The 40589-nt window shown below is 55.1% G+C and carries 40 protein-coding genes and 1 pseudogene; 34 read left to right on the top strand and 7 right to left on the bottom strand.

Annotation, left to right across the window (positions count from 1 at the left end; translation table 11 throughout):
• From AC1RDS_RS19645 to AC1RDS_RS19565, 17 genes and pseudogenes are all read left to right on the top strand, one after another.
• A partial coding sequence (locus AC1RDS_RS19645; RefSeq protein WP_492227273.1) for an IS3 family transposase occupies positions 1 to 672 on the top strand: 672 nt, incomplete at its 5' end.
• 86 nt (positions 673 to 758) lie between these two features.
• Entirely contained in the window at positions 759 to 1811 is a 1053-nt protein-coding gene (locus AC1RDS_RS19640) for an IS110 family RNA-guided transposase (protein WP_492227272.1), read from the top strand.
• Positions 1812 to 1823: 12 nt separating this feature from the next.
• Positions 1824 to 2045 (top strand): annotated as a pseudogene (locus tag AC1RDS_RS19635) (IS3 family transposase); the annotation flags it as partial.
• Positions 2046 to 2324: 279 nt separating this feature from the next.
• Positions 2325 to 3482 (top strand): ABC transporter substrate-binding protein, encoded by a 1158-nt coding sequence (locus tag AC1RDS_RS19630; protein ID WP_492227274.1) that lies wholly within the window; start codon positions 2325 to 2327, stop codon positions 3480 to 3482.
• Between the two features lie 70 nt (positions 3483 to 3552).
• Complete coding sequence (locus tag AC1RDS_RS19625; protein ID WP_492227271.1) at positions 3553 to 4425, top strand: branched-chain amino acid ABC transporter permease; 873 nt, start codon at positions 3553 to 3555, stop codon at positions 4423 to 4425.
• 8 nt (positions 4426 to 4433) lie between these two features.
• Positions 4434 to 6218, top strand: coding sequence for a branched-chain amino acid ABC transporter ATP-binding protein/permease (locus AC1RDS_RS19620; protein WP_492227270.1), 1785 nt, complete (start codon positions 4434 to 4436; stop codon positions 6216 to 6218).
• The gene (locus AC1RDS_RS19615; RefSeq protein WP_492227269.1) at positions 6202 to 6906 is read left to right on the top strand and encodes an ABC transporter ATP-binding protein; all 705 of its coding nucleotides are present in this window, start codon (positions 6202 to 6204) and stop codon (positions 6904 to 6906) included. The genes AC1RDS_RS19620 and AC1RDS_RS19615 overlap by 17 nt, the downstream gene beginning before the upstream one ends.
• 24 nt (positions 6907 to 6930) lie before the next feature.
• Complete coding sequence (locus tag AC1RDS_RS19610; RefSeq protein WP_492227268.1) at positions 6931 to 7704, top strand: SDR family oxidoreductase; 774 nt, start codon at positions 6931 to 6933, stop codon at positions 7702 to 7704.
• A gap of 25 nt (positions 7705 to 7729) precedes the next feature.
• On the top strand, positions 7730 to 9175 hold the full coding sequence (locus AC1RDS_RS19605) for an aldehyde dehydrogenase family protein (RefSeq protein WP_492227267.1): 1446 nt from the start codon (positions 7730 to 7732) through the stop codon (positions 9173 to 9175).
• A gap of 4 nt (positions 9176 to 9179) precedes the next feature.
• Entirely contained in the window at positions 9180 to 9998 is an 819-nt protein-coding gene (locus AC1RDS_RS19600) for a shikimate dehydrogenase family protein (RefSeq protein WP_492227266.1), read from the top strand.
• A complete protein-coding gene (locus tag AC1RDS_RS19595; RefSeq protein WP_492227265.1) occupies positions 9995 to 11383 on the top strand; it encodes an FAD-binding oxidoreductase in 1389 nt (462 codons plus the stop codon). Before AC1RDS_RS19600 ends, AC1RDS_RS19595 begins: the two co-directional genes overlap by 4 nt.
• 38 nt (positions 11384 to 11421) lie before the next feature.
• The gene (locus AC1RDS_RS19590) at positions 11422 to 13017 is read left to right on the top strand and encodes a GMC family oxidoreductase (protein WP_492227264.1); all 1596 of its coding nucleotides are present in this window, start codon (positions 11422 to 11424) and stop codon (positions 13015 to 13017) included.
• 64 nt (positions 13018 to 13081) lie between these two features.
• On the top strand, positions 13082 to 14104 hold the full coding sequence (locus AC1RDS_RS19585) for a LacI family DNA-binding transcriptional regulator (RefSeq protein WP_492227263.1): 1023 nt from the start codon (positions 13082 to 13084) through the stop codon (positions 14102 to 14104).
• A gap of 13 nt (positions 14105 to 14117) precedes the next feature.
• Positions 14118 to 15230, top strand: a complete 1113-nt coding sequence (locus AC1RDS_RS19580; protein WP_492227262.1) for an NADH:flavin oxidoreductase/NADH oxidase — start codon at positions 14118 to 14120, stop codon at positions 15228 to 15230.
• A gap of 490 nt (positions 15231 to 15720) precedes the next feature.
• Positions 15721 to 17034 (top strand): IS21 family transposase, encoded by a 1314-nt coding sequence (istA, locus tag AC1RDS_RS19575; protein WP_492227261.1) that lies wholly within the window; start codon positions 15721 to 15723, stop codon positions 17032 to 17034.
• Entirely contained in the window at positions 17031 to 17795 is a 765-nt protein-coding gene (istB, locus tag AC1RDS_RS19570; protein WP_060983853.1) for an IS21-like element helper ATPase IstB, read from the top strand. Before istA ends, istB begins: the two co-directional genes overlap by 4 nt.
• Before the next feature lie 591 nt (positions 17796 to 18386).
• Positions 18387 to 19439, top strand: a complete 1053-nt coding sequence (locus tag AC1RDS_RS19565) for a tyrosine-type recombinase/integrase (protein WP_492227260.1) — start codon at positions 18387 to 18389, stop codon at positions 19437 to 19439.
• Between the two features lie 73 nt (positions 19440 to 19512).
• Here AC1RDS_RS19565 and AC1RDS_RS19560 read toward each other — a convergent pair whose 3' ends face one another.
• Positions 19513 to 19773, bottom strand: a complete 261-nt coding sequence (locus AC1RDS_RS19560) for a hypothetical protein (protein ID WP_492227259.1) — start codon at positions 19771 to 19773, stop codon at positions 19513 to 19515.
• Positions 19774 to 19979: 206 nt separating this feature from the next.
• Between AC1RDS_RS19560 and AC1RDS_RS19555 the strand changes: the two genes are divergently transcribed.
• The 4 genes from AC1RDS_RS19555 (at position 19980) to AC1RDS_RS19540 (ending at position 22705) form a co-directional block, all read left to right on the top strand.
• Positions 19980 to 20330 (top strand): hypothetical protein, encoded by a 351-nt coding sequence (locus AC1RDS_RS19555; RefSeq protein ID WP_492227258.1) that lies wholly within the window; start codon positions 19980 to 19982, stop codon positions 20328 to 20330.
• Between the two features lie 359 nt (positions 20331 to 20689).
• On the top strand, positions 20690 to 21676 hold the full coding sequence (locus AC1RDS_RS19550) for a nuclease-related domain-containing protein (protein WP_492227257.1): 987 nt from the start codon (positions 20690 to 20692) through the stop codon (positions 21674 to 21676).
• Between the two features lie 87 nt (positions 21677 to 21763).
• The gene (locus AC1RDS_RS19545; RefSeq protein ID WP_492227256.1) at positions 21764 to 21928 is read left to right on the top strand and encodes a hypothetical protein; all 165 of its coding nucleotides are present in this window, start codon (positions 21764 to 21766) and stop codon (positions 21926 to 21928) included.
• A gap of 126 nt (positions 21929 to 22054) precedes the next feature.
• On the top strand, positions 22055 to 22705 hold the full coding sequence (locus tag AC1RDS_RS19540; protein WP_492227255.1) for a nuclease domain-containing protein: 651 nt from the start codon (positions 22055 to 22057) through the stop codon (positions 22703 to 22705).
• Positions 22706 to 22786: 81 nt separating this feature from the next.
• Here the strand turns inward: AC1RDS_RS19540 and AC1RDS_RS19535 are convergent, their stop codons facing one another.
• The 3 genes from AC1RDS_RS19535 to AC1RDS_RS19525 form a co-directional block, all read right to left on the bottom strand.
• Positions 22787 to 23116: a hypothetical protein gene (locus tag AC1RDS_RS19535; protein ID WP_492227254.1), complete on the bottom strand. Its 330-nt coding sequence runs from the start codon at positions 23114 to 23116 to the stop codon at positions 22787 to 22789.
• A gap of 62 nt (positions 23117 to 23178) precedes the next feature.
• Positions 23179 to 23559 carry a hypothetical protein gene (locus AC1RDS_RS19530; RefSeq protein WP_492227253.1) on the bottom strand — a complete coding sequence of 127 codons (381 nt, stop codon included), beginning with the start codon at positions 23557 to 23559 and terminating at the stop codon, positions 23179 to 23181.
• Positions 23552 to 24619, bottom strand: coding sequence for a ParM/StbA family protein (locus tag AC1RDS_RS19525; RefSeq protein WP_492227252.1), 1068 nt, complete (start codon positions 24617 to 24619; stop codon positions 23552 to 23554). The genes AC1RDS_RS19530 and AC1RDS_RS19525 overlap by 8 nt, the downstream gene beginning before the upstream one ends.
• Positions 24620 to 27167: 2548 nt before the next feature.
• On the opposite strand from AC1RDS_RS19525, the gene AC1RDS_RS19520 reads away from it, so the two are divergent.
• From AC1RDS_RS19520 to AC1RDS_RS19470, 11 genes are all read left to right on the top strand, one after another.
• Entirely contained in the window at positions 27168 to 27584 is a 417-nt protein-coding gene (locus tag AC1RDS_RS19520) for a hypothetical protein (RefSeq protein ID WP_492227251.1), read from the top strand.
• A 37-nt stretch (positions 27585 to 27621) separates the two neighbouring features.
• Entirely contained in the window at positions 27622 to 27930 is a 309-nt protein-coding gene (locus AC1RDS_RS19515; protein ID WP_492227250.1) for a hypothetical protein, read from the top strand.
• A 13-nt stretch (positions 27931 to 27943) separates the two neighbouring features.
• Positions 27944 to 28300, top strand: a complete 357-nt coding sequence (locus AC1RDS_RS19510; RefSeq protein WP_492227249.1) for a beta barrel domain-containing protein — start codon at positions 27944 to 27946, stop codon at positions 28298 to 28300.
• 10 nt (positions 28301 to 28310) lie between these two features.
• A complete protein-coding gene (locus AC1RDS_RS19505; protein ID WP_492227248.1) occupies positions 28311 to 28541 on the top strand; it encodes a hypothetical protein in 231 nt (76 codons plus the stop codon).
• 110 nt (positions 28542 to 28651) lie between these two features.
• The gene (locus AC1RDS_RS19500) at positions 28652 to 29395 is read left to right on the top strand and encodes a DUF2786 domain-containing protein (RefSeq protein WP_492227247.1); all 744 of its coding nucleotides are present in this window, start codon (positions 28652 to 28654) and stop codon (positions 29393 to 29395) included.
• 354 nt (positions 29396 to 29749) lie between these two features.
• On the top strand, positions 29750 to 29941 hold the full coding sequence (locus AC1RDS_RS19495; RefSeq protein ID WP_492227246.1) for a hypothetical protein: 192 nt from the start codon (positions 29750 to 29752) through the stop codon (positions 29939 to 29941).
• 138 nt (positions 29942 to 30079) lie between these two features.
• Positions 30080 to 31051: an IS481 family transposase gene (locus AC1RDS_RS19490; RefSeq protein WP_492227245.1), complete on the top strand. Its 972-nt coding sequence runs from the start codon at positions 30080 to 30082 to the stop codon at positions 31049 to 31051.
• A 245-nt stretch (positions 31052 to 31296) separates the two neighbouring features.
• Entirely contained in the window at positions 31297 to 31845 is a 549-nt protein-coding gene (locus tag AC1RDS_RS19485) for a hypothetical protein (protein ID WP_492227244.1), read from the top strand.
• Positions 31846 to 31891: 46 nt separating this feature from the next.
• Positions 31892 to 32179, top strand: a complete 288-nt coding sequence (locus tag AC1RDS_RS19480) for a thermonuclease family protein (RefSeq protein WP_492227243.1) — start codon at positions 31892 to 31894, stop codon at positions 32177 to 32179.
• A gap of 429 nt (positions 32180 to 32608) precedes the next feature.
• Complete coding sequence (locus AC1RDS_RS19475) at positions 32609 to 33505, top strand: type IV toxin-antitoxin system AbiEi family antitoxin domain-containing protein (RefSeq protein ID WP_244273767.1); 897 nt, start codon at positions 32609 to 32611, stop codon at positions 33503 to 33505.
• Entirely contained in the window at positions 33502 to 34353 is an 852-nt protein-coding gene (locus AC1RDS_RS19470; protein ID WP_492227242.1) for a nucleotidyl transferase AbiEii/AbiGii toxin family protein, read from the top strand. The genes AC1RDS_RS19475 and AC1RDS_RS19470 overlap by 4 nt, the downstream gene beginning before the upstream one ends.
• A gap of 289 nt (positions 34354 to 34642) precedes the next feature.
• On the opposite strand, the gene AC1RDS_RS19465 is transcribed toward AC1RDS_RS19470, so the two are convergent.
• The 3 genes from AC1RDS_RS19465 to AC1RDS_RS19455 are packed head-to-tail and all read right to left on the bottom strand — an operon-like array spanning position 34643 to position 37982.
• A complete protein-coding gene (locus tag AC1RDS_RS19465) occupies positions 34643 to 35638 on the bottom strand; it encodes a hypothetical protein (protein WP_492227241.1) in 996 nt (331 codons plus the stop codon).
• A gap of 53 nt (positions 35639 to 35691) precedes the next feature.
• Positions 35692 to 37539 carry a hypothetical protein gene (locus tag AC1RDS_RS19460; protein WP_492227240.1) on the bottom strand — a complete coding sequence of 616 codons (1848 nt, stop codon included), beginning with the start codon at positions 37537 to 37539 and terminating at the stop codon, positions 35692 to 35694.
• Positions 37533 to 37982 carry a hypothetical protein gene (locus tag AC1RDS_RS19455; RefSeq protein WP_492227239.1) on the bottom strand — a complete coding sequence of 150 codons (450 nt, stop codon included), beginning with the start codon at positions 37980 to 37982 and terminating at the stop codon, positions 37533 to 37535. Before AC1RDS_RS19455 ends, AC1RDS_RS19460 begins: the two co-directional genes overlap by 7 nt.
• A gap of 386 nt (positions 37983 to 38368) precedes the next feature.
• Between AC1RDS_RS19455 and AC1RDS_RS19450 the strand changes: the two genes are divergently transcribed.
• Both AC1RDS_RS19450 and AC1RDS_RS19445 read left to right on the top strand, forming a co-directional pair.
• Positions 38369 to 39316 carry an IS5 family transposase gene (locus AC1RDS_RS19450; protein ID WP_492227238.1) on the top strand — a complete coding sequence of 316 codons (948 nt, stop codon included), beginning with the start codon at positions 38369 to 38371 and terminating at the stop codon, positions 39314 to 39316.
• A 325-nt stretch (positions 39317 to 39641) separates the two neighbouring features.
• A complete protein-coding gene (locus AC1RDS_RS19445) occupies positions 39642 to 40283 on the top strand; it encodes a hypothetical protein (RefSeq protein ID WP_492227237.1) in 642 nt (213 codons plus the stop codon).
• The last annotated feature ends 306 nt before the right edge of the window (positions 40284 to 40589 follow it).

Raw genomic sequence — 40589 nt, 5'->3', positions numbered from 1 at the left:
CTGCTGGCACCGCAGATCGAACGCGTCTGGCAGGCCAATATGCAGGTCTACGGTGCCGACAAGGTCTGGCGTCAACTTGGGCGCGAGGGGACGGTCGTGGCGCGATGTACGGTCGAGCGGCTGATGCGGCGCTTGGGACTGCGTGGGGTGATGCGTGGCAAGGTCGTGCGCACCACCATCAGTGACAGCAAAGCACCTTGCCCGCTGGACAGGGTCAACCGGCAGTTCAAGGCGGATCGGCCCAATCAACTGTGGGTCTCGGACTTCACCTATGTCTCAACTTGGCAGGGCTGGCTCTATGTGGCCTTCGTCATCGACGTATATGCCCGGCGCATCGTGGGCTGGCGGGTGAGTAGTTCGATGCGAACCGACTTCGTGCTCGATGCGCTGGAGCAGGCACTGTACGCACGCCAACCCGAGCCGGGCAGCAGCCTGGTCCATCACTCGGATCGCGGCTCGCAATACGTCAGCATCCGGTACAGCGAACGCCTGGCCGAGGCTGGTGTAGAGCCCTCGGTGGGAAGCAAGGGGGATAGCTACGACACTCAGTCCAGAATTCTCATCGAACGCCGATTTGGTCTGACCCGAGCTACGACTGGCCTCGATGCCTTCGCGTTGACCTGTCGATCATTTCGGTCGTTCCCCGAGCACCGTCGGGCTCAATGCATGTGACCTAATAGGAGCCTTGTCCTGCACCTTGAGTGTCCTGTCCGGCTATTGAGGTTGGCGATGCCTTCTTCAACGAGGAGGGCATACAAATGGATCAAGTAGAGGTGGTTCTCGGTGTCGATACGCATCTCGACGTTCATGTCGGTGTTGTCATCGATGCAGTTGGCCGCATGAAGGGGGTTCTGTCGATCGAGACGAACACTAGCGGGTACCAGAGGCTACTGACGTGGGCTCGAAGCTTCGGCAGACTCGGCAAGGCTGGGGTTGAAGGCACCAGCTCATACGGCGCCGGCCTGACACGCTTCCTTGAAGAGAACGGGGTTGTGATCCTCGAGATCAACCGGCCGAACCGTTCGCGACGACGCAATCGCGGTAAGAGCGACCCAACCGATGCCGAGAGTGCCGCGCGCGCTGTTCTGGCTAACGATGCTGCTGGCGTTCCGAAGGCTAAGAGCGGGATGGCCGAGGCCCTGCGTACGCTGAGCGTTGCTCGTCGCAGCGCCGTCAAGGCCAAGACCCAGGCCGTCAACCAACTTCGAGCCCTCCTGGTCAGCGCGCCGTCGGCCATTCGAGATGCTCTCCTCAAAGTCAAACCAGAACACTGCGTCGCAGCCTGTGCCGCTCTTGCGGACGATGCTGATGCGAACCCAGTCATCGACAGCCTGAAGACGACATTGAGGCTGCTGGCGAGACGTTGGAATGCACTGCACGATGAACTCCGCGAACTCGACAAGCGGCTCATACGCTTGACGAAGCTGGCGGCCCCTCGACTTCTCGCATGCTTCGGCGTCGGACCTCAGACCGCGGCGACGCTGCTCGTCACAGCCGGCGACAACCCGACTCGATTGCGCAACGAAGCTGCTCTCGCGGCGCTATGCGGCGTCAGCCCACTGGAAGCGTCCTCAGGCAAGACAAGCAGACATCGACTCAATCGCGGGGGCCAGCGGCAGGCCAACAATGCCCTATGGACAATTGCCATGGTTCGAATGCGAAGCGAGGCGCGCACCCGCGAATATGTCGTCAAGCGCACTGGCGACGGTCTGTCTAAGAAGGAGATTCATCGCTGCCTCAAGCGTTATATCGTACGCGAGCTGTACCCACTGATCCTCGCTGACCTGGCGGACTCAGGCGGCTCCGCTTGACATAGGAGCGTCAACGCGCTGGCCGAAACGATCAACGGGCTGTACAAGGCTGAGTTGATCCATCGTCGCACTCCCTGGAAGACCAAGGAGGCTGTGGAGCTGGCCACCCTGGAATGGGTTTCCTGGTTCAATCATCACAGGCTGCTCGAACCCATCGGATACATCCCGCCTGCAGAAGCTGAGGCAAACTACTACCGGCAACTCGCCAGTCAGAGCTCCACGGTGGATGCCTGACTTAAACCAACTGGCCTCCACGAAAACCGGGGCGATTCAGAGCTGACGGCCACTGGACCTTCAGCCGTGTCGCGTCTAGGGAAAACACCTAACTTTTCCCCCGCATACACAGTTGAAATATGAAGCGCTTCATTTTAATATCTCTAGGCCACTTGTAGCGTCTTCGTTTATTTCCTTGAAATATGAAGCGCTTCATATTTGTTCAGTATTTTTTCTGAGGAGACAGCGTTGATCAAACATCTCAAGCAACTTACAACGGCACTGGCTTGCCTGACCGTCATGGCTGCAGCGCCTACGCAGGCGCAAGACATCAAAGTGGGAGCGCTCTACCCTTTCAGTGGCGGGCTTGCCTTGTTGGGTGATGAGAGCTTCCGTGGTACAGAAATGGCTGTCGAGGAAAAGAATGCAAACGGCGGTATCAACGGCAAAAAAATCGTTCTGGTGAAGGCTGATGCGGTAGATGCAAATCAGGCTGTGGGCGAGGCTAGGCGGTTGACATCTGTTGAAAATGTCTCAGCGATTTTTGGGAGTTACGCCTCGGGTGTCTCGTCGGCTGCGACACAGGTGACGGAATTGGCTGGTGTCCCGTACTTTGAATTGGGTGCGGTAGCCGACACCATCACCGGGCGAGGCTTTAAGTACCTCTTCCGCAGCAATGCGACGGCCAAGAGCTTTGCTGATCGCAGTATCGAGTCGATCGTTAAGGTGATCGCGCCAACATTGAAGGTGGATCCAAAGGCGCTCAAGATTGCGATTATTTACGAAGACGGTCCTTATGGCACCTTGGTCGGCGGCTTTCAGAAAGAGAGTGCCAAGCAGCTCGGTTTGAATGTAGTCGAAGCCCAGGCGTATTCAGCCAAAAGCGTCGACTTGTCGTCTCTCGTGTTGCGCCTGAAAGGATCGGGTGCTGATGTAGTTCTCCAGACCTCATATCAAAACGACACCTTACTGTTTTTTCGCCAATCTGCGAGCGCCGGGTACAAACCTAAAGCTGTGATTGGTGCCGGAGGCGGATATTCGTTGCAAGAAACAGCGCAAGCGCTCGGCGCTTCAATTGATGGGGTGTTCAATGTCGACTTCCCGCAGATTTCCATGAAAGAGGATGGGGCCCCTGGACTGAAGAGTTTCGTGGAAGCGTATCAAAAGCGTTATGGAACTCAACCACGCTCAGGACACAGTCTAGTCAATTACGTTGGAGCCAAAGCTTTTCTGGAAGTGATGGTAGATGCCAAGTCTTTGGACAAGGACAAGATCCGTGCCGCTGCACTTGCCTACAAGAAGCCAGTTGGTTCCAGTGCGGCTGGATGGGGTTTCCAGTTTGGTGAGAACGGTCAGAACCAACTGGCTTCCAGCAACCTGATGCAGTGGCAAGGCGGCAAACTTTTGACAGTATTCCCCGAGTCAGTCGCCACTGCAAAGCCCATCGTCGCGAAATAAGTCCTTAGCTGACAATCTTTTATTCAATTAGGTCATCCGAGGCATAGCCTCGCATGACCTGGGGGCTGCTGTGTCCATCTTTATCCAACTGTTAATCAACGGGTTGCTGCTGGGAGGAGCTTACGCCATCATCAGCATCGGTCTAACCCTCATATTCGGTGTGGTTCGAGTCGTGAACTTCGCACACGGCGAGTTCTTGATGATCGGCATGTACGCCGTTTGGCTTCTAGCGCAATACGCGGGCCTCCACCCCTATGCCTCAGCTGTTTTGGTCGCTGTTTTGCTTTTCGTCTTCGGGGCACTGATGCAACGCCTGGTCATTCAGCCTTTGCTGACTGCGGATGCTCATATTCAAATCTTTGCAACTGTAGGCGTATCGACGGCATTGCTGAATCTGGCCTTGATGGTCTTCGGTGCAGACATCAGAAAGGCTGAAGTGACTTTGGGTACGGAGCAGCTGTTGGTCGGTTCTTTGAACTTCGTGAGCGGACAGGTCATCACCTTCGTAGTTGCTATGGCGGTTGCCGCTGGCATGCACATGTTTCTGAAAAACACCTACACCGGCCGTGGATTCAGAGCGCTAGCACAGAACCGTGTATCTGCCGCATTGATGGGTGTCAATGTTAATAAAGCGTATGTATTGGCTTTTGGCATTGGTGCCGGCCTGGTTGGTCTGGCCTCTGGCTTGCTGGCAGTCCAATATCCGGCTTTCCCTACGGTGGGACAGTATTTTGTCCTGACGGCCTTCGTGATCGTAGTGTTGGGTGGTATGGGGAGCTTGCCCGGTGCTGTCGTCGGGTCGCTATTTATCGGGTTGATTGACAGCCTTGCAGGTTACTACGTTGGTCCGGCACTGAAGGAAGTCGTTTACTTCCTCGTCTTCCTTGCAATCCTTATTGTGCGTCCTACGGGTCTCTTCGGCCTGGGTCGCGGATCTGAGTAAAGGTCAACATGATTCCCACCATCTTGAACCCACGGGTTTATGTAGGCCTTTTGGCACTATCAGCCATTCTCTTGGTCCCGTTCGCTGCTCAGTCGCCATTTGTATATCACCTGGCTATTCAGGTCTGTGTATTCGCAGGCTTGGCCACTGCTTGGAACATCGTTGGAGGTTTCGCTGGTCAGTTGTCGCTTGGGCACGCAGTATTTTATGGAATAGGCAGTTATTCCGCTGGTCTGTTGGTAGCCAAACTGGGTATTTCGCCATGGATTGGAATGTTTGCCGGCGCCGCCATCTCTTCGCTGGTGGCACTAATAATTGCCTATCCGACCCTGCGTTTGCGCGGCCCTTTCTTTTCTTTGGCCACGATCGCATTTCTGGAGGTCGTGCGATTGTTAGTCGTTCATTTTGAGGGATTGACCGGTGGATCTGCAGGTTTGAACATTCCTTTGCAGGTTGGTCTGCCATGGATGATCTTCCGAGAGAAATGGGCTTACCTACTGGTTGCTTTTGGTTTCTTTCTTGTCACCCTGGTAGTCGCCTGGATGATCCGCCGTTCGCGATTCGGTTTTTATCTTATTGCGGTACGTGAACGTGAGGACGCGGCCCGTGCGGTGGGGGTCAATGCCGTGCGCGTGAAGATAGGCGCTGCGGTAATTTCGGCGGTGCTGACTAGTTTGATAGGCAGCTTCCACGGCATGTATCTGACCTTTCTGGAGCCATCGTCTGCTTTTTCTCTCGAGCTGTCGATTCAGATAGCCATGTTCGCTCTCATTGGTGGTTTGGGAACTGTAGCGGGTCCAGTGGTGGGCGCCGTGCTCGTTCTTCCTGTCGCTGAGTTGGCACGTGGCTGGCTGAGTGCCTTTGGCAACGGCACTCACGGCTTTGTCTATGGCATGTTACTTGTCTTTGTCGTGCTGTTTTTTCCACGAGGTCTGGTCGGTCATCTGGGCCAGCACGTTCTACGTCTGGTTGATCGACTGCCGAATGGATACAAACCCAAGGTGACAGAGCCTGCGAAAATTAATTACAAGTTGGTTACCAAGAGTTTGGGTAAGCCAATTCTGAAAGCTGAAGGCTTGCATAAACGATTTGGCGGTCTGAAAGCAACGGACGACGTATCGCTGACATTGCATGAGGGCGAAATCCTTGGAGTGATTGGGCCGAACGGCGCGGGCAAGACCACAGTTTTCAACCAACTGTCTGGATTCATCCGGCCAGATCAGGGTGGCGTGAGTGTTCGAACAGGGGACGAATGGATTTCGCCTCGATCCCCCGAAACATTTGCCAAAGCCGGATTAGGGCGCACGTTTCAGATCGTTCAGCCATTCGCAGGTTTGTCGGTAATGGAAAACATCATGTTGGGTGCTTTCATGCACACCAGCGTACGTTCAGAAGCTGAGGTCATTGCTCGTGAAGTGGCCAAACTGACGGAGTTGACAGCATTGCTGGATACAGAAGCACGTAGCCTCACAGTTGGCGGAATGAAGCGGCTAGAAGTTGCGCGAGCCTTGGCAACCCGGCCGCAGGTATTACTACTTGATGAGGTGCTGGCCGGCTTGAATCCTGCGGATGTGGCTCGCGCCATTGAAATGATCAAAAGGATTCGCGACTCTGGAATCTCGGTCCTGATGATCGAACATTTAATGCAAGCGACCATGGCACTGTCTGATCGCATTGTGGTCATTAACTTGGGCAAGGTCTTGCGCGAGGGGAAGCCCATCGATGTTGTCAATGACCCCGCAGTCATAGAAGCTTACTTAGGAAAAGGATACACCCATGCTGAAGCTGCGTGATGTGAGTGCCGGCTACGGCAAAAGCGAGGTTCTGCGCGGTGTGTCGCTGGATGTGCATGCGGGTGAAGTAGTCACGATGGTCGGGGGCAACGGTGCGGGAAAGACAACCACGCTAAGAACCGTGTGTGGCCTTGTCAAGGCACGCAGTGGCACGATCGAGTTCGACAGCTTGCAGATTACCGGTCATGAACCGCATGAAATTGTGGAACTGGGTATCACGATGATCCCTGAAGGTCGTCAGCTTTTCCCGTTCTTGACTGTCGAGGACAACCTGCTCATGGGGGCGTACAAGACATCGGCCCGTCCATTACATAAGGAACGGATGGATAAGGTCTTGGAGATATTTCCTCGGGTCAAAGAGCGTCTAAACCAGCTGGCGGGTTCCCTCTCGGGTGGAGAGCAGCAAATGGTGGCAATCGCACGCGGAATGATGGCTGACCCGCGTTTGCTCATTTTTGATGAGCCATCCCTTGGATTGTCCCCCTTGTTGGTGGACCAGATGTTCGATGTGGTTCGAAAGGTCGCGGACCAAGGCACCACGGTCTTACTCGTCGAACAAAACGTATTTCATACCTTGCAGATTGCGGATCGTGGATATGTGTTGGAAAACGGCTGCATAACACTCAGCGGTACAGGCCGTGAGCTGCTGGATAACCCACATGTGCGCCGTGCGTATCTGGGGCACTGAGACCAGACCTTCAGGAGAAAACAGGTGGAAAAAACATTGACGCACAGCGGAAGGGTGGTTTTGATAACCGGCGGTGGCGGGGGTATTGGCGCAGAAATTGTTAAGCAATACGCTTGGCAGGGTGCCTCTGTCGGTGTGGTCGATCGTTCGCCTGAATTGGCAGGTGCCTTGGTCTCAACGCTTGTCTCAGAGGGATACAAGGCTCATTTTGTCGCTGCTGATGTCGGGCGTTATGAGTCATGTGAGGCAGCTTGCCGCAGCATTGAAGCGGCCATGGGTCCTATTGACACGGTGATTAACAACGCCGGGATTTCACCTAAGCATCACGGGCTTCCGGCACCCATCTGGCAAATGAGTCTTACAGAGTGGCGCCAAGTGGTGGATGTCAATCTCAGCAGCGTATTCAACTTCACCAGGTTGCTAGCACCAGGCATGGTCGAGCGTCGATTTGGACGCATTGTGAACATGTCTTCCGTGGCAGGGAAAGCTTATCTGGACATCGTTGGCGCGCACTACAGCACCACCAAGGCAGGTCTGATTGGGTTAACTCGGCATCTGGCCGGAGAACTTGGACCACACGGTATTACCGTGAACGCCCTGGCTCCAGGTCGAGTAGATACACCCATGGTGGCAGGCGCTCCACGCGAGGCCAACGAAGCCGTTATTGCCGTTACGCCCCTGAGACGCCTGGGCAAGCCGGTCGAGGTGGCCGATGCCTGTCTATTTCTTACTTCAGACAAGGCGAACTTCATTACAGGACAAGTCATCGATATTGCCGGCGGTTGGCTGATGACGTGAAAACCAGATTCTGAGAAACAACATCATGAGCTCCACACTACACAAAAATTTTATAGCGGGTGAATGGGTCGAAGGGGTTGCGGCCGGATTGAATATCAATCCTTCGGATACCCGTGACGTGATCGGCGAATACGCTCGCGCTGACGCGGCTCAAACAGAGCGAGCCATCGATGCAGCCTATGACGCTCAGAAGATCTGGGCACAGTGGACGGCAGAGCAGCGTTCCGATGCTCTGGATCGAATCGGGAACGAGGTGTTGGCCCGACAGGACGAGCTGGGAGAGCTTCTGGCGCGTGAAGAAGGAAAAACGCGATCAGAAGGCATTGGGGAAGTAGTGCGAGCCGGCCGGGTGTTCAAGTTCTTCTCTGGAGAAGTCTTGCGTCTTGCGGGTGAAAGACTGCCTTCCATTCGGCAAGGTGTCGATGTGGAAGTGACGCGCGAACCAGAGGGTGTTGTGGGGATCATCACACCATGGAATTTCCCCATCGCGATTCCCGCTTGGAAAATCGCGCCTGCCCTGGCTTTTGGTAACGCTGTTGTCTTCAAACCTGCTGATCTTGTGCCTGGCAGTGCCTGGGCATTGTCGGAAATCATTGCTCGTGCCGGACAGTTGCCTGCAGGTACGTTCAATCTGGTCATGGGTCCAGGCTCCAAAGTGGGACAGACGCTGGCCACTTCGCGTAAGGTTCGAGCGCTCACGTTTACGGGGTCTGTGCAAACCGGTCGTAGTGTCGGCATGACCTGCATGGAGCGTGGTGCGAAAGTTCAATTAGAAATGGGCGGCAAAAACCCATTGGTGGTGTTGAATGATGCGGACCTTGACCAGGCTGTGTCGGTCGCTATTAACGGGTCCTTCTTTTCCACAGGACAGCGATGCACAGGCTCGAGTCGTCTTATCGTTGAAGACGGCATACACGATGCGTTTGTATCGGCCATGGCTCAGCGTATGGCAGCGCTGAAGGTGGATAACGCGCTGAAAGCTGGCACAGATATTGGCCCCGTTGCTTCACAAGACCAGTTGGACCAAGACTGCACCTACATCGAACTGGGATGTCAGGAAGGCGGACGTTTGTTCGCTGGAGGTGAACGGTTGCAACGTGAAACGCCTGGCTTCTACCTTGCTCCGGCACTGATCACGGATACGCACAACGCTATGCGAATTAACCGAGAGGAGATATTTGGTCCCGTCGCCTCCGTTGTCCGAGTGAAGAACTATGAGGAAGCGGTTCACATCGCGAATGACACAGACTTTGGGCTTTCTTCAGGCATCTGTACAACTTCGCTCAAGCACGCGACCGATTTTAAACGTCGTTCGACTGCTGGGATGGTAATGGTCAACGTACCGACTGCAGGTGTGGACTACCACGCCCCGTTTGGTGGAAGAAAGGGATCGAGCTATGGGCCCCGTGAGCAGGGAGCATATGCCCGTGAGTTCTACACATCTGTTAAGACTGCATACACACTGGCCTGATCCCATGGGTGAAATTACTGGAAACACACAGGTTTTCGGCATACTTGCCGACCCGATTCATCACGTGAAGACACCACAAGGTATCAATCGACTCTTTGAAGCAGAAGCGTTTGATGGTGTCATGGTGCCCATTCATGTCGGTGAACGCGACTTAGCCACAGTGGTGCAAGGCTTGCGCGCCGTCAACAATTTGTCCGGGTTTGTGGTCACCGTACCCCATAAGTCGGCAATGGTGGCGTTGTGCGATGAAGTCTCTCCGGATGCAAGGCTCATCGGCGCGGTGAATGTGGTGCGCCGTTCTTCAGATGGGCGACTTCATGGAACTATGCTGGATGGTGAAGGCTTCGTCGCGGGGTTGCGCCTGGAGGGTATCAATCCCACTGGTGTCAGTGCCTACCTGGCTGGTGCGGGGGGGGCTGCGAGCGCAATCGCCTTTGCGTTGATTAGGGCAGGAGTTAGCCGTCTCACGATTGCGAACCGAACAAGCGACAAAGTTCTGCAATTGATCGACCGGATTCGCGCAATTTACCCTGCCGCTGTGATGAACGTTGGCACGGACGATCCATCAGGTCATGATCTGGTGATCAACGGCACATCGTTGGGCTTGCGCCCGGGTGATGCTTTGCCGCTGAATGTTGAGCACCTACAAGCATCGCAGGTGGTCGCCGAAATCATCATGCAACCCGCTGAAACGCCGCTGTTGAGTGCTGCCAAAGTCAAAGGGTGTCGGGTCCACTTCGGCGCGCCAATGCTCTCATCCCAGATCGCTCTGATGGCGGCCTTCATGCGAGGCACCCTCGGCCATGTTGAGACTTCAGTATGAATGCCAGAGCGTTGTTGTTGGCCTTGCGTGAATTGGTTGGTGAACGTGGTGTCCTGACCGACGAAAACGATCTGCAACCTTACTGTCATGATTGGCGTCACATGTTCAAAGGGCGTCCTTTGTGCGTAGTGCTGCCTCGGAATACCGATGAGGTTGCGGAAACCGTTCGTTTGTGCACTTCGGCGGGCTGCTCCGTTGTCCCTCAGGGCGGGAACACTGGCCTTTCAGGAGGCGCCACGCCGGATGACACTGGCGAACAGGTGGTGCTTTCTCTGGTGCGAATGAATGCCATCCGTGAAATTGATGCCGTGGGTGAGACCATTGAAGTCGAGGCGGGCTGTGTATTGCAAACCGCTCAGGAGGCAGTGGCCGAACAAAGGCTTCTGTTGCCGATCACCTTAGCTGCAGAAGGATCTGCACGTATTGGGGGTATTGTCTCCACCAATGCAGGCGGCACTAACGTGCTGCGTTACGGCATGGCGCGTGCGCGTATTCTTGGGCTAGAGGTCGTTACCGCAGACGGTCAAGTGATCAATGGCTTGCGTAAATTGCGCAAGGACAACGCGGGTTATGACTGGAAGCAGTGGTTCATAGGGACCGAGGGTACCTTAGGTATTGTGACTGCCGCCGTCCTGCAATTGGCACCGATGCCAAGATACCGTGTCACATCGTTGATAGCAGTTGCTTCAGCTGAACATGCATTAATGGTTCTTTGCGCTGCCCGTCGTTCTTTAGGCGAGACATTGACGGGCTTTGAGCTGATGTCTGGCGACGCGCTTGAGTTGGTCTCGCGTCATCTGCATCTCAAGTCGCCCTTGGGAGACAGCGCTTGGTATGTTTTGCTGGAGGCCACTTCTTCATTGCCTAGTTTGCGTGAGGCGGTGGAGTCTTTGCTGGGCGACCTGCTGGAACAAGAGATGGCAACCGATGGTGTCGTGGCTGAGTCAGAGCGTCAGGAAGCTGAACTGTGGGCTTTGCGGGAGTCCATTACCGAGGCCGAGGGCAAGGAGGGCCGATCGATAAAACACGATGTGTCCGTTCCCATTTCCGCCATACCCGCTTTTTTGTCGAAGGCTGATGAAGCCATCTCCGAGGTATTTCCAGGTGTGAGGATTAATGCCTTTGGCCATGCAGGAGATGGCAACATTCACTACAACGTCATAGTTCCCAACGGGCTAGATGCGGCGGCTCTGAACCAGCTTGTTCACGATGTCGTGTGTTCATTCGGTGGAAGTATTTCTGCCGAACACGGAATTGGCCAGTACCGCGTAGGTGAATTGGTGCGTTGTCGCGCGCCGGTGGAGCTTGAGATCGCACAGCGTATCAAGCGCGCCCTTGATCCTCACAACCTAATGAACCCGGGCAAAGTCTTGCCCCTTCAGTGATCCCTGCCGGATCTACTTTTGACTGATTTCGCATGATCATGGAAACATTTGACTATGTCATCGTAGGTGGCGGAACGGCCGGCTGCGTGTTGGCAGATCGCCTTTCGGCATCTGGTAAGTATCGCGTTCTATTGTTGGAGGCAGGGGGTGAGCCTTCCAGTATGTGGATACCCATACCGGCCGGTTTCAGCAAGCTCCTGACCAATAAGAAGTACAACTGGCTGTTCAAGACAGCGCCCGAGGAGAACACCAAGGGGCGAGTGATTTCTGTGCCTCGTGGCAAGGGTTTGGGCGGATCTACACTGATCAATGGGATGATTTACGTTAGGGGGCAACCTGAGGATTACGATGCCTGGGAAGCCGATGGCGCTCTCGGATGGGGATACCGGGACGTTGCACCTTACTTCAGAAAGTTGGAAAACTACCAGCTTGGCGATGTGACCCGTGGTAAGACTGGTCCCTTTTATCTGGATCAGGTACATGAACGCTTTCCGATCTCCGATGCTTTTTTAAAGGCCGCAGAACAGGACGGTCAGGTTTACAACGATGATTACAACTCGCCAAGTCAGGAGGGATTTGGTTATTACCAGGTCAATCAACGCAATGGCCGCCGTTGGAGTGCTTATGACGCTTATCTAAAGCCAGCGCGCTCCCGTTCCAATTTGGTCGTTGAAACCCATGCCCATGTAATGAGGGTAGAACTCAATGGCAAGCGTTGTACTGGCGTGACCTATCAGAAAAATGGTCGCGAAGTGACCGTGGCTGCGACCATTGAAGTTGTCATGACCGCGGGGGCCATTCAGACACCACAGATACTTGAGTTGTCTGGAATCGGTTGCCCTGAACTCCTGAACTCATTGGGCGTTGAAGTGAAACACGCGTTGAGGGGGGTAGGGGAAAACTATATTGACCATTTCGCAACACGAATGAACTGGCGTGTGAAGAACGCGGTAACACTCAATGAGATGTCCAGGGGCTGGAGGCTCGCGCGTGAAGTCGCAAAGTATTTCACAGCCAAGAAGGGGATCCTCACATTGGGGACAGGTTTGGTTCACGGTTTCGTAAAAACCCGATCGGATGTGCCGAGACCTGATGCTCAGTATTTCATGGTTCATGCCAGTTACGCCAATGCTGCCGAACGGGTTTTGGATCGGGCTCCTGGTTTGACGATTGGGGTTGCGCAACTGCGTCCGGAGTCGAAAGGCAGTATTCACATCCAGTCCAGGAATCCCTTCGATCAACCTGTCATCCGCCCCAATTTTCTCGACAGTGAGGTGGACAAACACTGCATCATCGACAGCATGAAACTAGCCCGCAGGATTGTGGGTCAGCCTGCGATGGCTGATTTCATCGAACATGAAATGAGTCCTGGGGACAATGTGACCTCCGATGCCGACTGGCTCGAATTTGCCAGGAACAACGGGCAGACTATTTACCACCCAATTGCTACTTGTCGAATGGGTACTGATGAAAATGCCGTTGTCGACCTGCGACTGAAGGTACGGGGGGTGGCAGGACTGAGAGTCGTAGACGCCTCGGTGATACCCAAAATGGTGTCAGGCAATATACAAGGTGCGGTACTCATGGTCGCAGAAAAAGGGGCAGACTTGATCCTTGAAGATCGTCGTAGTTGAGACTGTCGTCGGTATTTCGGTGTTCTAGCCTCAACTCGCCAGATCGACCTGAAGTCGTTTCTTGATGAAAACAACTACCCGACCAACGCTTGAAGATGTCGCTCGTTTGGCTGGCGTCTCTTTGGGGAGCGCGTCTCGCGCACTCTCCGTGCCTGACCAAGTTAAGCCGATAACGCTTGAGCGTGTACTGCGGGCGGTCAAGCAGCTCGGGTATGTGCGTCATGGTCCTGCCCGGGCACTGGCTTCTCGCAGGACCAGAACCGTTGCCGCTATCTACCCGTCATTGGACAACCCTATTTTCGCTGTTTCCATACAGTCGTTGCAGCAGACACTTTGGCATCTGGGTTACCAGTTGCTCGTGGCCAGCCATGAGTACCGGCCCGAGCATGAACTGGATCTTTTGCGTTCTTTGGTAGAGCGCGGTGTGGATGCTGTGGTACTCGTCGGGACGGACCACGATGATGCTGTTTTCGAATTGCTAGGACAGTACAGGTTGCCTTATGTGCTGACTTGGTCGCTGGATGAGGGCAACCGCCGTCCCTGCGTTGGATTTTCATACTATGACGCTGCCTACAAAATGGCACAGGTCGTCCTGGAGCACGGACACACCCAGATCGCCATTTGCCCTGGCTTGTCTTATCGAAACGAGCGTGTGCGTGCGCGTATCGCCGCTACACAGGCAGCGCTCCAGGCTGCTGGCCTGAAATTGAGAATGGACTGGGTCATTGAGCAGCCGTTTACCTTTGAGGGGGGGCGGCAGGCGGTTCACCAGTTGTTCAGTCAGTCTGAGCGACCTTCAGTGCTCATTTGTGGTACGGATTTGCAAGCAGTCGGCGCAATGGCAGAGTGCCGTGAGAAGGGTGTGAGGATCCCTGATGACTTCTCCATCACAGGTTCCGATGACATCGAGTTAGCCCATCTGGTTCAGCCGAAGTTGACGACAGTCCATGTGCCAACGTCCGAAATCGGTGTTCAGGCTGCATACCGAATCGTGAATTTAATTGAAGGAAAATCATTGGCGGACGAGCCTCCTTTGCTGACCACAGTCGTGCTGCGAGACAGCTTAAAGCGCATTCCGCAACGCTAAATTCTAAGAATCCATGAGCGAACTTTTTTCTCCGTATGAGTTGGGCACTCTTCAATTGAAGAACCGCATTGTCATTGCTCCAATGTGCCAATATTCGGCCAATGATGGGAATGCCAGTGATTGGCATAAGGTGCATCTCGGGCATTTGCTACTCTCAAGTGCTGGTTTGCTAACGTTGGAAGCTACCGCCGTTGAGCCCGTTGGCCGTATATCGCCGCATGATCTCGGCTTATGGTCGGATGAAAACGAGCAGTCTTTGAAAAGAGTACTGACTGATGTCCGACAGTATTCTTCTATGCCTATTGCTATTCAGCTGTCGCATGCGGGCCGCAAAGCGTCAAGTCATGTGCCATGGGCTGGTGGGCAGTTGATTCCTGTGGAACAAGGTGGATGGACGCCTTTGGCTCCTTCAGCGGTTCCTCATTTTCCCAGTGAACCAGCACCTGCAGCATTAGACGGGAAAGCATTGGGTCGAATCCGTGATGCCTTTGCATTGGCGGCGCATCGTGCACACCGCATTGGCATTGATGCGATCGAAATGCACGCTGCGCATGGGTATCTTTTGCATCAGTTCTTGTCCCCTTTGTCGAATCAGAGAACAGATGAATATGGCGGGTCTCTCGTGAATCGAATGAGATTTCCGCTTGAGGTATTTGACGCTATTCGAACTGCGATGCCCGTCTCGATGCCAGTCGGTGTGAGAATCTCCGGCACTGACTGGGTTGAGGGCGGTTGGGATATCGAGCAGAGCATTGTGTTTGCCGATGAACTTCGGGATCGCGGCTGTGCCTTTATCCACGTCTCCAGTGGAGGGCTATCTCCTATGCAAAAAATTCCCCTGGGGCCCAACTACCAGGTGGGTTTGGCTGAATCAGTCAGACGTGCCACTGGCTTGCCCACCGTGGCTGTCGGCTTGATTACGGAGCCACAGCAGGCGGAAGATATTGTCGCCAGTGGCCAGGCCGATATGGTGGCCCTAGCTCGAGCCATATTGTTCAATCCCCGCTGGCCTTGGCACGCTGCTGCAGCTTTGGGCGGACAGGTGGAGGCTCCAGCACCTTATTGGCGCTCACAGCCGCGTGGCTTGTCCGACTTGTTTGGCGATATTAGGTTTGGTCAACGTTGAGTGCTCAAATAGGTTGTACCCACGACCTCCTCCGTTCCGCTACCGCTCCCGTCAGCGCCCTCAGGAACGCCGCCACATCCCTGATCTGCTGTTCTAACAGCCTTTATGCGCGCTTTCCTCATGCGCTAGCTCCGAGTGTTCCAGCACCGCAACCGGTGACTTGGCATAGTGGCTCACTGGGTACGATGTCGACCACACGGTCCGGCGCTCGACTGGACCTCCTGGGCGAATGCCTATCTGGCTGCGTGCAAGCCCTACTCTGCCTTTTGCAGTGCCAACAGCGTCGAGGAAATGGACATGGTGGCTCCTGAAAAAAGACATGTCGGCTTGGCATGCTGCTTGATGCCCCCGATGGCCACCCAAATTCCCCCGCCTATGGCCACCTCAAACTCCCCCACCTGAACTGATCGGGGATAGGGGTTAAACGCCGGCGCCGTCGGCACCTGTTGGCAGGACATTGATCCGGTCTTCCTCGAGGGAAGGCCAAGGAGTGAATGTCTTGAAGTCCAACCAACGCGCCACCATAGAGACACTGCTGGAGCGCAATACATCGCAACGCGAGATCGCCCGCATCACGGGCATCGACCGCAAGACGGTCAGGAGCTATCACCAACGCTGGCTGGAGCAACTGCAGTCAAATTCCCCCGGGGTGGCCACCGGCTCGGCCCAGCAAATTCCCCCACCCTGGCCACCGGCTGCTGTGCCGGTGGCCACCTCCCTGTGCGAACCCTGGCGCGAGTTCATCGAAGCCCAGTTGCGTCTGAAGCGCAACGCCATGGCCATCTTCCAGGACCTGGTCGACCAGCACGGATTTACTGGTCAGTACAACTCGGTCAAACGCTTCTGTGCAAAGCTGCGCCACAAGGAGCCCGAGCAGTTCGACCGCCTGTCCTTTCTGCCTGGGGAGGAGATGCAGGTGGACTACGGCGAGGGCGCGCCCACCCGCGTGCCGGGCAGCGAGCGGTACCGCAAGCCCCGCCTGTTCGTGGCCACGCTGCGCTACTCGCGCGCCAGTTTCCGCTGCGTGGTCTGGAAGTCCAGCCAGCAAATCTGGGCCGAGTTGCACGAGCAGGCTCTGCGGTACTTCGGTGGCTGCCCGCAGTACGTGGTTCTGGACAATCTGAAGGAAGGCGTCTTCAAGCCCGACCTGTACGAGCCCGAACTCAACAAAGTCTACGCCGCCACCCTGGCGCACTATGGCGTGGTGGCCGACCCGGCGCGGGTGCGAGACCCCATCTATGCCCAGCGCATCGAGATCCGCGATCTGCAAACCGGCGCCTTGCTGCGCACCCACGCCAAGGCCGAGCGGCCCGGCACGGTGGTGCTGCCCATGGAGGAGCGGGTATTCAATCCTTCGCGCGAGACCCGTCTGATCCTGCGTCAGGCTGGCGAGATCGGTGAGCACGCCAAACGGCTGTGTGAGCTGCTCTTTGCCATCGAGGGTCGGGTGGGCCAGCGCAAGCTCTGGGGCATCGTCAGCCTGGCCAGGCGATACCCAGCGCACTGCGTCGACACCGCCTGCGCACAGGCCCTGGAGCAGGGGATTTACAGCTACAAGCGCGTGCTGGCTTTGACCGAGGCCATCTTTGCCCAGGCGCTCAACGCCATCGAGACCCAGTCCAGCGGTGGGCCCGCCGGCGGCGGGCCCACGCTGACCCAGCAGCACGAGCTCATCCGCGACGCCGATGAGTACGCCGATCTGTTCGCGCACGCTGCGGCCGTCACAGCCACGAGCACGCTCGAGTCCGCCACGGCGAACACCACCACCAACAACACCAACAACGCACCTGGAATTCAGCCATGAACATGATCGAGATCGAACGCGCGCTGCGCGAGCTGCGTCTGTCCGGCATTGCCGAGACCCTGTCCACCCGCGTGATGCAGGCCCAGGCCGCGCAGGAGCCCTTCCTGGAGACCTTTGGGGCCATGCTGCAAGACGAACTGGACCGCCGGCGCTCGCGTCTGACCGAGCGCCGCTTCAAGCGCTCGGGCCTGGATGAGCGGCCCTCGCTGGCTGACTTCGACTGGCGTTTCAACCCGAAGCTGCCGCGCAGCGCCTGCTTCGAGTTGCATACCCTGAAGTTCATCGGCGAGGGCGCCAATGCGCTGATCATCGGCAAGCCCGGTACCGGCAAGAGCCATGTGGCCAAGGCCGTGGCCTACCAGGCCACGCTGCAGGGATACGACGCGCGTTACCTGGAAGCCGACACCGAGTTTGCTCGCTACGCGTTGGCCAGCGACTCAGAGCGCACCGAGCTGCTCAAGGACTGGGTCTCACCGGACCTGATCATCCTCGATGACCTGTTCCTGGCCAGACGCATCAGCGAGCACGCAGCCGAGGTGCTGCAGGCCATCGTGCACCAGCGCTACAAGCTGCGCCGCTCCATCGTCATCACATCCAACCGCGTGGTGCAGGACTGGGGCAAATATCTGGGCGACGCCACCATGGCCACCACCATCCTGGACCGCCTCATGCACCGCTGCGCAATGCTGGAGTTCGAGGGCAAGAGCTACCGCCTCAAGGAGGCTGCCGCACGCATCGCCATCACACCCGAGTCGTCATAATCTGGTCGTCCTGCCTGGGGGAATTTGGGGTGGCCAAGGGTGGGGGAATTTGACCTGGCCATCGGGGCCCATTGATAGAAGCTAACGACACCGGCCGCCCATTGGAGCCAGGGGGCAGGCGTGGAGGGGAGGGTGCGGCTTCGTCCCAGCCACTGTGAAAATCAGGCGTAACCACCACAGATCAAGGCAAATCGGTATTACATGCACGGGATCGCCATGGCGCCAGATAACAGGCACCATATTATGAAAACCCGAGCCCAGAGAACAACGAATCTATATTACATGACCTGTCGGTAATTGAGGGCGCCCATTGATAAACTTTGTGCTTATTCACAGAACCTAATTTCCCTCTCATTTCCCCTTCTAATCCTTTCTAGCGCCCAGGCGGCCCTGCGGCCCCATGTCTCCAAGAGGGGGGGTATTAAGGAGGGTGGTTCAAGCATGACGTGTGCAATAGCCCCCATAATCTATACCCAAACACGTTCGGATGATGTAATATGGATTTATTCGTTTTCATCGCCAAAAAGCGAGTCCAGAATGATTCAAGACACGCCACTTTTTCATGAGCCCGCTCCCGATAATCCAGCCCTGGTGTATGACCTGTGGCTGGCTTATAACAATGAGCACGCCACATTCGGACGTGAAAGCATTGATGCCAAACGCAGCACCAGTTACCGCATGATCTGGCAGGCCTGGCTGAAATACCTCGCCGGCAACGCACAAGGACAGGGGGCCTTGTGGCGCACCGCCGATGCAACCGATGTCGCGCGGTTCCTGCAATCGGGCATGCGCCGCCTCAAGAACAGCACCCCCAGCAACACCGCACAGCGGCGCTACTGGCGCGTGCTCTCGCGCATCTACACGTTCGCGCACGCCAAGGGCTGGACCCCTGAAAATCCCCTCGTGGCCCTGGCCACGGCGGATATACCGGCTGCAGAGAAGACCGCAGGGGCCGTCCTGACCCCGGCCCAATTGAAGGCGTGCTTCGATTGCCTGCCGCCGCTGTACGGCACAGCAACCCAAGCGCGCGATCACACGATGGCCATGCTGCTGCTCACGACGGGCATAACCCCCCAGGAGTTGCGCAACCTCTGTGTGCAAGATCTGGAGCGCGACACCGCAACCGGCAAGGTCACACACGTGGCCATCACCGCGCAACGCTCAGACACCCAACGTCGCCGGATTGCGCTCGATGAGCGCGTCGGCAATGCCCTGCTGTACTGGCTCACCCAGCGCCACATGTTCAAAAGCCTGCAGCGAGTGCGACCGGGCCCCGAGGATGCGCCTGTCAACGCCTGCGACCGCAACCCATTCACCCGCCTTTTCATCTCCCAAAAGACCCCCGAGGTCACCATGGGAACGCTGCTCCTTGTCTGCCGGGATCTGATCCTGCAGGCCTGCCAAACGATCAAGGCGGAGCCACCGCCTCGCATCGGGCCCCAGGTGATCCGCAACACGGTACTGGTGCAATGGCTCAATGAAGGCATTGGTATCCACCAGGTCACGCAAATGGCCGGCTTGAAAAACCCAAAGGGGCTGCGGCACCTGCGCGAACACCTCAATCCTGAAGTTCGCCAGCACTTGGCCAAGGCCGATTTCAAGGACGATGAAGCACCGCCCATGGATCATCAGCTCGCAGCATGACGGCAGACAAAAGAAACGCCCCGACAGCTAAGCTGTGCGGGGCGTTTTTTATAGGGACCGACAAATCAGGGGATCACTTGCCAGGGCGGCAAGCATATGCATCCATCACCATGCCATCACCCATGAAGGACAACAGATAGGGAAGGGCGTTCTCGGCCACGATCAAGCCAAACACAAATGCCAGGCCAAAACCTGCGGCCAGCACAACGGGCGAGTCTTTTTCATCCAGACCGAACAGTGTCATCACTATCTCCAAAAGAGAGCGGACACTGCCCCAGCGGGTGGTGTCCGCAAGGGTGGTAAAAGCCAAGCCGAAGCTCGGATGCAGGGCCAAGCCTGCTAACGGGTTGCACAAGGCAACGACTGCACGGGAGTGCGAGTGCAGCCATTACACCTCAAATGCCGCAGCCTGGTCAATGTCCTGCAGGCAATAGCGTCGGCAAGTACCTGTAAACAACCGATACGGGAAGGGCAGGCCATCGGCGTTTGGGCTGGAAATTCATAAAGTAAAGCGCTGATTTCACAACCATCAGGCCTCCTATGAAGCACTTCTACGCCGCCCTGGTCTTGGCCGGTGCGCTCACCACAGCACCGGCTGCAAATGCCAACCCCTGGGAGGCCCAGATGGACCTTCTGGCGGCTGGCGCCGCCGCATCGGTGGTGCTGCACCATGCCTGCACGGGCATCACCAGCGATGCGGTGCAAAAAGCAGCACAGCGTCTCAGGGATGCCGCGCTGACCATGGCTGATCCCGAAGGGGCGTATCTCTACGCTTCAAAGTCGTTCGAACTCAAGATCAAGGCCATGTGGCAGTCAACCAGCGGCTCATGCATCGCCATGGAGCGTCTGCGAGACATCGCCGGTTCCACCTACTTTCAGATGCCGCGATAAACCACACCACCCCGCCTTGCCAGCGCCGACCAACCCTTTTCAATTACTCGTTCCAATATGAAATCCCACCACGATCCAATCAGGCCACACCGATCCGCCATGAAAACCTGGAGCGTATTGAAATCGGATGGAAAAGAAAGGCGGTATTAGCGTTAAGGTCAGTTTCCGGGAATTTCCACAATGGGTTGACCAACGGAATTGACTCTACGGCACATCGGTGACAGTTCGGCTAACAAAGTATTCGATCGCCTATACCGTGAGCAATGAGGTTATTACCCCCGTGTGGTTTGGCGAGACAACTGTATTGGCCGAGGCCGCTAGCCAGCAACCCGGCACCTAAATCGTATTAGCATCTCAACATGATCATCAAACCAGCAGACGACAAGCAACAGCAAAAAGCCGTTCTTCAAAATCTCCTCAACCATCCTGCCGCCGACGCCGCCACGAAAAAGCGCATAGAGCAGGAGCTTCGCAACATCCAAGCGGGCATTCGCGGCGAAGAGGAAGCCGCCTACGAGATGAAGGTGCATTACGGGGACAGCCCCAACTGGATGATCATCCACGACCTGCGTATCGAGCATGGCGGATTGGTGGCCCAGATTGACCACCTGATTTTGAACCGCTGCCTCGAAATGTGGGTCTGCGAGAGCAAGCACTTCTCCGAGGGCATCGCCATCAATGAGCATGGCGAGTTCGCAGCCTTCTTCGGCAGCAAGCCCTACGGCGTTCCCTCTCCCATCGAGCAGAACAACCGCCACATCTTGATCCTCAAACGGCTTTTCGACTCAGGGATCGTGAAGCTGCCCACCCGTCTGGGATTCACCATCAAGCCCGATTTGAAGAGCCTGGTTCTAGTGTCAAAAGGCGCCCGGATCAGCCGCCCCAAGGCGAAGATTGCCGGACTTGACGCCATCATCAAGAACGACATGCTATTCAAGACCATCGACAAGTCGGTGGACGACGCCAACCCATTGGTCATGGCGAAGATCGTGGGTAGGGACACGCTGGAAGCCTTATCCAAGGAAATCGCCAAGCTGCACAAGCCCATCGAGTTCAACTGGCACGCCAAGTTCGGCCTGGCGGATCAGCCGCTGCAAGCAGCTCCGGTTGCCCCTGTGCGGCCAGTGGCGATCCAAATGGCACCACCCGTCCAACCAGCCAAAGTCGCCCACGCTCCTCAGCCGACCGAACCGGCCGATGAACCGAAGGGCAAACAAAAGCTGATTTGCCATTCCTGCGGAGAGGCTGTGCCCTACAACGTCGCGAAGTTCTGTTGGTTCAATAAGCCTAAGTTCGGTGGAAACCTCTACTGCATCGAGTGCCAGAAGAAAGTCGCCGCTACCTGAACGATGCGGACATGAAGGCCTTGCCGTTCATGTTGCCGCCATCGGACTTGTCGAGCATGCGGTGCCAGCCAAGATAGGTCAATCCGTTTGACAGAACTGACCTTAACGCTAATACCGCCAAAAGAAATCAAGATCAGCGGCTCCAAAGCCATTGTGGTTGCATCAGGTGTTCTCCTGTTCCTGGACATGAATGACGACGTGGTGCACACGATTGCTGGCGGTAACTGGATTGAATGCATCAAAGAGACCTAGAACTCAACCAGCAATTCAAAGCCGTCCATCGAACAAAGCCGCCCCATAAGGGTGGCTTTTTCAATTCCGCCACGGATTTGACAAGCGAGGCATTTGGGATACCTTATTAAATCCATAGGAGTATCAATGCTGAAGCAACGGACGCCGCTCAAGCGCGGTAATTCGCAATTAAAGCGCACCCCATTTAAGCGAAAGGGGGCACCGCCCAGTGCGACGGTAGAAAAGGTATGCAAGCCAATTACCGTCCGCGATCCATCGCTTTTCCGATTGCCCCGCCAGATCGAGTCGGCCTGCGCCAGCATCGAGATCTCACCACGGCGCGAGAACAGCGCTCTTCGTGATTTCGCTCGTGGCCAGCCCTGTCTGCTGCTCGTGCCTGGACACTGCACAGGCGACAAGGCCACTACTGTGGGCTGTCACAGCAACTGGTCAGAGCACGGCAAGGGCAAGTCGCGCAAGGCTGACGATCACTACATGGTCTGGGGCTGCATGGGGTGTCATGGCTGGCTGGATCAGGGTAACGCCAGACAGAACGAGAAGAGGGCGATATTTGACGACGCTCTTGTGCGCCAGGTGGCGGAATACAAAAAAGCACTCAAATGCACCAGCCTGCCAAAAAGGTTCCAGCAAGCGGTGAAATGGGCACTTGAAGAGCTGGCCAGTGATCACCGCCTGGAAGGCCTCGAAGCATCAGCAATTGGGCTGGGCCTGCTGACGCCAATGCATTTGCCTGAAGGATTCAAGTCGCCTTTTCAGTCGCGGCCTCCAGCTGCTTGAAGTTTCAAAAGCAGCCGATCATTAAACGTCAGACAAAAAAAAGCCTGCTTCGCGCAGGCTTTTAAGATCGATTCCAGTTGATCACGCAGTGATCGCATTGAAGAAGGCCCAATAAAACTTGGCCTTGTCGGGAAAGCCAGTGGGGACAGGTTTTCCGTAATATCCGAGCTTTTGCAAACGATCAATCGCCATCGCATAACCATCAATGTTCTGCTTCTCGCGGAGATTCAGAGCGAAGATTTCATTGGTCATGTATTGCAGGAAAACCATCTGTAACAGTGGATTGCGCAGAACTGGGGCCAGGGCAGGCAGGGTAATATCCGCAAAGACATTTGCCCGAGCTTCGCCCTTTCGGGTATTCAGATCCACATAATTTGCGCGGAACATGGTGCGAGTCGTCATGGCATTCATATTTATCTCCTTTAAATCCATTCTCACACCAAACGCAGTCTTGTCAACACCCCCAATCGTCCCTAGCTCAACCCAAACCCTGAGAGCGCAGATGCAGAAATAGGCCGGATGGCACCGCTGTCATCACCAACTGGCAAATCATCAAGAGGCTGATCGTTGTGAACGGCCTTTTGCGGCTTCGGTGGCGCCGGTTCTTGCCGGTGCTCGTGCGGGGATGATTGAACGGCGACTGGAGAGGCGAGAGGCTGGGCACCGATGAGCGGGCGATTTTGAAACACCCCCATCTGCTTTTCATAGCACAACGCCCGCTCCAGCATCACCAAGATTAGCTTTGAATGCTGGGAGGTGGGTATTTGGCTGAAAAGCTCATAAAGATCGGGGCTGATCAGTTTCTCCAACGCAAACCGACAACGGACATCGACCTTCGTCGCGTCGTTATCCATTGCTTGCCTCGCCCAGTACGTAAAAGCCCCGCACGTTCGAGAAAACCGGATCGGTATCCAGCGTCATGATTCCGGCGAGATCCGGCATCAGTTTCTGGGCGACATGATGCAAGCGCTTGCCGCCGCCGCCAGTGAAAATAATCAGATCGATACTTTCAAGGGAAAGCACCGCATTGCGCATGGAGTTCAGGCATTCTGTCAGCACGGCATCCGCAATCGGCAGATAGTCGTCCATGCGGTATTTCTTGCCGCCCAGGGTGATTTCTTCGTAGCCTTCGCGGATCGCCTCATCGACACGTTCAACCACAAGGGGGTCGTCTTTGATGCCGGCCTTGATCCTGTCGCAAACCATGTTTACACAGGTCAAGACGCCTTTTTGATAGGCTCCCGAACGGTTATGGAGAATCTTGCGTTTGTTCACAAGGAACCAGTCGAATGTGCCACCGCCCATATCCAGAACAAGCATATTCTGATCGAAGAAACGATCCAGGTTCATGGTTTTTTGCCTTGCGCCCGTACTGACCATGGCACCTTGGGGCTGGGGAATAACATTCACTGACTTGATATGTACCTTGAAATTACCCTCACCAAAGGGAGAAGGTACAACATGCGTGCCCTCAAATAACTCCCTGACCTTGGCCTCATGTGTTGCCAGCGTGTTCATCGGCAGACCAGCAACCAAGCGGCGAATTTCCACTTCGGTCTTACCGCGCAGCTCGTTCGCATAATCGCGCAGAAAATAATAGAGGCCACCCAAGAAGAGGGCCTTGTATTCGGGCGAGTCCGCGTAATTTTCTGTGATGGCTCGGGTTTGACGGGCGCTGGTTTGGAGCACAACGTCTTGACCTACGAAATACTCCGCACCATTGACTGTGACATTCGCGCCAGAAAGTGCGGCCATTCCAATAGATGTTTTGTGAACCGCAGTCACATGCGAGCACTGGCTGGGGAATTGGAATGCCTTGATCGTGTCGTTTTTCTCGCGGCGAGATGCACCTTTGACAGAGAAATAACCAATATCGAGAGCTACGACGGGAATTTGAAACATGGAATTGGCCATATCTGAATGAGTAAGATTTGGGAACGAGCAGAATCATCCCCGATTCGTGGGTAAAAACGAATCTCCCCAAGGCACTGATACGGTCGGATGCCCAATCAAAATTGCAAAGAAGGGCGACATTAATCGCCGTACTGGCCTGAGATTGGCGCATGCGAGGCCACCCATTGCCACGCAACAAACGAACTGGTTGCGCACGCATGATGCAACGGGCAATGAGAGGCCAGTCGCAAGCCAGACACAGGCCCTTTGCGACACGCCCCCTCAACGACAGCTGGAACGCATGTCATTGACTGGCCTCTTCAAGGCCACTGGGCGGCGATGCGTCGCGGCAGGCAACCCAATAAGGATGTGCACCGGCCTTCGCCGGCATCACAAAATCTGCCGCGCACGATGAACAGATACCGGACCTGCCACCAGCCCATCGCCGCAGGCTTCGGCTCTCTCCAGGCTCCCACGTCGTAAGCCCAAGAGGTCGCGGATAGGGCCCAGCACAACCCAGAGCACCACGCGTCCTCCCGTTCAGACCCATCACCAAGGGCCGGTCGCCCCCCTTTTTTGCCCCTGCACAAAACGTTCTCACCTAAGGAGAACCATTGCGCCAAGCCAGCCCCCATGCGGGTTTCGGGGCAGAACACGAATTCCAAACGGTTTTCGGCGGGTTTTTGGAGAAAAATCAGCCTGCAAAAAAGTGACTTTTGATACTTTTCATGTCAGAATCCACCCGCAACGGCCCTCGGGTTGTTCCTGGGCTTCATGCCCAACCTTCAAAGTTGCCGCTCGCGGCGTTCAAACCAGCTTCAGATCCTGCGCACAGCGGGATGGTCGAAGCAAACCAAAGAAGGCCCGTCTGGGTCTCGATGCTGGGGAAGTTCCCCGGCCACTGTCAGTTCCAACTGACTGAAGTAGTGAATCCCTCCGATGTTTATTCGGAAAGGTTCTAGCTCTACGTACCGATCAATACCGGAAGCTTGATTGCTTCGTTGTGTTGGACATTCCAAAGCCACATTTGCCCTCGTGCACATACCCGGAAGAAATTCCAAGGAAGAAATTCCGATATGGGTCACTGTGTAGTTGAGGTGAGCAGATGAAGAGCGGGATGTCTGATGCCGGATATTGAAACGCGTGCGGCGCCCATCGCCTGGGTTCCGTAGAAAGTAGAGTGAAGAGGTTCGACCGATGATCGAACTCAGTTTGCCACTTACGGCACTGCCTGCCTTGGACGACGCCTTGTTGCGTTTACCTTGGTGACCCATAGCGGGTGACTGGGCACAAGTTTTTACCGTGTTGATTACGTACCAATGATGTACGGATCAAACCGGGTGTTGATTGCTTGTGTTCCTCACCGTCCACGCGGGGGAGCTGCATTGTGTGTTCCGTTCTTTTCACACATTGCGCCGGGAGACTTCACTAAAAGTATTCCAAAGACGGAACTGGATATCGGATGGATTGAGGTTGGCTACCTTGATCTGAGTTGGGAAGGATTTCAGCTGGATCGGATCGGTGATTCAGGCTGGTTGCCCTGGAATAGGGCGGGGTGAGTGCGCGCGGGTTGCTTGTTTGGCTGCTCGCTGGGTTGCTCGCTGGGGTAATTGCTGGGTGGGATCTCGGAATCCCGGCTTGTTGCGCAAGATTCGCGGGGTGCTCCGTTGATGCGGACATTCGCAGGTGGATTGCGCCTGGTATTGCGTGGCGATGCACGGGATTGGCTCGTGCAGGTATTTCCATGGGCATTGGGCTCGGAAATGCTGGCCACGCAATGAGGCGGTGCACCTTTACAGGCTCGGGCAGATCGGGTCATTCCAATGTGAACAGGCTTGCAGGGACGGCTTTCCAGAGAATCAGCGCGATATTCCGGGATAGTCCCCGTGCGCGGGCTTTCGCTGCGTGTTCACGGCTCTCGGCCACGCGGCTTTGGTTTTTTGGGGCATTGGGGACTTTTGATGTTCTCGCGGCTCCACTGCGGCGGTCGGTATCGCGGCCATGGTCGGCCAAAAGCCATTTGTGTTCCGGCCTATGGTGATAGGCGCCCCCCTTATCGCATGGACCTCAGTGCGTGCGACCAGCCGCTCCAAACACGCCGAACCCTTCAAGTTTTCCTGACGCCTATTCCTATCCGAATTCACGGACGTTTCGCTTCCATGAGTCGGCAGCGAATCAGGAAAGAGTTTGGCAGGAAGAATTGCCTCGGAAATGCGCGGGCCAACTTCCACGGACCAGCGGCGGGGCATATCCAGAGATTCAGAGCAGGTTCGCGTCGTCATGTTCGCGGCCAACATCCTCGGCGGTTTGTGGCCGGTTTTTCCGATTAACTTATTTCTCGCGGTATCTGACGCATTCGCATGTGCACAGGGTAAGTGCCGTCGTTTTCAGTTATTCCAGACAAAACGTTTGCGCCGAAACTTTCTCGGCCAAATAATGCAGGAGAACATGCGACAAGGGCTGTTGACAGAAAGGGCGTCCGTAATAAACTGAGCGCATTCAACAGAAAGTAATTTGTTGAACATCGCACCTCGGATTACAGGGGCCTTGTGAAAACAGGAGAAAGATAATGCGCGGAACCTCGACCCTATTTCAGGTCTCATTCAAACATCGCCTGCTCGGCGGCAAGCACGCACAGCTGGCAGATGCCGTCCTCACCGGCATGTCCACCGAAGGCTACAAAGCAGCCTATCTGCGGATGGATGATGAAGGCAATATCGCGCGCACCAATCCCATGCGCATTTTCTGCGGAAAAGCCCGCTCAGAAGATTTGACGTACTCGCCGGATGAAGCATTGCGCTTCCAAAGCAACCTGCACGACGATGCTGCTGCCATTGAGGAAGTGGCCGAACAAATCTACCAAGCAGGCTCCAAGCACAAGCTCTTCGATTTCAACATTCAGACGCTGACCTACACCGATGGTGCCCTCACGCACCTGGATGGGGTATCCATCGCGGAGATTGCCGCAAAACGCGCAAAGCACTGACACCCTCTTGGCGCACTTCAATCAATCAGACGGCTCCATGTTTCTCGTGACCACCAATAGCAGCGAACAGGATATTGAGTCCTCCATTCGCCACGTTGACATGCGCGAAGAAGCCAAAGACCGCGTTGAGATGGAACGCGCGCTGAGTGGGGCCAACGACCTGCCGATTTTTGAGTTCCATATGCTCAACGGGATCTGCGTGATGCTGGACCCTTTGCTCGCATACGCCGTGGTCAATGACTCCTCGAATCCGCACAAGAAAAGCGATGTGTTCCTGGATGTGACTTCAGCAAAACAAGCGGTGGAGCAATGGGTCGATGCCAACAAAGTCAGCCAAGCAAATTAAACGGGAACAGAAAATGAAAAATAACTTTCAAGTGGGTCAGGAGTTGGTGTACGTGAGGAGTCAGCAATTGAGCACCGGGAAATTTGAGCCCCAAATTGTTCTGGTGGAGAAAATCGGGCACAAGTGGATTCATGTCAGCAACGGAAAGCGCCTGTTTCGCGACTCATTGACGGCTGATGGCGGCGCCTACATATCGCCCGGTCGATGCTATCTGCGCCTGGAAGACTACCAAAGCGAACGGGCCCATACCATTGCCTGGGATGCATTGAAAAAAGCCGTGGGCAATAACCGCTGCGCACCAGACGGCGTGTCTACCGAGCAGATCCTGCAAGCGATGCGCCTGCTGGGTTTTGTCGAACCAAAACTCTGAAAAGCTCCTGATGCCGCAAAACCATCGCAACCGATCTTGGCGCTCCATGTGGAGCACCGATCCTGTTTCACGAACTGCCGTCCACAAAAGCGGCGCCATCGTCTGTATCTCCAGCAACCCCTCTAGCGCTTCCGGTGCACGGCTCGCCATCAATAACCTGGGCCAAGTTGATGTCAGCCGCTGGAGCATCGCCAAGATTCTGGAGCAGGGAGCCAAGCTCAAATCGGAAGGCGCCTATTGACCATCAGGTCATTAGAGAATTATCCATGCATGCCAACACGAGCAGTCGCCCCATTCCTTTTTCTGGCGCCCTGTTGGTCAATAAAACCTGCACCTCACAAGCAATCAGCCATGCAAGAACTCGACCCAAAAATCCTCGGCAAGATCAAAAAATGCCTGGCTCTGTCAGCCTCGGATAACCCGAACGAAGCCGCAACAGCGATGCGACAGGCCCATGCGCTGATGGAGAAGCATGGCGTCACAGCGGAGGGAATCATCATGGGGGATATTGGTGAGGCCAAAATTAAAAGCCGCACCATGGCGCGCAACAAGCCCGAACAATGGGAAGCGTATTTGGCCTCAACAGTCGGCAAGGCATTTGGCTGCAGCATGATGGTGGGCAGTTATGTCCCCACAGCCACGGCGCGAATCAAAACCATCAACGATGGCAGCTTCATCTTCGTTGGGCTGAAGGGGCAAGCGCAAGTCGCTGCCTACACCGCCGATGTCCTGGTTCGCCGCTGCAAAGCGGCCAGAGGCGCATGGATCAAAGAGAACCTGGGCGAAATCACCGCTTTGCGCGGCGGGAAAAAAAGGGCCACCCGACTTGGGAATGAATTCGCGCTTGGCTGGGTGCGTCGCATAGCTCAACTTGTCCACAACTTTGCGCGCCCGCCTGAAATTGAGCGCGCCATTGAGCAGTACATCAAAGCTCACACCAGCATCGATGGCGAGCTGTCTATTCGGAGCACTCGATCCAGTGACCGAGATGCTGCAGTTGCGAACATGGCGGGTATGAAGGCTGCTGCTGCCGAGCACCTGCATCGCCCTGTCAATGGGGCAGCGCCGCAACAACAACTGGGCACTTCTAATTAGGCACAGAACATGCAGCAAACACAAACAATCCACAGCGCTATTCATGCACTGGAACAAATCGAAGACTTGCGTGCCCAGGTTTCAGCAAGGCAAGGAAAGATCGCCAGTGACCAATCAACTTCCGCCTGATCACATACCCCCAGGCGCGGCCGGCAGACCCAGCACACCCCCTCGCGCCACCTGCACGCTGCATTTCTCGCACCCCGGCGACAGCTCCGTGGGGTTGCAAGGTGATTCCAGCACTGCGATTCCTGATGTGGACAGCTACTCGGGACAGGACCGTGATGCCTACATCGACTCAGTGCCAGACACGCTGCGCGGCAATCTACGCTTCCCCTGAGGGGCTCCAATCCAATGCACGACCAAGAACTAAACCCGCCTCAACCCGTCCAGTCGGACAAGACCACGCGGGATTCCCAGGAGCATGAGGCGTCTCAATCACATTCGGGTTGTCCTGAACTGATTCAGGCGGCAGAAAAAGTGATTATTCGGACCCGCCTCAACTGGGGTATTAAAGATATTCAAAAAGCCTCTCGATTAAATTGACACGCGGGCGCTTGCTGCTATCCTTAATTGTCACATCCCGGACGATTGCATAGACTCCAAACGCTATCCACTCTTCATGGCGCGAGCGGTTCTAAAGGAGTTGATAGAGTCCTTGCAATCCACCCGGGGAGTGAAGCCATGTTGATAGCCCTGCACAAAAACGCTCGTACCACTCCCGCCGTGCGTGCCGAGATAGCCGCCAGTGATGAACCCGCCAGCGTCCTGGCCCAGCGCTTTGGGATCACCGAGCAGACGGTCTACAAGTGGAAGAAGCGTGATGTCTTTGGAGACCGCTCTCACACTGCCCATAACCTGCAGACCGTGCTCACACCTGCGCAAGAGACTGTGGTGGTTCACTTGCGGCGTACCTTGCTGCTGCCTCTGGATGACCTGCTGGCCGTGACACGGGAGTTCATCTGTCCCCATGTCTCGCGCTCCGGGCTGGACAGGTGCTTGCGCCGCCATGGAGCGGGCAACCTCAATGCTCTAAAGCCCCAGCAGCCTGCGCTGGCCTACAAGGCCTTCAAGAGCTACGAGCCAGGCTACGTGCACATGGATGTGAAGTACCTGCCCCAGATGCAGGAGGAGAGCAGCCGGCGCTACCTGTTCGTGGCCATCGACAGGGCCACGCGATGGGTGTTCGTGCAGTTCAAGGCCAACAAGACAGCTGCCAGTGCACAGGCCTTCCTCAAGGCATTGCACAAGGCCTGTCCGATCAGGATCAACAAGCTGCTGACCGACAACGGCAAAGAGTTCACGGACCGTCTGTTTGCCAGAAAGGAACGCGAACCCAGCGGCAACCATGAGTTCGATCAACTGTGCCAGGAACTGGGCATAGAGCACAGATTGACCAAGCCCAGGACGCCCAGAACCAACGGCATGGTTGAGCGGTTTAACGGCCGCATTGCGGACGTTTTGAAGACCCACAGGTTCAACAGCCGCGAAGACATGGAGCAAACCCTGCTGCGCTATGTGGCCCTGTACAACCACCAGTTACCGCAGTCAGCGCTCAAGAGCAGTACGCCGATGCAGGCGATGAAAGAGTGGTACCAGACCCACCCGCACCTGTTTCTCAAGCGACCATATGATCGTACGGGATGCGACACTTAATTATCAAGGTTAAATCACACATTAACGGCCCACCATCTGGGCGATATTAATTAATCAAGAATCAAGGCCATGTCCATAATCACGATTGAGAACTCGCCCGCTGGAACAACTGCACCGGCAATCGACGGCGGCGCATGGCGCAAGATGGAAAGTGCAGGCCGGAAATGGAATGGCCGTTTTCACGTGCCATCGCAGACGCCTGAAGGTCAAATGCTGCACGGACCAGCCCTGGGAGGGTGCGCCGTATGAACCATCTCGCACGCCTGCAGCAAAGCCAGCGAGCCAAGCTGCTCAACAGATTTCAACCCGGCCGCAAGGTCAAAAAACTGGACGAGGCCGGTGTGCGCGATGCCGTGTCCCGGTCCCTTCTCCCAATCGCCCTGCTGGACGATTGCCGGCAGTATGAGCAGCGGGATCTGACCGGCGACTTCATCAAGCTGCGCGAATCTTTCACTCGTCTGTGCGACGGCTCCGCTGATGACGATAGCCATCGGCAGCTGTACATCGCCATCCAGTTGGCCGCGCTACGCGCTGAGCAGATCGATGCCGAACTCGCCGCTCAGTTCGCCCCTGCCTTGTCAGCGCTGAGCCGCTGCAAAGAGCGGCGCAAGTCCACGAGCAAATACGGCTTTGACGGTCTAGGGATGCAGTCAGTTTCCTGGGCCATTGATGCGCATGAAGAGATCTTGCGCCACAGCACGCCCAAGCAGATGGACAACTGTCTGAAGGAAATCGTCAAGGCCATTGATGCCAAAACCGAATTCGGCCAGCAAGTGGCGAGCGATATTCAGTAGCGCCGTCCCCTCAAGGACTCCTTCACCAAAACCTCTGAAAAAGAATATGCACAAATACCTTCGTTTTGGCCTTGCCACGGTCGCGGCCACCATCCTGTCCTTTCAAGCACACGCCGCCCAGCTGCAAGGCAAAGTAGTGGGGGTTTCCGATGGCGACACTATCACCGTGCTGGATGCCGGCCTGCAGCAGCACCGCGTTCGTCTCACCGGCATTGACGCCCCGGAAAAGCGCCAACCCTTCGGCCAAGTCTCCAAGCAATCGCTGGCCAACCTCGTGTACGGCAAGACCGTGATCACCCTCTTCATTCCCTTGCTGCACAAAACAGCAGGGTAGGTAAAACACCTGGCTCAGTTTTAGGTCGGCATCACACCAAAAAGTGGCTCAGTTTTCGGTCGGCGTCAACACTGGAGCGACAAGCCCAGGCCGACAAGCGAGGTCTTTGGGCTGATCCGGATCCTGTAGCCCCTTGGGAGTACCGACACAACAAGCGCGCCAGGTCTGCGTCGTAGGGCCTGTTATTTCGTAAACTGACCCGTTGCGTTGAATGCACCGCAATCTTGTTTCCTGGCCAATAGTTCGCGTGCCCAGTGCTATCATGCGCGGCATGCAATGAATTACAATGCGTCCTTAGGACGCATTGTAATTCATTGCAGTAACAAATTGCAAAAATTGGCTTCACATTCCGTAAACCACTTGTTAGCATCACTGTCCTTAGGACAGTGATGCTAACAAGTGAATGATAATTTGATATTGCCAGAGGCCTTGAACGCCTACATCAGACCCATCCAAGAACGGTTGGGGGTGTGGGAGCGGCCTGTCGTCACGGGGTACGAGTTGGGCGTTTTGGCCGCGACCCAAGCCACAGACGATCCGATTTCACTGTCTTTGTATACAAACATTGTCCGGGTCTTGACGTCATTTGGTTTGATTTCACCGGCCAAGGAGTTCAAGGCTGGATCGGTCTTTCAGCTTTTTGGGCGCAACAAGCCGCTGCCCATGGAAGTGGCCTGTTCCGTTGACCCATTCGCATACGTCAGTCATCTGAGCGCCATGGAGTACCACGGCGTCACCGACCGTTTTTCCAAAATTCTGTACCTGTCCACTCCACCCGAACGGGAGTGGAAGGAGCAAGCGGCTGCACGCATGGACAAGGACCTCAAGATGCGCAAGGAGGGATACCTTGCGGCCAAGCTGCCCACGTTGAAGTTTCAGAAGTTCGAACGCATTGATGGGATGCGGGTTGAGTTGGTGCGTCGTTCGCATCGTGGTGCCTTTAAGACGATCAAGTCTCCATCCATTCGCGTCGCAATGGTGGGACGAACCTTCTTGGACATGCTCCGCGAACCGGAGCTGTGCGGCGGGATACAGCATGTCGTTGACACCTACCGGGAATATGCGGTCAAGTATCTGAAACTCATCATTGACGAAGTTGGCCAGCACGGGACGTCGATTGAGCAGGCGCGGGCTGGCTACCTGCTGGAAACGGTGTGTGGTCTCTCGGATCCAGTCATTGATGCGTGGGCGTCCAAGGTTCAACGAGGAGGCTCCCGCAAGCTGGACCCACAGGCAGAGTACGCATCTGTTTTCTCTGAAAGATGGGCGCTGTCGGTCAACGTTCCGTCACTGGATGCGTCGCAAACCGATTCGGGGGACTCATGAACGAAGTTGAAATCGACGCGTGGGTGTCACAAGCTCCACAAGGCCAACGGGGCTTCCGGGAGGCGGTGCACACCATCCTCGACGGTATTGGCCATTCCCAGAATCTGAGTGCCAAGATGGTGATGAAGGGTGGACTTCTGCTGGCCATACGGTATGCCAGCTCTCGCTACACCCGGGACTTGGATTTTTCTACCCGGGACAAGTACACGGCAGAAAGTGTCGATCTGCTTTTGGCAGAACTGCGGGAAGGGCTTGTCACTGCAGAGGATCGGCTCTCCTACGACACGCTTTGTCGTTTGCAGTCTCACAAGGTTGAACCCAAGGGCGAGAACAAGACCCACCAGAGCCTGGCCTTGAAAATCGGGTTCGCGAACCGGAGCAATGCAGGGCAGATGGCTCGCCTGGAGGCAGGTACTTCGCCTCAGGTGGTCGAAATTGACTACAGCTTCAATGAGGCTGTTTTTGATGTGGAGGTGCTGGAGTTGGATGGAGGGGCAACCATCCATTCCTACACCCTGAACAACGTGCTGGCTGAAAAGATGCGCTCGCTGCTTCAGCAGCCCGTTCGAAGAAGGAACCGCCGACAAGACGTCTATGACATCTGGCTATTGCGGGAGTCCGGGCCTACGCTTACTGCTGAAGATCTCGTCAAGATTCATGAGATTTTGGTGGCTTCTTGCGGCTCCAAGGGCATTGTGCCGGACATCCACTCCATGGAATCGGAAGAGGTCGTATCCATGGCGCGCACTGGGTACCAGGAGTTGGCTGCAGACGTTGATGGCGAATTGCCGCCATTCGATGAGGCGATGGGTCAGGTTGTGAAGCTGTACCGCTCTCTGTCATGGTGACATTGGCCTGAATTGGGCAATAGATCGAAAGGGTCAGATGTCGGCAATCGGCCTGGTGCTTGACCTGCCCCCCACCAGCTGAAGTTAGTGAAGTCCGTCAACCACTAAGAGAAATGACGGACATGAAAAAGAGCAGATTCACGGAAGAACAGATCATTGGCTTCCTCAAACACCTATTCAGCCCTCGGAAAATCCATGCCGAAAGAACCCATCAGATGAAATCAATAGCAGATCACCGTTATATTACCGGCTGGCCTCGGACATCGGAGGGTCTTCAGATAACTAGCGCTTAACTTAATCCCGAGAAGTGGACTTGTAGCTTTTCAGTAGAAAAGAGGGCAGTGCTGACAAGAATCGATTTGACTTTAGAGTATTTTTCCTCGGGGTTTAAGGAGGACAGAAAGCGCATTTTTTCGACAGTCTCTGTCTTTCGAAAAAATGGATTAAGGTGCCTCATTCTCCAATTCTTAATATACTTCTTGGTTGTTGTGCTCGCCAAGCAAGCGTTCTGAAAAAAGTCATCCTCGCCCGAGGTGCCCTCTAGCTCAGCTGCATTCCTCTGCGCCGCCAAAATTTGGTTAAGAGCCGAAACGCTGAGGCTCTTCTCGTCAGTGTAACTGAAATGCAATCGAGCAGTCGAAAGAATAATCCTCATCAGCTTGGCGGATATCGTTAACTCACCTCGATCGCCGGGCCACGAGTTCGCTAACCCATGCAAATATGACTGAAACTCACCAGTGCGCTCGTACGGCGTCACAAGCTCCAGGTTCAGTTGCCACTTCTTCGCCAACTCCTTGCATTCCCTTAATATCTGCGGGGTAAAGGTGGCAAAGAGGTGTCTTTTAAGAAATACGCCAACCAAATACTTCAGACAGTCGTCGTTTAAAGCAACAAGAGCAAATTCCGTCGGGATCTTCTCATAACGCGCATAACGCACGGCCTCGGACTTGAAGAATTTGCCTTCGGACATACCAAATGCAGCACGCTTAATTTCCGGACTGCGCAAATAGTCAAAATTAACAGATGCCTCAAAAAGCATGAAGAGTTTGCGCGATTTCAAGTATTGCTGGTAGACGGGCTCATAGTGCTGCGCTCTGCCTGTGGTCTTAAAGACCTCGTTCACGAGTCGCCTGACTAAAAACCTGTCGACGCTTGTCGGATCCTGAATCGATGAAAGCAAAATGTCCGATGCGCGCTTCTCAATCTCAGCATCACTGAAATTTACGTAGCTTGATGAAAAGCCAATCTTAAAAGCCGCATCAAGATTTTCGTTAAAGTAGCTCATTCGAACTCAAAAAAGGCGGGAGGGGCGAACCCCTCCCTTAGCCAGACACACGGTCAAAATTTATGTGTAGTGTTCGAAGAACATTGAACGGTAGCAACTTCATTGAATAGCGCCGACTTGACGTGATAGCTGTCCATCATCTCGCGGGCAACCGATGAAGATGCTACTGATGCGCTAGCGACATCACTTAGATCGTAACGGCAGTAATCCACCTTGTCAAGGCATAGGCTTGGGATTAACCTCTTTTTGTAGCTGAATGTCTTCTGAATGCGAAGGAAGAACGACTGAACGTACGTGAAGCCATATAACGAGTGAAGCCGCTTGATTACTCTGCGATCGACGAACGGATTATTTGTTGCATTTGTCTTGAAGATCACGTTCGCGTACTTGACAACACTATTCGAATCAAGTAGCCAATAGCGTCCGAGATCTGACCAATAACCCGAGGTGGCAACTGCCTGGATCTTCAATCCTCCCATTTCCCGAGACAGGTCGCCGGATAACACATCTCGAAACCGTTGCTCGTCAGAATTAGCGATCGAAACATGGAGAGAATCAACGTTGGCGTAGCAGATCTCTAGAGAATTTACTGACAGTAATCTCTCGATCAGAGCCATCATCTTGATCCGAGAATTGGAAACAGTTTTACTGAACAAAGAGTAAACCGCCTCGCAGGTGTCGGTTTTGAATATTTCGGCCCGGTAATCCCCGCTCACGGCGGCATCGATCTTGAGCCTGTTCCCCATCTTGGCAAGATCAATTTTTTGCTCGGAGGACAATGCTGGGTCAAACACTATGCTGAGGGTGTTCTCGATCGCCGTCACAGCCTCATCAAGTGTTCGAAAGCGCTTCTTTTGATATCTAACTGGATTGCCGGCACTCGATGCAATCAACATCTGAAACTTTGCTAGGCGACGCTTGACTTCGCCGGCCGACGCGGATTCTTTAATGCAAAATAACTCGCGAACTTCTTTGGCCAACGGATGCGAAATTGATTTTTTGGCAACAATTCCTTCAACGAGTTCTACAGACGCAAAAAACTTCGTGTACGCGAGAACCTCGTCTCGCGGAAGGAATACTTCGAGCGAGTCACCGAAACTCAAGTTAAAGTTATATGCATTATTTGATTTCGCCAACCGAAAGGGATGGAACTTCAAGAAAAAAGTGTCCTTCGCCTCCTTCAAGACGACTCTATAAAAGCCGTCGAAGGAATCGTCATTTAAGACATCTTCAGGGCCAAATCTTACGTGCTTTAAATTTTTTGGGCTTGGGAAGGTGCCTTGCATGCAAGCAGCATACATTGAATTGAAGTCCAGTGCGTAAATAGTCCGCCCGGCTCGCGCCTCTTTAGCCTTAAAAACTTCTTGATATGGCGGAAGGCAGGCGAAATATACCGTTCTATCGAGGCTGCTCTTGCACCGTAAAACTCGCTCTTGACGAAATTTGTATACGGCCGAGTACCAGCGGTGAGCCGAACCACCGCGGACCCCTTTATCTTTCATTTCATTGAGCCTTCTCCGAGCCTCTTTCACGTTGTCAGCGAGATTCGCAACATACCTAATTTTGTCGAAAAATGGAAAACATTCCTCGAAAACAGCGACTTTTAGGCCGAAGGTTGCAAAGTTGCTGATGAGGAAATCTCTTTCCTTCTTCGTTAGCACCATTAGGTCGGCTAGGTTTTTAGACAGCGCCATGGCAATGAAATCGGATACGGAGAATATCACCCCCCGGTGCAGGATGAGGGATCCATCGGTCGATATAATGTCATACTCCACCCAATGCAATTCTGTTGGGCTGTGGGACCCTAGTCGCACCCTGTTATTCGTTCCGACATCTTGCAGGTAGTCGAAGTTGTCATCATGTCGGCCAATGCCAATTTTATGACCTGCTAAAATCACCACTTTATCTTTTCGGTGTGCTTGTCAAATGTCGTATTAAGGCCATCAACGACGCGTGCTAGCTCCGCGATCTCAGTCTGAGACGCTTCTCCGGATTCTGAATTTTTATTATTTACAGAGCTTGGTGCAAGTTGCGCTTGCTGAGATTGGCTCTTCTCTTGCTTGCGAATTAACTTGGTAATTTCGCTATCCTCACCAAATGCGTGAGCTATCGTGTCTGCTGCGCTTAGGGTTGGCCCGACGGAAATCAGCACATCATCCTGCTGCCACCGTTGCAGACAGATACTGTACTGCTTTGAATTGAATGTAAAGTCAAATATCAGAGTATCGTCTTCCGGGTCGTCCTTATAGAGAGACATTTGTGCGCCATGAGCAGCAGCAAACTTCTTTGCCGTGTCGTAGTGCATGAACTTGATAACGCGCTGATCCTCTCTTGACTGAATCATGCCGCTTATGATGGACAGAAGGACTCTGTCTCTACGAGCTTCTTTGCTCTTGTACAAATATATTGCGTAGGAAAAGACCGCCAACCAAGCCGGCGGGAATAAGAAAGACAGGAGGACGAGGCCAGAGAGGACGAGCATAGAGGCGCGTGAGTTTTTTATATTGCGGTAAGGCTTTCTTTGTGGTTTCACAGTGCAGCGCTCACCGTGGCCTTCTTGACCGTTCCGAAGTCTCATGGTAGTCGAGATCTGTTGACGCCGACCGATAGCGGAGCCACTTTTGGGGTGAAGTCGATCTAATTTTGAGCCAGGTTACCTACCCTGCTGCTTTTTGCAGCAGAGGGGCTTTGTTGCACAAAGCCAGTCCGCTGAGGTGGCAGCCTCGAGACATGAGTGAACCGAAGGGGTCCAAGGCCCGCTACAAGACCACCAACTGGGCAGAGTACAACGCCGCGCTCAAAGCCCGAGGGTCGCTGACAATCTGGCTGGACAAAGGCATGCAGTGGTACGCCCCATCCAGCGGCAAACGCGGGCGCCAGCACATCTTCTCCAACGCAGCCATCCAGTTCTGTCTGAGCATCAAGTGCCTGTTCGGTCTGGCCCTGCGTCAAAGCCTGGGCATGGTTGAAAGCCTGCTGCATCTGGCAGGCCTGGACTGGCGGGTGCCCGACTACAGCACCGTGTGCCGACGCCAGAAGACTTTGCAGGTACAACTGCCCTACCGAGCCAGTACCACCGCACTGGAACTGCTGGTGGACAGCACCGGCATTCAGTTCCTTGGCGAAGGCGAATGGAAACGCAAGAAGCACGGTGCCGAGTACCGGCGCCAGTGGCGCAAGGTGCACCTGGGTATTGATGCACACACGTTGGAGATCCGGGCCATCGAGGTGACCGACAACAGCGTGGGCGATGCGCCCATGCTGCTCGAGTTGCTGGAGCAGATACCACCCGATGAGCCGATTGCCAGCGTCAGTGGGGACGGTGCCTACGACACCAAGGCGTGCCATGCGGCGATTGCCCAGCGAAATGCGCAGGCGGTGATCCCCCCGCGCAAGAACGCCCAGACGTGGAAGGCGACCCTGGTGGGAGCGCATGCGCGCAACGAAGCGCTGCGAGCCTGTGACAGATTGGGGCGCAGCATCTGGAAAAAGTGGAGCGGCTATCACCGCAGAAGTCTGGTGGAGACCAAGATGCACTGCTTCAAGCGCCTGGGCCAACGGGTGATGGCGCGCACGTTTGAGCGGCAGGTGGTGGAGTTGCATGTGCGTGTGGCTCTGCTCAACCGTTTCACGCAACTCGGGCGCCCGAGCACGGTGCCCGTGGGTGCCATGGCATAGCTGCGTCTGGGGCTGGGGTAATCTCGTCTGCCTTCCGACTTGTGCAACAAAGCCACCCAAAAGTAGGCCACGCAAGCCCAAGGGCTCGCCACCCTAAGATTCGAGCAGAGTTCCGGGGAGTTGCTCAAGGCCAATGGCATTGAGTGATCATATTGAAAAATTCGAACTTTGCGACAGCAGTCGTTCGCAGGTGCCAAACTCCGACGGGAGCAAGATCGCGGCTGAACGTCGGCACTCGAAAGAGGGACATGGGACGACCAAGAGCGCGAAAATCCAGCACAGACAACGTCCGGAAGACGCACGGTGGGGGGCAGGATGCCCCAGAATGAGGGTCTCGTTCCACTCCACGCCCTTCTTCGTGAACCTTCTCGCCCGCTTTTTTCGCCCATTTTTTTCGGTTGAGAAGAGGTCTTCCCAGGAGCAGCTGCGGCTGGATTTTGGCGAGTTCCCGCCAACTCCATTGCGATGCGAAAGTTTGACCGGTGAGTTCAACGTGGTCCGCACCAGCGGCATCGGACAGATATATCACGACCTAGCGGTGCAGATGCGCGTGCTGGATGCAGACATTGAGTCACTGTCAACTGACCTAGTAGCCAATTTCGGCGCCGACAGGCTGCATGACTTGCAGAGCACCTTAGAGAAACTCGGCCCCCAAGGCTCTAGGTTTGCAAAGCGCGCAATGTTTGGCTGGCTGTTCGTTGTGAGGACTGTTAGGGCAATTCGGTACGGTACGAAAAGGCCCAACGTCCTGGGCCTTTTCGTACCCTTTTTCAAGGATGAGTTGCAAATTTTCGTCAAGGCGCGCGGACACCTGAATAAGAGCGATGCGCCCATCGTCTACGCATTCATCAAGCAGCACGAGCAGGAACACATGCTCGGCAGTTTATGTTGGTTGCATCACAGCCCATTCATCCGATTCAAGATGGGTTGGCCGGACGCATACCTGTTGGCGCCGATTCAAAATTGAGCCACCGTGCCGATTGAATTTTGAGCCAGGGCTAATGGCCAACCTGTGAAGGTCGGCTGTGGATAAGTGTAGTGCCTTGGGTCGGTTTTGGTCTCCTTGGTGATCGAGCTCGGTGGTCGTCCGTTGAGGGCAAGCCGCGCAGGGCGAAGCCCGTAGCGGCTTGCCCTTGAACCGCTCAGAACGGCTCAGCCTTCTTGGCCTGTTCGCGTGCCTTGATGCGTTTCTTGTACGCATCGAACAGCATCTCGTGGCCTTGGCTGGGGTAGGCCACCAGCCAGAAGGCCCCACTGGCACACAGCTTCATGT

The organism is Acidovorax sp. GW823-FHT02H02 (assembly GCF_058797075.1).
This window is presented reverse-complemented; position numbering and strand designations above follow the sequence as displayed.

Coding starts and splice junctions, on each gene's coding strand:
- AC1RDS_RS19640 (WP_492227272.1), top strand. CDS start 759: ATGGATCAAGTAGAGGTGGTTCTCGGTGTCGATACGCATCTCGACGTT.
- AC1RDS_RS19630 (WP_492227274.1), top strand. CDS start 2,325: ATGGCTGCAGCGCCTACGCAGGCGCAAGACATCAAAGTGGGAGCGCTC.
- AC1RDS_RS19620 (WP_492227270.1), top strand. CDS start 4,434: ATGATTCCCACCATCTTGAACCCACGGGTTTATGTAGGCCTTTTGGCA.
- AC1RDS_RS19615 (WP_492227269.1), top strand. CDS start 6,202: ATGCTGAAGCTGCGTGATGTGAGTGCCGGCTACGGCAAAAGCGAGGTT.
- AC1RDS_RS19605 (WP_492227267.1), top strand. CDS start 7,730: ATGAGCTCCACACTACACAAAAATTTTATAGCGGGTGAATGGGTCGAA.
- AC1RDS_RS19600 (WP_492227266.1), top strand. CDS start 9,180: ATGGGTGAAATTACTGGAAACACACAGGTTTTCGGCATACTTGCCGAC.
- AC1RDS_RS19595 (WP_492227265.1), top strand. CDS start 9,995: ATGAATGCCAGAGCGTTGTTGTTGGCCTTGCGTGAATTGGTTGGTGAA.
- AC1RDS_RS19590 (WP_492227264.1), top strand. CDS start 11,422: ATGGAAACATTTGACTATGTCATCGTAGGTGGCGGAACGGCCGGCTGC.
- AC1RDS_RS19585 (WP_492227263.1), top strand. CDS start 13,082: ATGAAAACAACTACCCGACCAACGCTTGAAGATGTCGCTCGTTTGGCT.
- AC1RDS_RS19580 (WP_492227262.1), top strand. CDS start 14,118: ATGAGCGAACTTTTTTCTCCGTATGAGTTGGGCACTCTTCAATTGAAG.
- istB (WP_060983853.1), top strand. CDS start 17,031: ATGAACATGATCGAGATCGAACGCGCGCTGCGCGAGCTGCGTCTGTCC.
- AC1RDS_RS19555 (WP_492227258.1), top strand. CDS start 19,980: ATGAAGCACTTCTACGCCGCCCTGGTCTTGGCCGGTGCGCTCACCACA.
- AC1RDS_RS19550 (WP_492227257.1), top strand. CDS start 20,690: ATGATCATCAAACCAGCAGACGACAAGCAACAGCAAAAAGCCGTTCTT.
- AC1RDS_RS19540 (WP_492227255.1), top strand. CDS start 22,055: ATGCTGAAGCAACGGACGCCGCTCAAGCGCGGTAATTCGCAATTAAAG.
- AC1RDS_RS19535 (WP_492227254.1), bottom strand. CDS start 23,116: ATGAATGCCATGACGACTCGCACCATGTTCCGCGCAAATTATGTGGAT.
- AC1RDS_RS19530 (WP_492227253.1), bottom strand. CDS start 23,559: ATGGATAACGACGCGACGAAGGTCGATGTCCGTTGTCGGTTTGCGTTG.
- AC1RDS_RS19525 (WP_492227252.1), bottom strand. CDS start 24,619: ATGGCCAATTCCATGTTTCAAATTCCCGTCGTAGCTCTCGATATTGGT.
- AC1RDS_RS19520 (WP_492227251.1), top strand. CDS start 27,168: ATGCGCGGAACCTCGACCCTATTTCAGGTCTCATTCAAACATCGCCTG.
- AC1RDS_RS19515 (WP_492227250.1), top strand. CDS start 27,622: ATGTTTCTCGTGACCACCAATAGCAGCGAACAGGATATTGAGTCCTCC.
- AC1RDS_RS19510 (WP_492227249.1), top strand. CDS start 27,944: ATGAAAAATAACTTTCAAGTGGGTCAGGAGTTGGTGTACGTGAGGAGT.
- AC1RDS_RS19505 (WP_492227248.1), top strand. CDS start 28,311: ATGCCGCAAAACCATCGCAACCGATCTTGGCGCTCCATGTGGAGCACC.
- AC1RDS_RS19500 (WP_492227247.1), top strand. CDS start 28,652: ATGCAAGAACTCGACCCAAAAATCCTCGGCAAGATCAAAAAATGCCTG.
- AC1RDS_RS19495 (WP_492227246.1), top strand. CDS start 29,750: ATGCACGACCAAGAACTAAACCCGCCTCAACCCGTCCAGTCGGACAAG.
- AC1RDS_RS19490 (WP_492227245.1), top strand. CDS start 30,080: ATGTTGATAGCCCTGCACAAAAACGCTCGTACCACTCCCGCCGTGCGT.
- AC1RDS_RS19485 (WP_492227244.1), top strand. CDS start 31,297: ATGAACCATCTCGCACGCCTGCAGCAAAGCCAGCGAGCCAAGCTGCTC.
- AC1RDS_RS19480 (WP_492227243.1), top strand. CDS start 31,892: ATGCACAAATACCTTCGTTTTGGCCTTGCCACGGTCGCGGCCACCATC.
- AC1RDS_RS19470 (WP_492227242.1), top strand. CDS start 33,502: ATGAACGAAGTTGAAATCGACGCGTGGGTGTCACAAGCTCCACAAGGC.
- AC1RDS_RS19465 (WP_492227241.1), bottom strand. CDS start 35,638: ATGAGCTACTTTAACGAAAATCTTGATGCGGCTTTTAAGATTGGCTTT.
- AC1RDS_RS19455 (WP_492227239.1), bottom strand. CDS start 37,982: ATGATTCAGTCAAGAGAGGATCAGCGCGTTATCAAGTTCATGCACTAC.
- AC1RDS_RS19450 (WP_492227238.1), top strand. CDS start 38,369: ATGAGTGAACCGAAGGGGTCCAAGGCCCGCTACAAGACCACCAACTGG.
- AC1RDS_RS19445 (WP_492227237.1), top strand. CDS start 39,642: ATGAGGGTCTCGTTCCACTCCACGCCCTTCTTCGTGAACCTTCTCGCC.